The organism is Paenibacillus glucanolyticus NBRC 15330 (assembly GCF_004000885.1).
Lineage (GTDB): Bacteria > Bacillota > Bacilli > Paenibacillales > Paenibacillaceae > Paenibacillus_AQ > Paenibacillus_AQ glucanolyticus.
Map to the genome: position 1 here is coordinate 115,079 of NZ_BIMC01000006.1, position 57,671 is coordinate 172,749.

Here is a 57,671-nt window from a genome sequence, read left to right on the forward strand (position 1 = left end):
TATTGCCGGAGACCCCTTGCGCTGGTCGGGACCGGAGAAGCTGGAGGGCTTCAGGCAGGCAATGGAGGCCCATGGCTTGCAGGTCCGGTCCGACTGGATCATTCCATCCAACTTCTCGGAGCGAAGCGGCTATCAATCCGTGCAGCATTGGCTCAAAGTGACAAAGGATTTACCGACAGCGATCTTTGCTTGCAACGACAGCGTTGCCTTCGGAGCGCTGCGTGCATTGAACGAGGCAGACATCAACGTGCCCGGCGATATTTCATTAATGGGCTTTGACGATCATTTGTTAAGTGCGAGGATTCATCCTGCGCTGACGTCCATTCATGTGGATTTTTCCGATATGATGGATGCTTTGACCGGCAAATTGATTGAAACGATTGAAGTCAGTTCGACGGATTCGAAGCGTTATGTGGGAACAACCGAGCTGGTGATCCGGGATTCCTGCCAGCCATTGCGGTGATGCATACGACAGCGTATTAGATTGGTTAACTATCAAGTTCAGTTTGATCCAGGAGGTTGGCTTACTCAGGTAAGCTGCTTCTTGATTCAAAATAAACACGTGTTCACAAAAAAAGGAGGGCAGTCATTCGCGTAATTTGCATCCAAATCAATAGAGAAATAAGGAGACGAGAAACTTATCCTAAACGAAAAGAGGGATTGGCCAATGAAGAACAGGGGATGGGTCTTGCTGTTGACTGTCTTATGCTTCAGTCTCGTTTTTACTGCTTGCACAGGTGCCTCAGAAGGGCAGAATGCAGGCGGAAACTCATCGAATGGAGGGAAATTAACGTATTGGTATCCATGGGGCGGTGATTCAGAGAAATGGGATCAATGGCGAATGGACGAATTTACGAAGGAGTATCCGGATATTGAGTTTAATGCTACTTATGTTCCGCCGGATGGCGGCATTTCGAATGGCAAGCTGCTTGCAGCGATTTCCGGGGGCAACCCGCCGGATGTTGTCATTACGAATGAATATGCAAGCGCATACGCACTGGCTGCCCAGGGGGCATTGATGCCGATCGACGACCTGCTTGCAGCTACGGATTTTAAAGAGGATGAAATTCTGGATGCTTACCGGGATCTAATGAAGGTGGAGGGCACAACGTACCTGTTCCCTGAGGATTCCAACGTCAACTTGCTGTACTACAATGTGGACCTGTTCAAGGAAGCCGGTCTCGATCCCGATCAGCCACCGCAAACGATTGAGGAGCTGGATGCTGCGGCTGAGCAATTAACGAAGCTGAATGGCGATAAAATCGATCGACTGGGCTTCATCCCTTGGCTGGACGCCGGGGACGAGTCGTACATGTGGGGTTATATCTTTGGCGCAGATTATTATGACACCGCTTCCAAACAAGTGAAGCTCGATGATCCGCACCTGATAGAGATGTACAACTGGATGAACACGTACGCACAGAAATACAATCCCGAGAAAATCAAATCGTTCTCTTCCGGTTTTGGCGGGGCGTTCTCCCCGGATCATCCATTCTTCTCGGGCAAGGTTGCGATGACCATCAACGGCAATTGGTTCAGCAACGCATTGAAGCAGTATGCTCCGAATGTGAATTATAAGGTAGCTGCGATTCCGGCACCGGATGGAGGGCGGAAGAACTCGTCCAACTTCGGCACGAATATCTTCATGATTCCCAAAGGCGCGAAGAATTCCGAAGCCGCCATGAAATTCATTCTGTTCGGGGTGAAACCGGAAATTATGGCCGACAACATCAACCAGTGGCGTTCGCTGTCCATATACAAGGAGCAAAACGACGCAATCAAGTGGGATAAAGAGGGCGATGAGATCTATAAAATCGTGCGTGAAGTCGCAAGCTCCCCGGATTCCGGCCATCCGGCGCTGACGGCGGTTGCCAAGGAGATGTCCAACGAGCTTATGCTGCTGCGCGACAGCGTGATCTATAACAACCATGATCCGCAGCCATTGCTTCAGGCTGCCCAGAAGAAGCTCCAGGAGGAAGTAGACAAGAAGAAGTAAGGGCGGCTTGATCAAGCTGTTATCAGTTGTAGGCACTAGTCAGCCGGACCTTCCGGTTAGAAGAAGTGTGAGGTGGTTTCTATCCGCACCAAATTCAAGGGACAGTCTATTGAAACCTATGTCATCTATATCATTCTGATTTTGGCCGCACTTGCTTATATCATCCCGTTTCTGTGGCTGATATCCGGATCGCTCAAGAGCAATACGGAGCTCTTCGCGGACCCGCCGGTTTGGATTCCGTCCGAGCCGGTATGGTCCAACTATGTAACCGCATTTCAGCAGTTTCCGTTCTGGCTGTACTTCAAGAATACGCTCTACATCTGCGCAATGGCGATCCTTGGCGGAGTATTAGCTAATACGCTGGTTGCTTACGGCTTCTCCCGCATTGAATGGAAGGGCCGCGATGCCTTGTTTATCGTAGTGCTCATGACGATGATGCTGCCGTTTCAGGTGACGATGATACCGCTGTTTGTCCTGTTCCAGAAGTTCGGCTGGATCGGAACGTTCAAGCCGCTGGTGGTTCCGGCCTTCCTTGGCAATGCGTACTTTATCTTTTTGCTGCGGCAGTTTTTCATAGGCATCCCCAAAGAGCTGTCCCAACCGGCCAAGGTGGACGGTGCATCGGAGTTTCGTATTTACTGGCAGTTAACTCTGCCGCTATCCCTGCCCGTCATTATAACGGTGGCGATCTTCGCCTTCACAGGAGCCTGGGGAGACTTTATCGGTCCGCTCGTCTTCCTGAGCGATAACAAGCTGTATACGCTGTCGCTTGGCATCCAGCAGATTATGTCCGTCAACGATCCGCGCTGGACGCTGCTGATGGCTGTCGGCGTGAGTATGACCCTGCCGGTGCTCGTCATCTTTTTCCTGCTTCAAAAATATTTCATCCAGGGGATTACCTTCTCGGGAATTAAAGGATAGAGGGGAGATGGGGGCATCATGTCTTCCAAGACAGACCGTAAAAATCTGAGGAATGGGCTGCTGTTCATTTCACCCTGGATCATCGGGTTCCTGCTATTTACGGCATATCCATTGTTCAGTTCATTGTATTACTCGTTGACTGATTACAACATCATCAATGAGCCGGTGTGGGTGGGTCTGGACAATTACGTCAAGCTGTTTACGGGGGATTCCTTATTCTACAAGGTGCTGTACAACACGCTGTTCATGATTGTGGTTGGCATCTCGGTGACAACGGTCGGGTCGGTATTCATCGCGATTCTGCTGAATAACCGGCGCATTCGGGGCTTGGCTTTCTTCCGGGTGGTGTTCTTCCTGCCAACGCTGGTTCCGCTTGTTGTGCTGTCGATTCTCTGGATTTGGGTGCTGCAGCCGGACAACGGCGTGCTTAATACGATTCTCGGGTTCATCGGGATCGAGGGACCCGGTTGGTTTTCCAGTCCTTTTTGGGCAAAACCGGCTTTTGTGCTGATGGCACTCTGGGGCTCGGGACAGATGATCATTATTTATCTGGCAGGGCTCCAGGGCATTTCGGATTCCCTCTACGAAGCGGCTTCAATCGATGGGGCCAGCTCATGGAGACAGGTGCTTCATATTACAATTCCAATGCTGAAACCGGCGATTGTATTCAATGTCATTACGGGCATGATCGGGACGCTGCAGTCTTTTGCGGAATCCTTCATCATCACAAACGGCGGTCCGGACGGCTCCACGATGTTCTATTCCCTGTACCTGTATCAAAATGCCTTCCAGTATGCCAAGATGGGCTACGCTTCGGCCATGGCCTGGATCCTGCTCGTCATTGCGCTGCTGATCACTTTAGTTTTATTCAAGCTATCCAACGGGTTTAAAGCGGAGGAGTAATCTGCTCCGCGTTAATATACCAAGCCATCAAACTTGATCTTAGAAGGAGATATGGAAATTATGGAGCAAAGTATGCTGGGAACCAAAGTCATTACACAGATCGGAATTATCGTGAAGGATATCGAGAAGGTGGGAGCGAGTTATGCTAAATTTTTCGGCATCCAGCCTCCGACATGGTTCTGGACCGATACTCGGGAAGTCGCACAGACCGAATACAACGGCGGTCCTTCGGAAGCCCGTTCGAAGCTGGCTTTCATTGACTGCGGCCAGCTGCAGGTGGAACTGATTGAGCCGGATGAGCAGCCATCGACCTGGCGCGAATTTCTGGATACGCATGGCGAAGGGGTCCACCACATTGCATTTGTCATTGAGGGGATGAAGGAGAAGCTTGAGATTCTGAATGGCAGCGGCATGCCTCTAATCCAGAAGGGGGAATATACGGGCGGCCGTTACGCCTACGTGGATACGTTTAGTGAGCTGAAGGTACTGATCGAGCTGCTGGAGAACGACAAATAAGAATTATCTTCATGATGAAGGAGAGAGCCGAATGAATCATATGGAGAACAATCACTTGCTCAAAATGGGAATCGTCGTCCATGATATAGAAGCGGCGGCCCGGCACTATTGTGAATTATTCGGCATGGAGATGCCGCCTATATCGATACCCGATCCGCATGCCGCACCGGAACCGACGGAGGATTCGTATACGTGGCAGCGGGGGGAGCTTCGCCCGACCCGGACGAAGATGTGTGTCCTGAAGATGGGACCGATGGTGCTGGAATTGCTGGAGCCCTATGATGAGCCGAGTCCGTGGAATGAATACAAGCAATCCCGCGGGCAGGGCGTGCATTTTGTAATGTTCACCGTGAACGGTTTTAATCAGCATATTGATTTCCTGGAAGGGAAAGGGTATCCGCTGAACCATAAAGGCGAGTATGGGGCAGGCCGTTACGGCTATTTTGACTCCGAAGATAAACTTGGCGTTACGCTTGGATTGCAGGAGCTCGGTCCGAAGCAGGATTAGAGAGGTATGCACAACGGGAACGAGAAGAATGATCCCATTCGCAGAGAAGGAATAGAATGAAGTCAACCATCAAAGGGGTGAACCATATTGAACATCGTGATCACCGGAGCCAATAAGGGGCTGGGCCTCGAACTGACGAGGGAGGCGCTTGGCCGCGGGCATCAGATCGTGGCGGGCGTACGGAACACAGAGCGCAGTCATCCAGAGCTTCGAGCACTGCGATCCGACTACCCGGCGCAATTACAGATCATGAATCTCGATGTGGATCAGGAAGACGTCATTGCATCCGCGGCAGAAGAGATCCATGAGATGTGGGATCAAGTGGATGCGGTCATTAACAATGCCGGCATTCTGAATGGCCGGGATCAAGTCATCGAGAACTTAAACTTTGACGATGTCGAGAAGAGCATGCAGACCAATCTCTATGGGCCCATGAAAATGGTAAAACATCTGCTGCCACAGCTCCGCAGGAGTTCGGCACCCGCCATTATCAACGTATCGTCCGAGGCTGGCTGCTTCACGGGCGCCTATGGCGGCGATTATCCGTATGCGATATCGAAGAGCGGACTGATCTTCTTCACGGCCCAGCTCCGCAAGGCGCTTGCTGCCGATAATTTCATGGTGTACGCCGTGCATCCCGGTTGGATTCGTACCCCGATGGGCGGAGATCAGGCACCGGGTGATCCCGTGGATACCGCCAAGGGCCTGCTGGATCTGGTGGAACGCCGCATGGTGCCGGAGCAGGACGGCTGGATGATCAATCATAAGGGCGAGACGATGCCTTTTTAGATCAGGGCCTGCGTTTCGATCCTATGAGTGCTGCACCAAGGAAAGGAGGAGTTTATAATGGCACAACCCAAACACATACTGGCCATCGTTGGCGATTTTTATCATGACAGACAGCTCGCCACGGATTCCCTGAACCGAATCGTGAAGCCCTTTGTGGAACAAGGCCTGGTTCAGCTTCGCTATGGGGCCGTAACCGAATTAGCCGATAGGCTGAAGGAACAGCCGGATGCGGTGGTGCTCTTTGCCGAGGATCGGATTGATCCTCAAGGGAGCCCTGACAAGCGCTGGATGACCAGCGAGGCGGAGCATCAGATTCAGGCTTATGTTGCCGCCGGTGGCGTATGGATAGCCTGGCATTCGGGGCTCGCGTCATATGCGGAGGATGGAGAGTACGTTAACATGCTGCGCGGCAGCTTTGACTATCATCCGGATGTGCACCGCGAGGTGATCTATACGCCTGTAGCCGGGACAGCTCTGGGAGGAGGGGGCGATCGCTTCGGCTTTCTGGATGAGCATTACTTTGTGCATTGCCGGGAAGAAGAGACGGAAGTGTTCCTTCGTTCGGAGTCTGTGGACGGGGAGTCCGTCGCGGGCTGGGCTCATCCTTACGGAAGCGGGAAAGTGGTCTGCATCACGCCTGCCCACCGGGAGGAAGGACTGATGAACGAGGCGTTTGCAAGCGTAATGAGACAAGGGGTTGCTTGGGGATTGGAACTGGAACAGCCATAATGGAATTGCATGACCTGAAACCAAGAGAACATGAGGCGTCTTATATGCGATATAGTATACGGTAAGAACTAGATGAGGCGGGTGCAGAAGCACTCGTCTTATTTTTAGGTTTTTTCGGTTTGACTCTCCTCTAAGAGGAGGCCTTAGACTGAAGGTCGAAGGAGGGAACACCTATGTTATATACGGTAAAAGAAGTGTCGATTCTGTCCAAGGTGACCATCAAGACACTGCATCATTATCATAAACTCGGCTTGCTCTTGCCTGCCGAAATAAGTGATGCCGGTTACCGGTTGTACGGGACGAAGGAGCTGGAACGGCTGCAGCAAATCCGGTTTTACCGGGAGTTGGATTTCTCTTTGGAGCAAGTTAAAGAGCTGCTGACGGAGACGCCGGAGCGGCTCTCCATCTTGTCAGAGCAGGAGCAGCTGCTCCAGGAGAGGCAGGATCGACTGGAGAGCATCCTTCAGACTTTACGGCGTTCCATTCATTACACGAAGGAGGGTCTGGCGATGGAACCTCAAGATCTGTTTAATGGCTTCGGCAGTGCAGAAGAATGGGAGGATGCGTTAGCGGAGCAGAATCAGCATCTGAAAGAGCAGTATGACGTGGATTTGTTGGAGGGGGAGCCTGTCGATGTTTCCAGTATGAACGAGCAGGCGAGGGAAGCAGCCGCTTTTATGTCCGCCATAGCGAATGCTCTCATAACCGGGATCAAGCACGATGATGAGCGTGTTCAGCTTTCGATTCGGAATCATCTGCAGTTTATGAACGAGCAGGGTCACACCTTCTCGGCTGCCGATTTTGCGGGGCATGCGAAGTTCTTCCTGCGTGATGAATTTCATCTTCGAATGCTGGAGGAGCAGCAGACGGGACTGGCTTATTATCTGCATGCAGCTGCGGAGGCTTACGCGGAAGTGTGATGAAGCCGGGTGAAACGGTCAGCCGAATGCCAAACAAGACACCTTTTCTATTACGAAAGGTGTCTTGTTTTATATGGCTTATATGAGAGAGTCAGGTCCACCGCGCCGCCCACAGCTTCATTTCCTTGCAGATGACGTGCAGATCCATGCCCTTGGGGGTCAAGGTGTACTCGACCGTAACCGGAACGGTAGGGAATACCTCGCGTTCAAGCACGCCCTGCTCTTCCAGATGGCGAAGCGTTGTGGTCAGTGCCCGCGGACTGACGTTCGGAATCTTCCGCTGGAGCTCGCCAAACCGTTTCGTGCCGCCGAAGAGCTCGCGGATGACAAGAAATGCCCATTTTCCGCCTAAGACCAGTAGCGTTTTTTCGATATTGCATTCGATATGTTCGGGTGTTTTGGGTATGTAGCTGCTCGATTTATTCCCCATCATGAAAGGCTCCCTCCGATATTCTACTAACTATACTCAAGTATATCAGCTATCCTCTCTATAATATAGTGAAGAACATTTCACTTCTTCCCTAAGAATAGGAACTAATTTAGAATAACAGATGTACCACCATCGTTATCTTATTGAAGGAGGAATTGCAATGAAATATAGAAAATTGGGCCGCACAGGACTCAAGGTCAGTGAGATCAGCTTGGGAAGCTGGCTTACATACGGCGGTTATGTTGAGCGCGAGAACGCGGTGAACGCCATCAAGACGGCTTATGACCTGGGTATTAACTTTTTTGATACAGCGAACGTCTATGAAAAGGGTGCGGCTGAAGTGTTGGTTGGCGAAACGCTGAAAGCGTATCCGCGTGAATCGTATGTGCTGGCGACCAAGGCTTTCTGGCCGATGGGTGATGGTCCGAACGATCGCGGCTTGTCCCGCAAGCACATTATGGAGCAGGCTCATGCCAGCTTGAAGCGTCTGGGCCATGATTATGTCGATATTTTCTACTGCCACCGTCATGATCCGGAAACACCGCTTGACGAAACCCTTCGCGCGATTGATGATCTCGTTCGCCAAGGGAAAGTGCTGTATGTTGGCGTCAGTGAATGGCAGGCTTCGCAAATCGCGGAAGCATTGACCGTAGCGGATCGTTATTTGCTGGACCGTATCGTGGTAAACCAACCGATCTACAACATGTTTGAACGTTATATCGAGAAGGAAATCATTCCGCTCAGCGAGCGCTCGGGCATCGGTCAGGTGGTATTCTCCCCGCTGGCCCAAGGACTGCTCACAGGGAAATACACCTCCGCTTCGGATATTCCAGCCGACAGCCGCGCTGCGAAGCTGGATTGGATGCGCAAAGGCATTACCGAGGAAAAAATCGCGAAGGTTCATGAGCTTGAGAAGATTGCGGCAGAGCTTGAGGTGTCCGTAGGCAATCTGGCGCTTGCCTGGATTCTGCGTCAACCAAACGTTGCCAGTGCGCTTGTCGGCGCAAGCCGTCCGGAACAGGTAACCGAGAATGCGAAGGCATCCGGCATTGAACTCAGCGAAGAGGTTCAAACTCGCATTGAAGAGATCCTGAAATAGAAAAACAGCAGGCCAGCTTGAAATGGAAAGCCGCTCAACCATTCGTTGAGCGGCTTTTTTTTGGCGTGGTTTATTTAACCCAGTCGATACGTCGCAAATGGCTTGGCATACACAAAGCCGTTGCTGACTTCGTCCAGGCTCGAACCTAGTGTCTCATCGATCTCGATTTCCAGACTCTTCAGATTATCATCCAGCTGCTCGGTTTTCGTAGCGCCGACAATGACCGTGGACACCGCAGGGCGATTCATCAGCCAGGCAAGGGAAAGAGCGCTTGGGGATTGACCGTGCTCTGCGGCGAGCTGACTGACTTGCTGACCGAGCTTTAGATTGTGATCTTCCAGGAAGCGATTGAAGTTCGGATCGGTCTCGGCACGGGAGCCGGAAGGCGTGCTGCTGCCTTGGCTGTATTTGCCGGTAAGAATACCGCCAGCCAGAGGGAAATACGGAATGATGCCAACGCCCTGATCCAGACAGAGGGGGACCAGCTCCAGTTCCGGTGTTCGGTCCGCGAGAGAGTAACTCGTCTGGGTGGACACATACCGGGCATATCCTTTAAGCTCGCTGATGCCAAGCGCCTTCATAATTTCCCAAGCTGCATAGTTGGAGGCGCCGATATATCTCACTTTTCCCGACGACATCAGGTCATCCAGCGTGCGCAAGGTTTCCTCAAGAGGAGTATGGGGGTCAAAGGTATGAATCTGATACAGGTCCACATAATCCGTCTTCAGCCGCTTAAGGCTGTTCTCAAGCTCTTGCAGCAGATGATAACGGGAGGAGCCCCGCTCATTGGGTCCCTGGCCATTCACAAGTCCTGCCTTCGTAGCCAATACGACGTTATGACGCTTGCCGGACAGTGCTTGTCCGATGATTCGTTCCGATTCAGAGCCCGCATAAATGTTGGCGGTATCGATGAAATTGATGCCATGGTCCAGTGCATGGTCGATAATGCGTGTCGAAGTCTCTTGATCGGCCCTTTTGCCAAAAGCATTCGTGCCCAGGCCGAGCTTCGAAACCTTGAGTCCGCTGCTTCCGAGACGGCAGTAGTTCATCTTGATCGACTCCTTTATGTACAGATTTACTATAGTATAAACATTTTCACGGGAGCGGTCCAAATGGATCAGGGTCAGAACAGCACGGCACTGTTTTGTGTCTACCTTCAAAAGGCTGCGGGAAATCTCCTGAGGCTCCTTGCGATAGGGAGAATACTACGTTAGTATAGTTACGTACCAATAGGAAGGGGTTATTATAATATGAATGAAGCTATTTTCAATCAATTGGATTTTGCTAGAGGCGGAACGATCAAAACGGTAGAAAATGTAACGGAGCAAGAGGCCAATATCATTCCGGAGGGATTCACGAACAATATTCGCTGGAACCTCGGACATATCTACACCGTGCATGAACAGTTCGCTTTTGCAACGGCTGGTGAGCCTGTACAAATGCCGGAAGGCTTCGAGGCATGGTTCGCAACCGGTACCAAGCCTGCGGATTGGACCACTGAGCCGCCTGCGTTATCCGAACTGGTAGCGCTTTTGCAAGAACAAACCGCGCGTATTCGCGAAACCTTCTCGAATCGTCTGGACCAGTCTCCAGCACATCCGCTGACCATCGGTCCACTGACGTTCCAAACCGTGGGCGAGCTCCTTGCGTTCAGCATGTATCATGAAGGCATGCATACGCAGACCATCAAGTCTTATAAGAAAATGATACGTTAATCATGAGAAGCGATAGAATGGTATCCTTGCGGATGCCTTCTATCGTTTTTGGTTTGCCCCCTGGGATGATCGATCCTTATAATGAAATTAGCAGATTGGAATAACGATTGGAGGATATTACGATTATGGCTATAGAAATAGAACGCAAATACCTTTTGCCGGCATATCCCGATGCCTTGATTCAGGAAGGAATACTCGTGGTTGAGAAAGAGCAGTTCATCGAGCAGACGTATTTGGCACTGGACGGCGATCAGGAGCTCAGGGTACGCAAAATACAAGATTTGAAGTCCGGCCGGCTAGAGTTCACCCATACGTTCAAGAAGGGCTGGGGCATTGCCCGCGAAGAGATAGAATACGCCATTTCGGAGGGGCTGTATGAGCAGGTGGTGCAGGCGTTTGGAGCGGTTCCACTGACCAAGCGAAGAGTAACCGCCAGATGGGACAATACCTTAATTGAAATCGATGATTACGCACAGATCCAGATGCTTGTGCTTGAAGTGGAGTTTCCTTCTATGGAAGCGGCAGACGGCTTTGTGCCTCCGGCGTGGTTCGGACAAGATATCAGTATGGAGAAACAATACAGCAACAAGAAAGTATGGCGTGATCTGCAAGTGAGCAAGGAAGCGTAGCTTTACGATCCGCTGCCCGTTCCCGTTGTAAAAGACCAAGTGCGGCTGTGCCACGCTTGTGTGCCTTCTAACCGATATTTTACCGAAACTGTATAGGTGTGGAGTCCTCGCAATATTTCCTTGGGGAACAGGAACAGGGTGTCTCTGGATATCTCTTCGTAAAAATGAAGGAGGGCACCCTCCTCATCCGTAATGGCGGCCTCAAACTTATCGATCGGACCTGCAGCCGTCGCTGAAATGATATAGCCTGAATGTTCCACGTCAAATTGGACCAAGGGATTAGGCGTCTCAAACCCGTAAAATCCAATTCCGGTATTCTGCATACCGTCGTAAGGATAGATGGCGAGGCCGCCAGCGATGGGCGATGTTGTGCTGCCTGCCAGGTTCACGACAGCCGTGCCGCCAACGAGAGCGATCCCGATCTCCTGAAAGTTTGGACTCAGAACCATTTGACGGTGGTATGCGGTATCCAGCCAGCCCTTCATGGCGTTCAGACTGCCCTTCTGGCGAAAATGCATGACTTCGCCTGATGCATACCCCTGCTTGGAGGGGGACACATAACCTGCGGCCGCTAGTCGATCTCGGATACGGGTTCCGCGATAGCCGGGAAGCCCAGCCTTTTCGTTATGGGCGCTCAGATTGGGCGTCACCTTATTTATATTGAAGTAACGGGCATGAAGCTCAGCAGCTTCGGTGATCCGGTCATTTAAGGTGACAGCAGGCAGTCCGGCTTTAGCTCGAACCTCATTCAAGTAGGCGAGCGCTTCGTATTGATCCCGGGAATATGAAGTGAGGCTGGAAGTTTCGATTGTGCTGGCGGATAGTTCAACGTTTCCTGGCCAAGCGCCGGTTAGTGCAAGGCTTGTGATCAGCATCACAGCAGCTGCGATACGTGCAATCACAGATCCACATCGATGGGGGGGATGCAGCATGGATGGAAATTCTCCTCTCAAGCATAGTTTCAAGAGAAGGGATTCGATGGACTTCTTCATTTCTCCTGCTCGCCGTTTCCTGTATACCATTTATGTGCAAAAAAAACGCAAGCCCATCCTGCGGCTCGCGTTTTTTTAATGTGTAGATCAAATGCTACTTAAACCGCCCATACTGCTTACCGTAAGACAAGACGCGTTTGTACAAGCTTCGGTCCTTTAAATTCTTGAGCGGATACACTTGGGGGCGGGTATTAACCTCCAGAATCCAAGGTCTGCCGCTGGAATCGATGGCCACATCGAGACCCAGTTCTTTGAAACCGCGGTAATGCCGGTCAAAGTTATAACCAGTGGCAACGCCTACCTCCTTCAGCTCAGATTCTGCCTTCTGGATAAAGGCAGAATTAAATCCTGCACCACTCATCGTTTTATGGAAGGTGCCAATGCTGCCTCCCTGGTTATAATTGGTGGCTACCTTGCCCGGGCTGCCGATTTTCGTGAACAGGACGGTGCTGACCCATTTTCCCTGACTTGTCTTCTGTACCATGACCCGGATATCGAATGGCTTGCCTTTGCTTTTGGCTAACCGAATTCCTTTTTGGAGCAGATAGGGACGTTTACCGGCAAAGCGGTTCAACTCCCGATACAATTCGGAAGAACTCGAATACGTGGTTTTTTTGGTGTTAAGCTGAGTTTGGTAGCCTCCGTCGGTTTTGCGGATCCGAATAATGTTATTGCCGCCAGATCCGCCGGTTGGCTTGAAGTAGACGTTGGAATAGTCGCCCAGCATGGTGGACAGGTTTTTTTTGTTAAACGTCAGGGTGACCGGTACATATTTTCGGAAATAGGAATCTTCAAGCAACCATTGCGTTTTCTTCCATTTGCTCTTGATGGTGCTGCTTTTATATTTCATAGTTAAGAGGCTCACCTCTCTTTTTTTGTTCAGCATATGCCGAAAAAGTAGAGCGAGCCTCCACGATGGCCTTGAATCAAGCTATCTGCCTGAGAACAATTTTTTATCGAAAAACAACAAGATGATAAATAAAGCTGCTGCGACAAGCAGTATGGAAGCTGGAATGATAAAAGCCAGCAGTGTAGCCGTATTCTGCATCTGATAATACATCAACATGCCCAGGGGCATGATCCCGCCTCCCAGGAGGCTGGTCCAGAAGTGCAGTGCAGCCGTTTTTTTCATACTGAGTTTCTCCCGAAACACGTAGTAAAACATGCCGTAGGCAAACAAGGTCAACCAGCCTACCACCAGGATGTGGGCATGGCCTGCAACCATGCTGTAGCTGCCTCTTCCTGCCATATCCGCTCCGATTAAAGCGCCGATGAGTGTATAGATGGCCGCAATTCGCATCAGCCATTTGCCGTAGTTCAATATGAGATATTCCCCCTTGCATAAAGAATCAGTCTCAAGTATACAAGAGTTATATGAACGGAGCATGAACAAAATAGGATTTGGAATTGAATAGGGGAAAATCATCTACTATAATCAGGTAGATCTGTCATGAAGGAGTGAATGTTCCGTGCGAGACCCGCTTATAACCTATTGTCTTTCGAAGAAAGCTGCAGCCGAGGACTATCCGTTTGGACCGCTTCCGCTTGTGATGAAGGTCGGCGGCAAAATGTTTGCCCTGATTACGATAACGGAAGAGAAGGTCAGTCATATCTCCCTGAAATGTGATCCCGTGATCGCTGAGAATTTGCGTGAACAGCATGAAGCAGTACAACCTGGATATCACCTGAACAAGAAACATTGGAACACGGTAGCCATCGATGGCTCCCTCACGGAAGCGGATGTACACGATATGATTGATCATTCGTATGATTTGGTGTTGAAGAGCCTGCCCAAAACACAGCGTTTAGCCATCTCCCAGCGGCTGGTATGATATCATCTGAAACAGCCATAATCGCCCTCTTGGCAGAATGGATACAGATAGGGTCTGTCATCCGCTAGCCAGAGGGCGATTATTTAACATGAGTTAGCTTAGCCCGGCCCCATCCATTGCACCCGTTTCTTCATTAGAATGGTTTCATGCCTAACGTGTCTACTTTCTCTCCTGTAATATCTACGCCCATGCGGTTTGTAATGTCGCGGTAATGGCCGGCCCGCCGCTGTACCGGACTTCCTTCGGTTTCTCCAAGGTTCGCTTCCAGACCGTTCAAGACCATAACCGTTGTGCCGAAGCCCGGATCTCCCAAGCCCCTGAACTTCTCCAGCGGGGAAGGCTTCCATCTGCCGACCATGACATCATGAGCAGATGGCTTCGGGTTCTGCGGTGTCATCCAGAACAGGATAGCAGTCATGTAGCCGATTTTGCCATCGGCGGCAACGATCTCCGGATTGTCCAGAAGCACGCTTTTGTCTCCGTAAATAATAGAGCTGAACAGGCCATAGTTGAAGTTCCAGCTCAGCATGATCGGTCCGCGGCCGTAATAACGCTTGTCCGGTGTTCCGGGGTACAGCTCAGCGCTTGCCGGATCAACGAAGGCATCCTGGTTGACACCTGTCCGGCCGGCGATGTTTTCATTCCAGAACAGCCCCCAACGAAGAGGACCTCCCGGAGCGGTGGACCAGCCTCCGCCTGTCTCGTGGGACAGGTTAGCGAGGAAGGCGGCAAGTTCACGCTTGCGGTCCTTCTTGAATCCTTCCTTCAGGAACGTTCCGCCGTCAATGATAACGGTTTCAATTGTTTTGTTCCGGTTGCTGGCTGAGTTAAAATCTGCTGAACGCACCACAAGTGTTTCTACCCGGCCGTCCTTGTCCAATCTATAAATCTCTTGGGCAGAAGGCGTTCCTTGCCGCGTGCGGATCTTGATCTTCAGATTGGACACTTCCGCTACCGCATGTATGAGATTGTCGTATGAGAAATAATCCTTTTGATCGGCTTTGTAATATTCTTTGCCCTTGGCGACCTTATACCATTCCTCTGAGCCGAGCCGGTATGGGAACAGCGCTTCGAAATCTTCTTTCGAGAGGAGCGCTTTAACCGCTTCGATAGCTTTCTCCGGGGTATAATCCGGGTCGAGATCATCCCAGTTCTGAACGATTTCCTTGCGGCTGATCAGTCGGTGCTCGCCGACTGCAAGAGAGCTGCTCTGAGACTGACTGACTTGTGCAGGGGCTGAGGTGCCAGATGTGCTGGATTCGAGGCTGACGTTCAGAGTCGCGGGTGATGCTGCGGCCTGAGGTGTTTCATCGGCTGCAAAGGCATGAAGCGGCGTCATGAGGAGTGTTGCACTCAGGGCTGCAATCATACTTCGCTGGATGGTTTTGCCGGATAACGGATACTTCCACAGGGTCATACACATTCTCCTCTTTATCATTGGGATGGATTACATTGCCATCATATATACGGTATGTCGTTTTGTACATAGTCAGGAAATCCCACGAGTTTACGATCAATGAACACTTAAGATGCTGACGTGCTCAATCGGGCGGAGGGAGATGTATCGATTGGCAGGGGATTTGCTGTGGAATGAATGGGGATACCGTCGAACCACCGATACGCGGATTCATAGTGTACTCCGACTTGAAGACTAGTTTTCCATGCCAAAAACATTATAATGTTATTATGTTTTTGATCCTATTAATCTGTTATTCTATGGAAATGGTGGTGTGTTTCAATTTGTTCTGTTCATTTCCGTAGATTCATATATATTAGAGGATAATCATCTTATAGACGAAGAAGGGTTAGCTGACATGAGTTTATTTGTTCGCGAGAAGGGATTTTACAAAAGCTTTTTCTGGCTGACGCTTGTGATCGGGATGCAGAACCTGATATCAGTCGGTGTGAACTTGTCAGACAACGTCATGCTGGGAGGGTATAGTGAATCGGCTTTATCGGGTGTTGCCCTCGCAAATCAGATCCAATTCCTGCTGCACATGCTGGTTATGGGGGTATGTGAGGGGCTGGTCATCATGTCGTCCAGATTCTGGGGAGCCAAGGATTTAGGCTTGATCAAAAAAGCGGCAAGCATCGGAATGCGCATGGCCATACTCCTCAGCGTTGTGTTATGGGTGATTGTTTTCTTTTTCCCGCATGAGGTGCTGTCCTTGTTTACGAAGGAAGAGAATGTGATTGCTGCCGGCGTGGAATATTTAAAAATCATCTGTTTCTCGTATATCTTCTTTGCCATTACCAGCTCCCTGCTGGCCTCCTTGCGGAGCGTGGAGACGGTAAAAATCGGTTTCGTGGTATCCTTATCCACGCTGATCATCAACATTTGCCTGAACTATATCCTCATATACGGATATTTGGGATTTCCGGAGCTTGGTGTGGCCGGATCAGCCATTGCAACGCTGACAGCGCGAATCATTGAATGCATCATCGTCATCATTTATATTAAGCGATTTGACCGTAAAATTTGGTTGAAGCTGCAGGATTTCCTGCAGTTCGATATGGGACTCTTCAAACAGTATATCCGGGTCGGATCCCCAATCCTGATGTCCAACACGATCTGGGGCCTTGCGATGGCGGCACAGACGGCCATTCTCGGGCATATGGGGGAATCGGCCATCGCAGCAAACAGTATCGCCACAACGATCTTTCAGATGGTGACCGTCATCATATACGCTTCCGCCAGTGCAACGGCTGTAATCATTGGAAAAACGATCGGCGAAGGCAGGATGGACAAAATCATATCCTATGCCAAAACGCTGCAGATCCTGTATATCCTCCTGGGTTTAGTGACGGGAGCTGTGCTGTTTATCATCAAGGATCTCGTGCTGGGTCTATACTCCATTTCCGATGAAGCCCAAACACTCGCACTGCATTTCATGACGGTATTGTCCATCACCGTAGTCGGAACGGCCTATCAGATGCCGGCTTTGACAGGCATTGTGCGAAGCGGCGGAGACACCCGCTTTGTGCTGTACAACGATTTAATCTTTATGTGGCTCATTGTACTGCCATCTTCGGCACTGTGCGCGTTTGTGTTCAATCTGTCGCCACTCGCCATATTCATCTGTCTGAAGTCTGATCAGATCCTGAAATGCTTTGTGGCTATCGTGAAGGTCAATCGTTTCAAATGGATACGATCCTTCAGTTCGTGAGGAGATCATTTGCTGATTGATTTGCATAGACCAAAAAAGGAATCCCCGGTTCGACTGAGGGGGATTCCTTTTTTGTTACAGTCCGATTTAATCGTCCAGCAGGTTTAATGACTGGGCTCTTACCAGTGCCTGTGTACGGGAGGTAACACCGAGCTTATCGTATAATCTGGATAAATATACCCGGATCGTCCCTTCGGACAGGCCGAGTGCAGCGGCCATCTGCTTGTTGGCAGCACCTTGCAGAATAAGCCGCAGTAAATTCTTCTCATTTCGATTCAGCTGTTCTGGTAGAGCCGATTGAGACGAGGTAATATGGGGGGTATCTGCCTTGACATGATTGGGAAAATATTCCATAAGCATTCTCGCATAATGATGTGTCTGAATGAGCCCCATATCCACGTCCTCTTCTTGCGCTGGGTGGGAAGTATAACGCATCAACAGTTGATACATGTCCTCTCCTTCGTCAAGGAAGGTGCGGACATAACCGTTCTGTGCACCTAAACGCAGTGCTTCACGAAGAAGTTGAAGAGACTGCTTGCGTTGACCACGCTGGTACTCCAGCAAGGCTTGCAGGCATGTGATTTCCATGATGCTGGATATTTGCAACTCACGCTCTGCCTGGGGCTTTAACAGCTCCAGAAGGTGCAGCGCCTCAGTTTCTTTGCGCTGTTTGCCTAACAGGCGGACAAGCGCCAAATATTCAGGTTCCCGGCTGTAGGTCGGTCGATCTTTGATTGAAATGGGGAGAACGGCGAGTTCTTTTCGGGCATCGGTTATACGTCCTTCCCGAACATAAATCAAGCTGCGCACGGTTCTCAGTGAAGATAGCCACGAGCTCTCTTTTCTGCAGCTGGCTGCGTCCCATGCTTCATCCAAAACATGATGGGCAAGATGAAGTTTACCCTCGGCAGCATACAGTCTTGCTTCGGTAATATGCAGAGGTATGAACAAACCCATTGTTTTTTGGGAAGGAGGGGCTTTTCGGAGCTGCATCAGCAGCTGGCGACATTCCGCTAGGCGATTCCACTCATAGTAACCTTCACATAATGACATCTTTACATATAAATTCATGAGCGAATGATCCCAGCCATGGGCTTCCAGTACCCCGGTAAACAAATGCGCAATCCTTTCTGTATCCGCGGAAAGAGCGCCCTTCATACCAAGCGAGGTGCGCCTTACGTAAGGCTCCTGCCGATTATAATCAAACTGATAGTAGATCGGATTGTCGGGCGTAAGATTGTCAAGGATGCCCTCACTGAAAGCAAACCATTCGGCAAAATCCCCGTTCAAAAAAACAAGATTGGACCGCACAAACAGCATGCTGCTTCGGAGCTGCTCTCGTCGGCTAGATGATGGGAGGTTGCTGCACGCTTCCTCGATGTTCGCGAGCATACGCTCAGAACGTTCAAGATCCCCCATCAGAACGACAACAAAGGTATGCAATAATGACGTTTCCAGCGTGACTGGGAAGCTTGTCGGGACGCGATCAAACCATTGCTGCAAGGTGGTAAGCTCCCCTCGCTCAAGCACGGTTTGCGCATGCTGCTCCAGCAAGCCCACCGCAGACTCGATATCCTGCGCTGCAAACATATGGTCGATGGCTTCATCTGTGGAGCCGATGGAGGCGTAATATTGGCCTGCGAGTCGATGACGTTTAACATATTCCCCGTCACACTCACGCTGCAGCAGGTTCTGCAAAAATTGCGAGAACAGATGATGATAGCGAAACCAGGTATGTTGTTCATCCAGTGGCACAAGGAACAGATTCTGCTTCCGCAATTCTTCCAGCATAGATCGGCTGTTATCCGAATCGGTTACGGCATCGCATACTTGGACGTTCAATCGGGAAAGGACGGCGGTCTGGAGCAGAAAGCGAAACACCTCGGAAGGCAATTTCCCCACCACTTCCTGAAATAAATAACTCGAGACATGAAATTGATCGCCTTTGATCTCCTCCATGAAAGGTTCTAACCTGCAACCTGAGCGAAGGGAAAGAGCAACGAGCTGTAGCCCGGTAATCCAGCCCTCGGTTCGGTCCAGCAATGTTTTCAATTGCATCGAATTTGGCTTGGGATAGCTGCTGTCCGAGGCATGGCGGAAAAAGCGCTTTGTCTCATCGGAGGTGAATTGCAGCTGATCCGTTCCGATGTGGTTGATCTTGTGATCAGCCCACCGCTTAACGGTGGAGAACGGCAGATCCGTACGGGATGAAATCAATAAATGAATATGCCCAGGGAGGTAATCAATCAAGTACGAAAGCCCTTCATGGATTGGCGTATAGTAAATGCTGTGCAAATCTTCCAGAATGAGATGAAGAGTTTCATTCCACTCATACAAGTCGCTGATCAGCGTATCCAGATAAGCTGTAATCGAGACGCCGGGCAGCATTTGCGTATGGTTCATAAGCCGTTCCCCTTGCTGCTCTGGAAGAACCGAAGCAATGGAGGCCGTAACGTACCTCCAAAAGCGGACGGGATCGTTATCTCGTTCATCCAGTGACACCCAGGCGCACCGTTCGCTTACTGCATGAGCCCACTGCGCCAGAAGCGTGGATTTGCCATATCCGGCCGGCGCGATAACGGTGGTCAGATGTCCTTGCTGGCCGGCCGTCATATTATTCAGCAGCCGATCTCGGGGAACCAGGTGCTCCCTGAGTCCGGGAATGGTGATTTTCATTTTTAGAATAGGTGAATTGATCGGTGGATTCATAGGATACCCTCGCAATATACGAACTCTTTTATTAGGGAATTGAGTCGAGATAACTAGATTATATGAAAAAAATGATGAAAAGTTAACGTTTGTCAATCGTTTCGCTTCCATTTATTTGATAGCATACTTGGTGCCGAGGTCCCACTTGAGAGTATGGCTGATAGGTGCCGATTAAATGAAGGAGGAGATTATGAGAAGACGTTCAGGAAAAATCCTGCTATGTATAGCACTGCTGCTGATGCAGTTGAACCTGATGCATGGGTCCCCACCAGCTTTTGCAGCTGCATCTGCTGCAGCTCCAAAGCTGGTTGCCGGGTACTATCATACGGCTTCGCTCGTTAGCAGCGGTGATGTGTATGTATGGGGGCAGGGTGACAGAGGGCAGATAGGGGATGCTGCATGGAATGCCCGGAATACACCGGTGCAGGCAAGAGGTTTGAATGATGTAATGGATATTCACACCGGAGTTCGCAGTACCATGGCGCTCCGGAGCGATGGGACGGTATGGACTTGGGGATCGAATGAGAATGGGCAGCTCGGGATCGGAACGACAGCGGATAAGAATGTTCCGACGCCAGTAAGCGGGTTAAGCGGAATAAAGGCAATCTCGGGAGGCCTGGGCTATCACAGCATGGCTCTCACGGAGAACGGGACAGTGTGGACTTGGGGAAAAAATGACAACGGTGAGCTCGGAAACGGAACGACAGTCCAACAAAACTCGCCGGTCCTTGTTATCGGATTAAGCGATGTTACAGCGATTGCAGCGGGAGGGTACTACAGTCTTGCGTTAAAATCGGATGGCACCGTATGGGCATGGGGAGCGAATGGAAACGGCGAGTTGGGTGATGGCACGATTGTTGATAAGCATACTCCGGTTCAGGTTTCCGGCTTGACCGATGTCATTGCCATCACGGCAGGAGGTTCCCATAGCTTAGCCATTAAACAGGATGGAACGGTATGGGCATGGGGAATCAATATGTATGGCACGCTTGGGGATGGTACCCGGACGAATCGAACCATTCCGGTGAAAGTCAGAAACCTCCAACATATTAAGGCAATAGCCGGGGGCGGGCACCACAGCCTGGCGCTAGACCAAGAGGGCAACGTATGGGGCTGGGGGGACAACAGTCGGGGACAGCTTGGCCTAGGTCATAACTCTTCCAGGACAACTCCGGAACAACTAACGGGCATCGAACATGTTCTTGATATTGCGGGGGGTGGCTTTCATAGCGCAGCCTTAAAAAAGGACGGCAGAGTTTGGGGATGGGGTCTGAACAGCTCGGGTCAAATCGGAGATGGGACAAGGAACGACAGAAATGCACCTGCATTAACAAAGGCCGTGCTGGATACAACGGCGCCGGATACAGGCAGGGGAATGTTAAGTCCTTATCTTATAACGGTGGATTCCATCGGGATCGAGTGGCTAGGAGCCTCGGATAATTTAACCGAGCAGGATGAATTGCAGTATTTATTATATGCATCCCACAGTCCGAATATCGGAACTGTCAGCCAAATCGAGCGGAATGGAATACCGATAGGGAGTTATGCCGCTGGTCAGCTCAAAGTAGTGGCAGACCGTCTTAACGAAGGTTCGGACTATTATTTTAACGTAATTGTGAAGGACGCTGTAGGGAATAAAAGCGCCTACAATATGCTGAAGGTTGCCACGAAATGGCCGCAAATATATACACTAACCTACGATGGCAACGAAAACATGGCAGGGAATGTTCCGATAAGCGGAGAGCTGTTTGCCAGAGGAGACGAAGCTGACATACAGGATAATACTGGTCAGCTGACGAAGGACGGTTATTCGTTTGATGGTTGGAATACGCAGGCTGACGGAAACGGAATCGATTATCCTGTCGGCAGCAAGCTCGTATTTGGTACAGAGAACATCAGGCTCTATGCCAAATGGAATAAGAATCCCGATCCTGTGAAACTTGAGGCCGTGTCGTATGCACCGGCTCATCAATCTGCAGGGGTTGAGATGAATGAAACCTTGACGGTTACATTCAATGAAGAAGTAACGGCGGTATCCGGTAGATCGATTCTGCTTAGAGACACCTCTGATCAGCATATTACAGAACGTATCGATGTTGGCGATACGGACAGGGTTTCGGTTATTGGAAACACGGTGGTCATCAATCCGTTGACTGAATTCGATTATGGCAGAAGTTATTACGTCGAGATTGAGCCAGGGGCTTTTACAGGCAGCCACTCGGGAAGGAGTTATGGGGGGATTCAAGGAGAGGATACATGGAGCTTCACGGCCAAGGAGCTGACAACTCCGGTGTACGATACCACGCTGCAAGAATTAACGCTGAATTCTTCCGTGGAAGCAGTGAATTTGAGCCCTGCGTTTAGCAGATTTCACAATGACTACACGGCTCAGGTAGGCAACAAGACAGATCGCCTCACGGTGACTGCACTGGTCTATGATGCCAGCGTCATGGTAACGGCGAGTGTTTATGGAGAAACTGGAGGATTGGAAGCAGGGCCGATCGATATCATCTCCGGTCAAGAGAGCCCGGATATCCCTCTTGCCGTAGGGAACAGCCGGATCGAACTTGCCGTGACGGCACCTTCGGGTCAACATCATAAATACGTTATACATGTAACGCGCGCACCTTCCTCGGGAGGAGGGACTACACCCGAGGAGCCTGGTGGCGGGGGTACACCTATCGAACCTGGTGAAGGAGGCGGTCCGGGAACTCCGGGGGGAGGTTCATCACCGGGAAGCACAGGATCAGGGGCTGCTTCCACAGGTTCATCCGTTCCTGTTGAATCTAACCGAGTGAATGTCAGGGTTACACTGAACAATAAAATTCAGGAAGGGATGGTTACAGGCTTGTTCCATGAGGCAGAAGGACATACCGTCGTATCGATGAAGCTGGATACGGCCAAGCTGGAAGCCCGTTTAAAGACTGTGGAATACAATCCGGTGATCATCATCGCTCTTGCACAACCAGCGGATCATATCTCCCTGGAATTAAGCGGAACGGCAATGGACCAGCTTAAAGCTAAGCAGGGAGCGATTGAAATCCGTTCATCTCTAGGAACCTTCCATCTTCCTGCTGAGGAGGTATCTTCAACCCGCTGGAGAGCTCCGAGGGGATTTGACAGAACACTTGCAGCTGATCAAATCTTGGTTTATGTAACGATAGCGGCCAGCGATGCTGCGAAATTAAGGTTTATTCAACAGACTGCTGAGCAAGCTGGCACTAGACTTGTCGGTTCCCCTGTTGATTTTGACATAACTGCTACAGCCAATGATTTTCCCTTGCGGTTAGAGCAGCATAAGCAATATATGGAGCATCGGATTTCTTTGCCGTTAGGGATGCAGAATCCTATAACAACGGCTGTTAGGGTGAGTGAACGTGGAGAATTTATCCCTATTCCGACAAGATTGGAAATGAAGAAGGATGGAAGTCTTGAGGTCGTTCTGCACAGTTTCGTAACTGGAACGTTTGCCTTCATATTCAATGAAATCCGTTTCGCTGATGTTCAGCATCATTGGTCCGGTGATGCGGTGAATGACCTTGCCTCGCGCATGATCCTTAACGGACGGGGGAGCGGCAAGGACACCACGAGCATGGATCAGACTGAAGTGGTCGTACAGTCCTTCGCCCCGAATGCCCAAGTAAGCCGTGCGGAGTTTGCAGCCATGATGGTGAGAGCACTCGGTTTGCAGGAGGGGCAGGAGCTTTCCGCCTTTAAGGATGTCAGCTCAGACGCCTGGTATAGCGGTGTGCTTGCATTAGCTTCACGATATGACCTGCTTCAAGGATATGAGGACGGAAGTTTCCGTCCGGATCAAGCCATCACACGTCAGGAGGCTATGGTGGTGATGGCGAGGGTTATGGAGTTGACTGGTTTAAATCGTGTTGTGGATGAAAACGAAGCCGTATTCGTTCTGTCATCATATCAGGATCATGACGAACTATCCGCAAGAGTAAAGCCAGCAGCTGCTGCACTAGTGAAACAAGGGATTGTGCAAGGAGATGCCGCAAGGTTAATGCCATTGCAGAAGTTGTCCCGGGGTGAAGCGGCGGTGATGCTGCAGCGGTTACTGAAGGCGGCAGGGTTGATTGATGGATAGGCTGGAATTTCATGTTTGAAGGGGATGCCGTGAGGCGTCCTTTTTTCTGTCCCTATGGATTTTTGTGTGCAGCATCGTATAACATGACATAATTAGAAAATATTGCGTTTTCATCTGGAATTTCCGCCAGAAAGTGTTGATCAAATGTTGGCAATTTCCGAACATTATCGACATTTGGATAAGGTAATGTTCTGTGATATACGCAGTTTTCCACCAAATTTTTGCTAAAAAACACATTAAACTACATAAAACGCTAAAATTTTTGTTTTGACATCTGCTTGTCTATACCATAGGATAATAGTATAAAAAGTGCTCAACTTAGGAGGATAAGGTCAGGAAATGAAAAAGACATGGTCAATTCTATTAACACTCGTATTATCCGTTGGATTGCTTGCAGCTTGCGGCAACGATGATAAGTCTACTGACACTGGTGCAGCGAATGGCGGTTCAGAAGGATCTCAAGATAAGAAACGCATTGCACTTGTACTTCCTGAGAAGATCGGCGTTAATCCTTTCTTTGCATTAATGGATGAAGGATTGAAAAAAGCAGCTGCCGATTTCAACGTTGAAGTGAAGACGATTGAATCGACTGACCCGGCCTCGATCGAGCAAAACCTGCGTACGGCCGTTGCCGAGAAATATGATCTGATCATTACTTCTACCTTCCAGATGGAAGATGCACTGAAGAAGGTTGCACCGGAGAATCCGGACGTGCCTTTCGCCATTATCGATACAGTGGTAGATTTGCCGAATGTCCGCAGCGTTGTATTCCGTGAACATGAAGCAGCTTATCTGCTGGGTGCAGCAGCTGGACTGGCTACGAAGACAAACAAGGTTGGCAACGTGGTTGCAGACGACATTCCTATTATGCATAAATATATGACCGGCTTTGCCGAAGGCGCAAAATCGGTAAACCCTAACGTTGAAATATTTGTTAACTATGTCGGCGGATTTACAGACCCGGCTAAAGCGAAGGAACTTGCACTCCTCCAGAATTCCAAGGGTGCCGATTTCGTTGCTGGCCTCTCTGCTGTCGGTGACCTCGGCGTGTTTGAAGCCGCAAAGGAAAAAGGCTTCTACGCTTCTGGTCAAGATACGGATAACACGGGCACGGATCCTGAGCACGTTGTGCTTGCTCAATTGAAAGGCACAGACGCTGTTGTGTACGAAACAGTTAAGGACTTCTCGGAAGGCAACTACTCATTCGACATTCGTGACTATGGCCTGAAAGAAGGCGGCGTAGGTCTCACTTACGTTACCCATGAGAGCAAAACACCGCTCAATCCATTCATTGGACAAGACATCGTGGACCAGCTCAAGGTGATTTCCGACGATATTATCGCCGGAAAGATTAAAGTAACCAACGCATTGGAACAAAATTAATTCTCACCTGGACCGGCTGCCACATGAGCAGTCGGTCTTTCATTCAGAAGCGAAAGGAAGGCATAACTTCGATGCTACTCCAGATGGACAATATTACGAAAAAGTATGGCGAGTTTAGCGCAAACCGCGGCATTGATTTTTCGCTGCGTGCGGGTGAGGTTCATGCGATTGTCGGGGAGAATGGTGCAGGCAAAACAACGCTGATGCGGATATTGTACGGGATGGAGCAGCCAACCTCGGGTACGATTCGGCTGAATGGCAAGGAAGTTTCGTTTGCAAGCCCGGAGGGTGCGATTCGTGGCGGCATCGGCATGGTTCACCAGCACTTTATGCTGTTTCCTACGTTTACAATTGCCGAGAATATCGTGATTGGCAATGAGCCGGGCTCCGGTGCCAGGTTTGACCGCAAGCAAGCGGTGAAAACGGTGGATGGGCTCTGTGAGCAATACGGAATGAAGGTTGATCCGCACGCAATCGTGAGCAGCAGTGCACCGGGTGTACAGCAGCGGGTTGAAATATTGAAGGTGCTGTATCAAGGTGCCGAAATCATTATTCTGGATGAGCCGACAGGCGTGCTGACGCCGCTTGAGGTGCAGGAACTCCTAGAGGCCATTAAACAGCTCTCTAAACAGGGCAAAAGCTTTATTCTGATTAGCCACAAGCTGAATGAAGTTCTGGATGTGGCTGACCGGATTACGGTGCTCCGCGACGGTGCGGTTACCGGCGTTGTGGAGAAGGGAAACACGGATGCCCGTCAGCTCTCCCGCCTTATGGTAGGCCGCGAGTTAGCGGAGCTGGATAAGAAAACGATAACGCCGGGTGAGAAGGTGCTTGAGGTATCGGAGGTCTCGATTCGCGGAACGAAAGGGAAGCCGGTGCTGGATGGCGTGAATATACAAGTCCGGGCAGGCGAGGTTGTCGGGGTTGCCGGCATTTCCGGCAACGGTCAGTCTGAGCTGCTACAGGTGATTTCCGGCCTGGCTCAGCCCGACAGCGGCCGGATAGCCGTATCGGGCAAGGATGTTACCGGTATGTCTACGCGTGAGATAAGAGAGCATGGGTTAGCCCACATTCCGGAGGATCGTTATGTATGGGGAGCTAACCGTACGGCAACCGTGATGGATACCGGACTTATGGGTCACCATCGCCGTTTGCAGAAGGGCGGCTTCCTTAAACTGAAGGACATCCGCTCGCTTGTTTCCGGTTGGGTTCAGAAGTTCTCCATCAAGACGGGGTCTCTGGAGACAAGCACCCAGTATTTATCCGGCGGCAATCTGCAGAAGCTGATTGTTGCCCGGGAACTTGAGCAGGGAACCCCGTTCCTAATCGCTGCCGAACCGACGCGCGGCGTTGATATCGGCGCCATGGAGACCATTCATGGTGAACTGCTCAAGCGGCGTGAAGAGGGGACAGGTATTCTGCTGGTATCTTCTGAATTAACGGAAATTTTGAAGCTGTCCGATCGGGTTCTGGTTATGTTTGAAGGTCGGATTGCAGGTGAGTTGTCAGCGAAGGAAGCGACAGAAGAGAAATTGGGACTGCTGATGGCGGGAGGAACCTTGTAATGAATAAATGGACAAAATTGACGCTTCCGCTGCTTCAGCCGATTGCGGCGATCATGGTAGGTTTGCTCGCGGGGGCGATTGCCATCATGATTGCCGGAGGCGACATTCTGGAGACCTATGCAGAGATGTGGAAGGGCGCCTTCGGCGGCATGTATTTCTTCACGAATACGCTATCCCGGGCGACACCGATCATCCTGATTGGTCTGGGTGCGGCATTTGCATTCCGCGCCGGATTTTTTAACCTGGGTGCTGAAGGACAGATGGTGTTTGGTGCGCTTTCCGCCGCATTGGTCGGTTTATATATGCCGGGACCCGGCTGGCTGGTGTGCATCGTTGCCATCATTGCAGGTATCGTTGCGGGTGGTCTGTGGTCGGTGATGGCCGGATATTTTGACGCCAGATTCCGGGTTAACCTGCTGATCTCCACGCTGCTGCTGAATTATGTGGCTGTACTGTTTGCGGGTTATCTGGTTGCCTATCCGCTGAAGGACCGTTCAGGTTCTGCTGCGATGGCACAGTCCGAAATGCTGGACAACAGTGTCTGGCTGCCGAAGCTGATCTCCGGCATGCCGCTGCACGTAGGGTTTGTGCTGGCTGTGCTTGCCGCGTTAATTATATTCGTATTATTGAAGCGTTCCGTGATCGGATACGAGGTCCGGATGCTTGGCGGCAATCCATTGTTTGCCCTGTTCGGCGGGGTTAAGCGTGGTCCCATGATGCTTGGCGCGATGTTCTTCAGCGGCGGCTTGGCTGGTCTTGGCGGCGCTGTTGAAATACTGGGCTCTCAGTATCGTTATATTGATGGCGCATTATCCACGGCTGACTATGCCTGGACGGGCATTATGGCTGCATTGTTGGCAGGGTCGCATCCGATCGGCACGCTGATTGCATCGATTTTTTTGGCCGCATTGCAGACAGGCGGCATGGGCGTCGAACGAAATACGGAAGTGCCGCTTGAAGTGGGAGCTATTATACAAGCCGTGCTGATTCTGTTTATTTCCGCCCGATTCACATACAGCTTCCTGAAGCGCAGAAAGGGGAACAAATCCGATGGAACAGCTGTTTGATCTTGCATTAATCAACTCGGCCCTGCGTGTGCTTACTCCGATCCTGCTTGCAGCCCTCGGCGGTGCCCTGTGTTCGCGCGTCGGATTGTTCAATGTCGGTCTGGAAGGCTTTATGCTGTTGGGTGCTTTTTCCGCCGTGGTGGGGAATTACTTTTTCGGTAATGTCTTTTATGCGATTTTGTTCGCGATTGCGATCGTCTCGATATTTTCCTTTATATTTGCCTATCTCAGCATCAATCTGCAGGCCAACGTCATTGTGGTTGGTATCGCGATGAATGCCTTGGCTGCCGGATTGACGACATTTAGCTTACGGGCTATTTTTGACGTAAAAGGCGCATTTTATGATAATACGATGGTGGGACTGCCGAAATGGAACATACCGATTATCGAGGATATTCCGGTGCTGGGTCCGATACTGGCTGGTCTGACACCTCTTGTATATCTGTCCTTTTTGATTGCGGGCTTGATGTGGTATTATTTCTATCGCACAAAGAGCGGCTTCCGTTTCCTGGCTGCAGGTGAGAATCCGCTCGCTGCCAAAAGCGTGGGAATCCGCGTAAGACGTTATCAGTATGGCGCCGTGCTGGCCAGCGGCGTGTTATGTGCGCTTGCAGGCGCGCAGCTGTCTCTTGGACAGGTGACGATGTTTACGGAAGGCATGACGGCCGGGCGCGGCTTTATTGCGCTGGTGGCAACGATGCTGGGCCAATCGGGTCCGCTTGGCGTTACGGCGGCAAGCCTGCTGTTCGGCTTTATGGATGCACTGAGCATCCGGTTCCAGGGCCTCGCACTGCCTACACATTTCACGCAGATGCTGCCTTATGTCGTCACGATTCTGGCCATGTTCTTCTTTAAGAATAAAAGCTTCCAGCAGGATGCACTGAAGCAGGGCTCAAGCTCCAGATAGGCGCATACGCCGCGCCGCGATAACCGGAAATTGAGTCCTCCAGACGTTAAGCGGTTGTGGATACGATCCAGCATAGAGGAGATGAACTTGGTGCACAAAAAAGCAGAACGTTTGAAAAAAATGAAGCCGGTGGCAGCTAATAACCTGACGGATGAACAGCGTGCCAAACTGCCGCCGGGGCAGACGCTGACCGAAAAGTTTCCTATCCTGCATGAAGGGGACGTTCCTCGCTACGACATGTCGGAATGGAGACTCAAGGTATTCGGCGAGGTCGAAGAGGAACTGACGTTTACTTATGAAGATTTAATGGCCATGCCAACGGTAACAGTGAACACCGATATTCACTGTGTTACGCGTTGGTCCAAATTCGATACGGTTTGGGAAGGAATCCTGTTCCGGGATTTCCTCGCGGGCCTCAATGTGAAGCCGGAAGCCAAATACGTCATGTTTCATGCCGATCCCGATTACGATACGAATGTGCCGATCGAGGATCTGCTTATGGACAATGTGATGCTCGCCTACCGCTTCAATGGCGAGCCGCTGACGGACAAGCATGGCTGGCCGCTTCGCACGGTCGTACCGCATCGTTATTTCTGGAAGAGCGCGAAGTGGCTGCGCGGCATCGAGTTTATGAAGGAAGACCGCCCGGGCTTCTGGGAACGCAATGGCTTCCATAACGAAGCGGATCCGTTTAAGGAAGAGCGGTTCAGCGGCGAAGCACTGGATATACCTGAAGATGAATGGACACATAAGGAGTTTGACTAATATGTTGATGCCTATTTTGCAAGTGAACTCAGAGGATATACCTGAATTTGTGATCGTCTGCGGTGATCCGAAACGTGCGGAGACGATTTCCCGTAAGCTCACAGGTGCGCGCGAGCTGGCATTCAGCCGCGAGTACCGCACTTTTGTGGGGAGCTACGAAGGCGTTGAGCTGGCGGTTACCAGCCACGGCGTTGGATGTCCGGGAGCTGCGGTTTGTTTCGAGGAGCTGATCCGCGCTGGCGCGAAGACACTCATTCGCGTGGGCACCGCCGGATCCTACCGGGCGGATACCCCTGCGGGAAGCCTTGTGGTCAGCACCGCTGCGATCCGTACGGACGGGCTGACGAAGCAGCTGGTGCCGGACGGCTTCCCTGCAGTCGCGGACAGCCAGGTTGCGGAGGCGCTGTACGAAACAGCGCTTGCGATCGGCGAAGGCGTGGTGCGCAAGGGAATTACGGTCACGCTGGACGTGTTCTTTAACGGCGTTGAAGAAGTGCCGCACCAGAAATATAAAGCGGCCGGGGCACTGGGTGTAGAGATGGAAATTGCGGCATTGTATGTCGTTGCAGCCATCCGCGGCGTTCGTGCTGGCGCAATCGTGGCGATGGACGGCTTTGCCGATGCCGATCTGGCGGCCGAGTACGATCCGAACACCAACGTAGTTGCCGACGCAGTGGAATGCGAGATTAACACGGCCTTGCAAGCTGTGGTGAAGCTGGCGAAGCAAGGGTAGTGGGTAAGATAAAAGCCGATTTCCCGAGAGAGCTTAGGGAAATCGGCTTTTTATTTGTGCGTGAGGGCAGGCGGCCCGGGCGCCTGCGGCCCGTGCAAGTCCCAAATAGGGACTTGCAGCCCCAAGCCCGGCGCCTGCAGCCCCAAGCCCGGCGCCTGCAGCCCCAAGCCCGGCGCCTGCAGCCCCAAGCCCGGCGCCTCCAGCCCAAACCCCGCGGCCGTTACTGTTTTGCCGGCTGCACAGTGAAGAAAGGGACCTTCGCAACGCCTGCGGCCCGTGCATAAGTAAACAGCTGCCCCTTATGGTGGATTTCATGGTCCACCATGCTGCCCAGCCATACTGATCCAGGGGCTGCAAATCCGTTAAAGTCGAGCGGTTTCTCCAGCTCCGCATCCGACAACTCCGCATAAGCGGCTGTTGTAGCATCGGTTGAAGCTTGGACGATATTTCTAATGTCCTCAATCGTTTCGAACTGGGTAGAGATAGAAGGTGGAGAGAAGGTGCCATTTTTGATAGACAGCAGGAACATCTCGGAGGAGGCGGCAATGTGAACAGCCAATGCACCCAAAGTGTAGGCATCCTGCCAAGGTTTATAATCTAAATGCTCAGTGTGTACATCCTCCAGCAGTTGATTGAGTACCGTGCGATGCTTGCGCCACCGTTCGAATTGTTGCTGACCTTCATGACTCATGATTTAACCTCCTTGATCGATGATAATGGGAACTGCGATTTATGGTGCCAGTACTTGTAAACAGTTCGTCAAGAGATACGGGAATCCTTCCCGATCGGGCGCAGCTTACGCAAAATTGGAGGATGAACAAGATAAGCAAAACTCCTCTATCCATGATCAATATGATGCAAGATAGCAGTATATAAATATTCGGCCAAGTCACCATCGCTGAATTGATTTATATAATTTTTGTAGCGATTATCGCGTGTATACGTATTTGCAATACATGTTAACATTTCAGAGTCACATACAATGGATTGTTCGAGACAGCTTTTCCATTCGATGATCAATTGCTGTACTTCATCAGAAGAAGGGGATTGATTCATACAGGATGCCATTTTTCTGAATATCTTCTCCATCTGCTGTTCAAATTCAGATAACAGGCTCGCTTTTTGAGGTCCTCCGCTTTAAAAAGGAATATTCAGTATGTTCCATTTTCCGATAAATGGAGCCACACTGGCTTGTCTGAATAACGCGACTTTTTTCTTCTTGTGGAGCATGTCAAAACTCTCGATATACTTGATCTGAGCGTAAGATTGCATTTCATTTTTTCACCTCTGTTTTAATTTAGTTTGAATGATGAACTACGACGTAGCGTGATGGTCAAGAAAAAGCTGTTGCGAAAATTAATTCGGCGATATATACTAAACTCAATAGTAATTGGTCAATCAATAATGAATGAATACAAGTGATGTTCAGAAGTTAAAGTTAAAGTGAAAGGGAGGTCGATATGATGGCCAGAGCTTCAACCTCTGTCAATCGGCGGAATGATATCGTGGCAGCAGCTATTGAGGTGTTTGCCGAGATCGGGTACTATCGCGCGACCACGGCTCAGGTAGCCGAGCGTGCGGCTATATCCCAGCCTTATGTCTATCGCTTCTTCACCAAGGAGTCACTGCTTGTAGAGTCGTTGTCTGTCTCCTGGAAGCGCATCGTGCAAGCATTTCAAGTGGTGATTGATTCATCTGCACCTGAGGAACTGGAATCGGGATTGATCCGGGCTTACGAAGGGATCATGCAATCCTATCGCAGTGAAATACTGCTGCAGATGCAGGCACAGACGATTCCGGATGCACCCATCCGCGAAGCGATGCAGCAGGGGATTAATGAGATACGGGATCTTGTTGGAAATGCCTTTGTGTCAGCAGGTTTTGAAGACGCAGATAAGAAAATCTCCGATTTTCTGGCGCGGGGCATGTTGTGTAATGCAGCCATGGCCATGGATATGCCGGATTTAATGCCCAAAAAATAAAGCATGCTCAGGCGCTTTTTTAGTGCCACACCGCGTATAATGGAAGTTGTGTGCGCGGTGCAGGAAGAGCATGATATTTTTCAGTAATTGTAATTGATCAATCAATAATATAACTGAATAAAAGGAGAGATTTATATGCAAAAAGCGATTGTATTGGGTGCAACAGGTGGCGTAGGAGCTCCATTGACAGCAGAGCTGATTGAGCGTGGAATCGAGACGGTAGCCTTCGGACGCTCCATGAAGAAACTGAATGAGCTGGCTGATCAACTGAACCATTCCCCTCTGCTCACATTGGAGACGGGGGATGCATTCAAACCGGAGGATATCATAAGGGCTGCTGGAGAAGCGGACATTATTTTTCACAGTGCCAATATTCCCTATCATGAGATGGAGTCCAGGCTGCTGCCACTAGGCGAGTCGGTGATGAAGGCAGCGGAGGAGACGGGAGCCAAGGTTGTGGTGGTGGATGGTATCTATCCTTACGGTCGCCGCTTAATGGAAAGGGCAACAGAAGAACACCCCAAGAAACCTCATACTCGCAAGGGCAAGGTGAGGCTGGCTTACGAGGAATTGATCTTCTCATCGCGGTGGCATAAGGCACGACCACTGATCGTACGGCTTCCCGACTATTACGGTCCCTCTGCCCAGGCATCCTATCTATCCGTGACCATGGAAGCCATTGCCGCAGGCAAGCCAACTGCGTTCGTAGGCAATATGAGGGTTCCCCGTGAATACGTTTATTTGCCGGATGCCGCACGGATGATCGTCGAGGTGGCGGCGAGGGAAGAATCCTACGGACAGAACTGGCATATTCCCGGACCAGACGTGATCTCGGGACATGAGCTGGTGCGGATTGCGCAGAGGGCTGTCGGGAAGCGGAAGGCGGTTATGCCGCTGGGGCGGATCGGGCTGTCCCTGATCGGGTTGTTCAATCCGGTGATGAAAGAGGTGGTAGAGATGCTGTATCTGACGGAGGAGCCCTTGGTGCTGAGCGGTGATAAATATGAGCGACAGATCGGCCCGATTTCCTGGACACCCCATGAGCTGGCTATCACGGAAACGATGCGTGGTTTAATGGAAAAGCGAGCATGAGGAATGACAAGTGAGAAGGAAGAAGGAAAATTGCATGAATTTTCAGAGGGGATAGGGGGGGGAGATACGGAGCTGCAGTGTTGCGATAACAGGCGGAGCAGATTTTTTAAAAAGTAATTGGTCAATCAATAAATTTATGTAAAATCATATAATACCTATTTCAGTTTAAGTTCATGTGCCTTTATAAGGAGGTGATTCGGGTGGCCAAACTTCAGCTCAAATTTATGGATGGTTTTTTTGTAGCGGTTATGCTGCTGTGTGCGCTCAGCTGGTGGGGCTAGAGGTAGTCAAGCTGGAAAGTTAGGGTGATCCGTAAACAAGAGGAGGGATACAGGGTGAAGGAAGAGATGAGTTCTATTTGGTTTTCTAAATACTCATTCATGCTGGGTATGGCAACTGTTCTGCTGGTGCTGTTCTCCATGTGGGATTAATTTTGTTGAAAAAGCGCTGACCGTCAACACGGTCAGCGCTTTTTTTATACGAAGACTCACAGCCGGCTCAATGCCGAATTAAATTTTTTTAAAGAAAATCCATCAGTTTCTTTTGCCCAAACGTTATATTAACAAGAAAGACAATTCGAAAAGTGAGAGGTTGGCTAATGGAAGTATGTGATCTCTATGAAAGCCTGAAGGACGACGTAACACGTTATGCCAGATCCATCGCCAAGCACGCTTATGAAGCAGACGATCTGGTTCAGGATGCCTTTATGAAGGCCCTCAAGGAACCAAATCTGGCGGACCTGCCCCTTCATAAGCAAAAGGCCTGGTTCTTCAGAGTCATCAAAAATCGCATGATCGATATTAGCCGACGGGAGAAGCGGCTTGTATCGTGGGAGGATGATCTGGATGCAGCGGTGCTTCCCGTTTCAAGCCGCAATATAGAGACGACCGAGTGGCTTGCCCGCTTGCCGCAATCACAAAGCGACATCGTATTTAAACGTTTTTGGCTCGGAATGTCCAGCCAGGAAATTGGAGAACAACTCGGAATGCCCGCAGCAACGGTTCGTTACAAATTGCAAACCGCCATCAAGAAATTAAGAAAAATATGGGAGGAAGATATGAAATGAGCAAAATGATTGGAAATGTAGGCATGCTGGATTTGACACAGGCAACGGAGGAAAGTGTAAAAAGCATTGAACGGATCGGCAACGTGGGCATCGTCATATACCGGGCAGAAACGGCGCACCTCCTGACGATGCTGAAGAATGCAGGCAATATCGGCAAAACGCTTGAAATTCCGGCAGGTCACCGTTATTACAACGGGACGCTGCGACTGAATGAGGAATATTTTAAGCAGCTGGATCACCCGGATCGTGTATTTGTTAATGGCACGGTTATCATCGACAAAGAAGTCTCCTTCGAGGCGTTCCAGAGCGGTAAGCTTCATCTGGTGGTCAACGGCGAGGTGTATACTCCCCAGCATCTGGCGGGTGTCGTTACCTCAGCGCTTCTTAAAGTTGGAGGAGCCAGCGCGGAGATTTACGCCTATCAGTATGAGCCCAGATTCGAGTCGGGAAAACTGAAACTGAACAATGCCTATCTGGCCTCCATCACCGACCCCATCAGTCTGGTAATGAGCGGAGTGCTGGAGCTGGATAAGGACCTGGATATGGAGCGTTTTGCAGCCGGGATTGACAGTCTTCGTATGAACGGCAAAGCGGTTATTCATGAGAGCCAATCCCCATATTTCTATGATAAAGCGAAGGCGATCAATGGTTCCTTGGAGGTTATCCCGACAGGCTTCGAATATGTAACCAAGCCATTGAGACTAAACGCAAGAACCATTCGCCGATTCAACGGCCACAAGTTCTACACCAAACAGCCGATCATTATGGAGGCTGATGTGACTCGTGATGCCTTCAGCCGTGCTATATCAGAGATACAGTCCACGTCATTCATCATATGCAGCGAGGATATCGAGGATTTGATATGGGAACGCTGCCCGAATCTGAATACCGAAATTTTAAGTTATGAGCAGTCTTTTATTTTCGTTAGCGGTGAGGAGACTTGGTCGAAGGATCAGCTGTTGGCTTTGGAACAGTCAGCAACCTTTATTGTAGATGGAACATTCATTCTTGATGACGATGTAACGGAGGACGATATTAAACATTCGATCTCATCGCTGGATCTCTTCGGAGATGTGGTTGTCGGGGAAAAAAGAATTAAAGGCATTTTGTACCCTTACCTTAGAGTGAACAATGGCAGTATTATAGTGAAGGGGACGGAAGAGGAGCTTGCGGGTATTGGTAATGTCGGAATGTTATCGTTATAAAGAGAAGAGGAATGAACCATGAATATTAATAATGAAGATATTGCCAAGCAGCATATTCTCGACCTCCGTCAGGAAGTGGAACGATGCCAGCTGGCAACAAAATGGAGTCTTACACGCAAGACGACAGACCACGCAACAGTGGCTGCGCGTAAAGCCGATGGAAAATGGAAGTCACTACTGGAAACCATCATCATGATGGGAAGAAGAATGCTCTAATCCGGTGTAACCGGTTGAGCAGGAAACCTATGTATACGGATAATCGTCGATGCGATGCGTGTCGGCGATTTTTGATTGCGAGGCAAACGGATCCTTTTGCAAAAAAAGTGAGTTCGAGCAGCTGTCCAGAGGCAGCTGTTTATTATGGTTACCTATTTACGTGTTCTTTCGGTATTCATCGTTAATATTTTGCTGTTTGCCGCTTTATCCATGATCCTGCCCGTGTGGCTGTTTGTAGCACTGTTCCTGCTTCGGGGCGGAGGTGTGACCATGCTGTCCAATCTGCTGGACAGTCTGCTGATGTCTGCGTTTCATGAACAGGAGCGGAATCTGTATGCCGGCATGAGATCGGTATTCCGGAGTTTAGGATCGTCCGGGGCAACGCTGGTTTCCGGCCTGATCCTGGCCCGGCAGGATTACCGGCTCCCCTTCCTGGCCACAGCCGGGGTGCTGCTGCTCTGCGGTCTGTATTACGTGTGGTGGATTCGTCCGGTCCTATCCAAGAGATTAAGCAGCAGTATGGAGCCGTGAATAAGAAGAGGCTGTCTAAAGGGTCGAATTGACCTTTTCAGGCGGCCTTTTTACGCTTACAGGGTTATTCCCGATATTCACATAGAAGTCCGGTGTTATGCTGATCGGCTGCCGTGTTCCTATTTTGTTCCGCAGAAAGTCTCCAAATATATTGACATCAAAAATTGGTACATGTTTAAATAGAAGAAGTGTTAGCACTCTTCTGACTAGAGTGCTAAATGAAACCTCGTTCAGATTGGAAGGGAGATTTTTTCATGGCGAAAAAACAGTTTAAAGCTGAGTCCAAACGGCTGCTCGAGATGATGATCAATTCCATCTATACGCAGCGTGAAATTTTTCTGCGTGAGCTGATTTCAAATGCCAGCGACGCGATTGACAAGATTTATTATAAAGCTCTGACCGACGACAACTTGACCTTTAACAAAGAAGATTACTACGTTAAGATTACCGCAGATAAAGCAAGCCGCACACTGACCATTACCGATACAGGGATCGGAATGACGAAGGAAGACCTGGAGAACAACCTCGGCGTCATCGCGAAGAGCGGATCCCTTGCGTTCAAGAGCGAGAATGAAGCGAAGGACGGCCACAACATCATTGGCCAATTCGGTGTCGGCTTCTATTCCGCGTTCATGGTTGCTGATGTGGTTACCGTGACAAGCCGAGCCCTCGGCAGCGACGAAGCGTTCAAGTGGGAATCCGAAGGTGCGGAAGGGTATACCCTAACACCGGCTGAGAAGGAATCCATCGGAACCGAGATCGTGCTGAAGATCAAAGAGAATACGGAAGACGATCAGTATGATGAATATTTGGAAGAATACCGCCTGAGAGCCATCGTTAAGAAGTACTCCGACTTCATCCGCTATCCGATCAAGATGGACGTGAAAACGCAGCGTCCTAAGGAGGATGCCGAGAACGAGTTCGAGGAAGTTCAGGAAGAGCAGACCATCAACAGCATGGTGCCGATCTGGCGCAAGAACAAGGGCGAGCTGACGGACGCCGATTATGAGAATTTCTACAACGAGAAGCGTTACGGCTTCGATAAACCGCTGAAGCACATCCATGTCAAAGCGGACGGTGCCGTTGTATACAATGCGATTTTGTTTATTCCCGAGAATACGCCTTTCGATTATTACACCAAGGAATACGAGAAGGGGCTTGAGCTCTATTCCAATGGTGTCCTGATCATGGACAAGTGCGGCGACCTGCTGCCGGATTATTTCAGCTTCGTGAAGGGGATGGTCGATTCGGAGGATCTATCTCTGAACATCTCCCGCGAGATGCTCCAGCATGATCGTCAGCTGACACTGATTGCGAAGAACATCAAGAACAAGGTGAAGGGCGCGCTGCAAAGCATGCTGAAAGACGAGAGAGAGAATTATGAGAAATTCTTTGAATCTTTTGGCAGAGGCTTGAAATTCGGCGTCTACAATGACTACGGCATGAACAAGGAAGATCTTCAGGATCTGCTGCTGTTCACGTCTTCCCAAGAGAAGAAGCTGGTCTCGCTGGATGAGTATGTATCGAGAATGCCGGAGGATCAAAAATATATCTATTATGCGTCCGGCGATTCCATTGACCGGATCGAGAAGCTTCCGCAGACGGAAATGGTGCTGGATAAAGGCTATGAAATTCTGTACTTCACCGACGATGTGGATGAGTTTGCCATCAAGATGCTCATGAAATACAAGGAGAAGGAATTCAAATCGGTATCGAGCGGGGATCTTGGCATTGATTCAGAGGCCGACAAGCAAGAGAACGAAGCTGAAGAAAGCGACAACAAGGAGCTCTTTGAAGCCATGGGCGGCCTCTTGGCTGGCAAGGTGAAATCCGTTAAAGCCTCCAAACGCCTGAAATCCCATCCGGTATGCCTGTCCACAGAGGGCGATGTATCCATTGAGATGGAGAAAATATTGAAGGCAATGCCGAACGGACAGGATATCCAGGCAGACAAGGTGCTGGAGATCAACACAAACCACGAGGTGTTTACATCCCTGAAAGCACTGCAGGGGGATCAGGACAAGCTGAAGCTGTACACGAATCTGCTCTATAATCAGGCGCTGCTGATCGAAGGCTTGCCGATTGCCGATCCGGTGGAATTCACGAATGACATTTGCAAAATCATGGTGTAAGCAGCGAAAGCGAACGACCATGAGATGATAACAGACAAACCCGAGACTCTGGTGTAAGGTGCCAGGGATTCGGGTTTGTTTTTTTGACTTGCTCCCGATTGTGCTGTGCAGATCGCTATTGTTACACCACATCCGCCGCAAGATCCGATAACAATCCGTTCTCAGGTGCCATGCCCAACAGGTCGTAGACCGAGATCGGGAACATCGGAAAACCGACGTAGTAAGGCGTGATGGCATAAAGCGGATAGAAGAGGACCAGTGATTTATCGGCCAGATAGAAGTCCTGATTCGGGGACACGGTAATCGGGGTGCCCTCCAGTACAGGAAGGTTGCGTGCCTTGATTTGACGGTTCACCTCGGCCGCCAATACGGCTTGATAATTGGAGTCCGGACGGAACAGGTCGGATAAGGCATAGGATTTTCCAGTGAATGTGGAGAAGGTAAGTGCTCTTGTCACCGTATAACCGTGGGCCATAGGCTCGGAGTAGGTGTAGTTGGTCAGAACAAGGCTAAGAATGCCGCGCTCATTCGTTTTAATCTCAAAAGTTCCGGTAGTCTGCGGATGGGTTCCCGTCTGGACCTGCTGCTGGGCATGCTGCATATCCTGGATTTGCTGCAGTATAGTCCGGTTGATAACGTCCTCCACCTGCCGATTCGCGAGGCCGTATACTTGCGGATAATGAATAACAAGGCCGGGCGCCGTATGCGTGAGGGTATGGATATTCACCGGTGGTACATATTGAGCCATGCGTACAATCGCTCCAATCTAACATGAGTTATGTTAGCCTATTCGGAAGCGGGTGCGGAGGTTACGGGTACAAGAGAGAATGAACGGGCGCGGCACCCTTAGGTTTTTTCCACGTCTGTAGGCTTGAGCAGTCGTCTCACAAAGATTGTGAAAATCGCCAAGGAAACGACGACAGAGGCTGCGGTTACGGAGAACAGATACGTATAGCCTATATGCTCGGATACCAGGCCCAGGAGGATGGCGCCTAGTCCGATACCAAGATCGAAAGCCGTCATGAAAGAGGCGTTGGCTGCACCTCTTCGATGCGCTGGAGCAATGCGGAGCGTGGCTGCTTGAAGTGCAGGCTGGGCCGAGCCGAAGCCGATACCGTACAGGATTGCGGCTGTAACCAGTCCAGGTAATCCGCTTGACAAACTTAAGACAACCAGGGCTGCCGCCGTGATAATAAGGGATGGAATGATGATGAATGCTTCTCCGAAACGGTCTGACAGCTTCCCGGCAAAGGGCCGAATCAGGGTAAGTGCGATTGCATATACGAGGAAAAAAGTTCCCGGATTGACCCGGATGGAATCTGCAAACAGCGGGAGAAAGGTTGTGATTCCGCCATATGCGACAGCCAGGAAAAAGATTGCAGCCGTGACAGGAAGAACGGATTTCTCGACCAGTTGAATCCGCCCAGCACTGGGTTTAGCTTCATAAGGAACCCTGGTCATATAGGCCAATATGAGCGCGATGAGGGATAGCCCGGCCGCAATCAGGAACAAGGTCCGAAAGGAATATCCACCCACGATATACGTGCCCAGTAAGGGGCCGATCGCCATCGCAACCGTCATTGCCATTCCATACCACCCCATGCCTTCCCCGCGTCGGGAGGCCGGGATTAAATCCGTAATGACCGTTCCGATGGCGGTTGTCGAGAAAGCCCAACTCGCACCGTGCAGGATTCGCAGCGCAAGCAGCAGCAGGATGCTGCCAACCCAATCGTAGAGATACATCGAGAGGACAAACAATAGAAGGCCCCAAATATAAAATATCCTTCTGCCGTACCGGTCCACTAGTCCCCCGACAATCGGGCGAAAGACAACCGCCGTCAGCGTGAACGCACCGGCCGCCAATCCAACCTGGGATTCCGAGCCGCCCAAGTGCTTGATATAGAGGGGGAGCGTGGGCAGCAGCAGATAGAAGCCCGTAAACAGAAATAACATCCCGATTGTCATCTGAATGAACGACTTCGTCCATAAACGTTCCATTCCTTATTCCTCCTCATATTGAATTTCTGCTAAGGCTGACCCCTATTCTTCGGTGGATTTAACAGCCTCGATTTCTTGTCTGATCCACTCAATATTCGTTAGCCCCATTTGCCTCCGATGATCCAGTACTCTCATCAATTGAAGCCGCTGCTTCTCAGGCTCAGGCTTGTAAAACGTGATCTCGGCTTCAAATTCCGTCACATGTTTCAGATTGGTTTCGAGATAAGTCAAATACTGCTCCAGGCAGGCCAATCGGATTTCCTTCGGAACATACCGGAAATACACCATTTTGAAATGGAAATGGTGCTCCGTATCCATGTTGAATTCCAGCGGCTTCTCCATGAGCTCCAGGAATTTTTGCTGCCCGGCATCGGTGATCTGATAGATTTTTCGGGGGCGCTTCCCTCCGCCGGTTTCGTCGAGCTTAAGATGGATCCATCCGTTATCCACCATGCGGGAGAGCAGAGGGTACAGCGTGCCGGAACTGATCTGGCGGTAGGGTCCGCCCGCATTTTTAAGAATTTCCTGAAGCATGTATCCGTGCTTATCACCTGTCACCAATTCACCTAATACAAAAAGCTCATACATCTGAGTTCCTCCAATTATATATCGTTACGACATAAATATATATCGTAACGATATATAAAGCAATACTTGGAAGAAAAAAATTTTTTGAATATCTGCTCTTGAAACAGCAGATAAAGCCGCTCCCTTCGGGACCGGCTTTATCCATTCTCCATTCCCTCCCTATGCCAAGATGGAGTCCATCTCGCATGTAAGGGGGCTGCGTTTACAGTCCGCCCGCATTTTTCTCATGGCTGTCATCCCTTTGCCGGTTTACACGGCCGATATAATCCAAATGCTGAAATCCCCAGGTGCACATGTCTGCCAGAACGCTGTCCAAGGTTTTCCCATGGTCGGAGATGGAGTACTCCACCTTGGGCGGAATCTCCTGATATACCTTGCGTACAATGAGCCCATCCTGTTCCAGTTCACGAAGCTGATTCGTAAGCATGCCTTGGGTAACGCCTGGAAGCATACGCCTGAGCTCTCCGAACCGCTTGGTTCCGTCCTGCAGCAGTATAAACAGAATCAGCGGCTTCCACTTGCCGCCTATTAATTGCAGCGTGGTCAGTATGCCTTTGGTTTTAAACTCCTCATGACTCGTTGTTCTCATATTCTCATCTCCCAGCGGAAGTCCGTATTTGATCATTGGATAGGCTTGATGGTTGATACTTTAGCATAGTATCCGGTTTAAACCCAGTACTATTCTTTATCATACTTAGTACGTTTTTTCGTACTATGCATGGCATGAATATGTACGATGAACCGGACTAAGTACATAAAAAGAGCGTACTTTTCAAAGCTGCCAATCCGAAACATAATGGGGGTGTCAAACAAACCAAACCGGACAGGAGAACTGATTATGAAAATTATGGTGATTGTGGCTCATCCGAATCTAGAGAACTCGCGTGCCAATCGCGCCTTGATGCAGCAAGCCAAGCAGAATACAAATGGAAATGTAGATATTCGGGATCTTTATAAGGAGTATCCGGACTGGAATATTGATATCGAGCGGGAGCAGCAGCTTATTCTCCAGTATGATCGGGTGGTGTTCCAATTTCCGTTTTACTGGTACAGCTGCCCGCCCCTGCTGAAGAAATGGTTCGATGACGTGCTCACCTTCGGGTGGGCGTTCGGACCGGAAGGCAACAGTCTGAGGGGGAAGGAATTTATGCTGGCGACCACGGCGGCAGGCTTGGAACAAGGGTATCGTGCAGGTGGCGACAATTGGTATACCGCCAGTGAACTGCTGCGTCCGATTCAAGCCACGTTGAACCGGTGCAAAGTGAATTATCTGCCTGCATTCGTGGCGTATAACGTCGATCGGATAAGTGACGAAGTACTTCAGGCAGAGGCTCACAGGTATGCGGACCAGTTACTTGCACCGGCCATTGTGGAGAGTCGATATTAAGACACGCGTGAACAATAACGGATAGAACATGGGCTCTTGCCAACTCAAACGATGAAGGGCATGATAGAGTCACAGGATATGATCTGAAGCAATGCCTATGCGTTTTTGGAGCAGTCCATACGGTTTGGGATCGAAATTCCTGGCACACACTTACAGCGCTTTCAGGAGGGTCCATCATGACGATTGATGAGGCCATTCATTTGGAGTCCTATGATGAGCAGTGGGCGGAATGGTTTATCGATGAACAGCAGGCGTTAGTCAGCGAGATCAAACGAAGGATCGTTTCACAAGGGGCCCGGAGCCTGCTCCAATATTCCGACGAGAAGAATGCGTTTGTTGAGCAGCTTCTTGTCAGGGCTGAAAGATGGATGAACGGGAGAACAAGCTGAAGAAGCACCCGCCGTCTCATTTTCCTCCATTCATGGCCTTACATTGTTTTCGGTATTCGGATGGTGTAAGGCCATGATATTTTTTAAATGTTTTGCTGAAATGGACATAGTCCGAGAAGCCGACACGATAGGCCGTTTCCTGAGCGGATAGCTCAGGCTCCGCAAGCAGTTCCCTCGCTTTTTCCATACGGATCTGGACCAGGTATTTCACAAAGTTCATATTTGTTTCATTCTTGAAGGTACGGCTTAAATACGTCACCGACATCCCCAGTGAGTCTGCCACCTCCTGCAAGGACAAATCCTCCATCGCGTAGTTCTCCTCAATGTATCGCTTGGCTTTCACAATATTGTGGTGAGCGCCAAGATTTCTGGAGCCCTTAATTAACTCAAGCATTTCCTGAATCTTCTCTGTCATTTGACGGCGGCAGGCAGCACGGTCATCCTGCGACCACGGGTGCTCGCCGATTGTCATACCCAGCACCAGGCCGCGTTCTTCAAGCGCAGACAGCAACTCCTGCATCAGCATAGGGGCATACTGTGATAAGCTGACTCCAACAGGTCCCATCGTTTCAAAATGGGTGACCATTTCATCGGTTAGTTCCAAGGCATCCTGTTCCTCAACAGACCACAGCAGCTCAGCAAGCCTGGTTTTGTATCGCTGCTGTGCAAGCGTCCATTCCGTTTGCCGGGAGAAACTCGCCTTTCGGTTATCGAGTTCCTTGCAGGCACGTTTAAGTGTCGTATGGAACTGTTCCGGATCGATGGGCTTCAGCAGGAAATCCGACACGCCGTAGCGTATGGCCTGACGTGCAAATTCGAAATTATCGTGACCGGACAAAATAATGAACTGCATGTGTGCATGAGTTTCTCTGACCCGGCGGATAAATTCCAGTCCGTCCATTTCAGGCATGCAAATGTCGGTTACGATCAGATCCGGCCGGCTGTCCTCGAGCATCTGAAGCGCCTCAGCCCCGTCTTCCGCCTCTCCCGTGATCTCAACCTGGAGACCGGACCTTTCGACAAGCTTTCGCATACTCAAATGAATGGCATATTCGTCGTCAATCATCATTAACCGGTACATGATGTGCCTCCTCGCTAGTCATATATGGCAGCCTGACTTCAAACCGGGTGCCTTCATCAGGCACGGACTGCACAAGGTGCAAGCCATATTCCGCACCGAAGGTAAGCTGCAGTCGTTGATGGACGTTCAGGAGACCGATTCCGCTGGTGGGTTCCTCCCCCTCGTTGCTCCGTAATTCGTCTTCCGGATTCTCGGGAGTTTGCAGGATGCCTCTTATATGCCGTCTCTTCTCCGCATTCATCCCAATCCCCTTATCTTGAATCACGACGGCAAAATAGTGTCCCTCCGCACGGGTGCTAATCCCGAGGTAGCGGGGTTTCTTACCGCGGTATCCGTGGATGAACACATTCTCTATGATCGGCTGCAGCGTGAGCCTGACGGCCTTCACGCGATCCAAGTCTTGTTCATCCACATCTATATCGATCTGCAGTTTGCGGAACCGGGCACTTTGAAGATCCAGATAAAACTGGACATGCCTCATCTCCTCCCGGAGCGGCACAACCGATCCGGCATGGCCGATATTGTAACGGAACATGTGGGCAAGCGCCCGCGTCATGCGGCTGATATCCATATGATCATCCGCGATGGCATATGAATTAATAATCTCCAGTGAATTGTACAAGAAATGCGGATTGATGTGGGATTGCATGGAGCGGAGCTCGGATTCCTTCTGCCTGATCATAAGCTCCCGTTCCTTCAGCCGGGAATCGTGAACCTCCCGGATGAGCCGCTTCAATTCTCCCGTCATGCTGTAGAAACTCTGGAATACGGCAGTCATTTCATGGTTGCGGAACCGGTTCATTTTGGTAGGAAGAACAAAATCGCCCCGCTCAACACGCGCCATTAATTTTTGCAGCATGGAGAGCGGCCTTGTCAAGGATAAGGAGAAACCGCCTACAAGCGCCAATGCAATAATCATAAGCATAGCTGCGGCGGCAAGCGAGTAATTGCGCTGGGTGATCAATCCGCCGATAAGGTTGTTCAGCGGCAGGTCGGCGACGACCGTCCAGCCGGTGATCTGAGAGCGTTCATGCAGAACCATTTTTTCAGTGCTGGAGGCTGCGTCTTGATGACGGAAGAAGGAAGAGTTCTGGTTCTGAATACGTGCAAACAGCCCCTGTTCGACGATGGACCCAACCAGATTCGAGTCTGGATGGTAGATGACCTGTCCGCCTCTGCCCATAATCCAGACGTCAAAGCCGCCCAGTGAATCGTTGGAGCAGATTGCCCCGATTTGCTTCAGGTTAAGATCAACAATCAACAGGCCTTTATAGAGAAATGAGGAGTTGTCGTACAGCTTTCGTGCTACGGTAAGGGCAGGGGTTTTTCCTACCCGGCTGAGGCCGATGATCTGGAAATCGCTGAATTGGTCCAGTTGTGCCTGGAAGGATAGATTGCGTTTGCGGATTTCACTCATATCAAGCAGTCCGGGCGCACTTTCGTAATCGGTGATTTGCCGCTTGTTATCGGCGACAAGCGAGATGCCAATGATGTCGGACCGGCCGTAAATCATCTGGGCGAACAAGTCGTTCTCCACTTTAGTGGCAAGCTGAAAGTAGGCATACGGTGTGAGCTGGCTGGTCGAGAGAAATTGCTGGATCTGCGGGTTATGGATAAAGGGATAGGTGGAATTCTCCAGATTGGATATGTAGGAATCCAGAGACACATTCGTTTGCTCGATAATGCGTTTGTTCGCGCCAGCGGCAAACTGTTCAATCGCCTCAGTAGAAGACTGGTACCAGAAGCTGCCCAGCAGAAAGAAAGGAAGGCCGATGAAGAGGATGATCAGAACGAACAAGCGTTGATTAATGGTCAGATTACCGATGGATATTCCTTGGATGTTCATCGTTCTTCCGCCTTCCTGGCATTGAAGTAGGGAATGTAAGGAACATTGTAGCAAAAAAACACAAGTTGTAAATAAAAATACATGATGCCGCAGCAAGAAATCACAAGTGGGCTAAGAAAGCACATGGGCGCTGCCGATACTTATCAACTACAATCTCATTAATCCATTTCAATTGAATCAGGGGGCGAGGATTTGTGAAAAAGAGAAAAGGGTTCTACAGCTGGTTAACGGCCTTATTGCTGATATCCATGATTGCTAGCGGTTGCAGCAGTGGCAGTGAAGGAAAAAGCGGGACATCGGCTCCCGGTACCGGAGGCGACGATGGGAAGAAAGTCGAAATCCTGCTCGGATATTATTCCAGCGACAGCTCCGATGCCAAGATGAAGGAGCTGATCGAACAGTTCGAGAAGCAGCATCCGAACATTAAGGTGAAGACGCAAAGCGCGCCTTACGGCCAGTTCTATCAGAAGCTGGATACGCAGATTGCCGCCGGTCAAGCACCGGATGTGTGGCTCTCCGACGGTGTATACGTGATGAAATATGCCCAACGCGGCGCGGCCAAGGATCTGACCGATTGGATAGCCAAGGATCTGAAGGCGGATGAATATTACGGTCTCGATTTCAACAAGGACGCAGACGGGCGCTATTGGGGCGTACCGCAGGGCATTCAGGTTGGCGTTCTGTTCTACAACAAGGATCTGTTTGATAAAGCAGGGGTCGCGTATCCTTCGGATGAGTGGACCTGGGAGGACCTGAAATCATCGGCTGCCAAGCTGACGGTGGATGCGGGCGGAAAAACGGCCGAGGACAGCGGTTTTGACGCCGCAAGTGTCAACCAGTTCGGACTTACCTTCTTCAGCATTACCGAAGGCTGGTTCTCCGTGATGAAATCCTACGGCGGCGGTGCTCTTGATGAGAAGGCGGAGAACTCCATCATCCATTCACCCGAGAACAAGCAGGCGTTTGAATGGATGGTTGACGGCATGCAGCGCGGAATCATTACGGATCCGGTAGATCTGAAGAGCTTCCAGAGCAATACCGCCGTATTTCCAAGTGGATCGGCTGCCATGCGGATCGGCATTTACGCCCGGGTGCAGGCAGCGAATGAAGCGGGCCTGAATTATGATGTAGCGCTCCTGCCTAAGGGTCCGGACGGGAAGCGGGTATCTCCGGTGATTGCGAATTCATGGGTCATTAATCAGAAGTCCGGTGAGGAAAAAGCGGCGGCTGCCTGGGAATGGATTAAATACTGGGCTACGGAGGACGAGGTGCAGAAGCAATGGACCGAGCTTGGCGAAGCCGTGCCGGTGAAGAAATCCGTAGCGGAATCCGAAGTGTTCCTGAAGGCCGGAGAACAGCCGGCTAACCGCCAGGCATTCCTGGATAGTCTGGAGTTCGCGCAGACGCTCGACAACAATGCGGTGTGGGAAGAATGGGTCGGCAAATTCAATGAGAATGCGGAGCGTGCTTTCCTGGGCGATACTGGAATCGATCAAGCTTTAAGTGATGCGGACGCAGCTGTTCAAGCGGTCCTCGATGATTTCTATAAAAAATAGAACAAGGCTGGAAGAAAGGCGGGAGTGAAATGGGCAATATGCTAAACGACAATGCAGCACTCAAAGCCGATCCGATGCCGAAAGGAAAGCCCGCCCGAAAACGGAAATGGGATCATGAGGGGAGATGGGGGCTGCTTATGGCTTCCCCCTATCTTCTCCACTTTATTATTTTTGTGGCGGGTCCTCTCGCTGCATCCCTGTACTTCAGCTTTTCCGATTACGATATGCTGAATCCGCCCGAGTGGAGCGGACTGGACAATTTCCGGCGCATGGCTGGCGACTCGATGTTCTGGCGTTCGTTATGGAACACACTGTATTTTGCGGTCCTGTTCGTGCCGCTTCAGACCTTCCTGGCGCTTGTGCTGGCCGTAGCGCTGAACCAGCGCTTGAAAGGGCTTAAATGGTTTCGAATGGCCCACTTTATTCCGGTCATATCCTCATGGACCGTCATCCTGTACGTTGCTGATGCCGTATTTAACCCTCGCTTCGGTCTGGCGAACACACTGCTTGCCAAGCTGGGGCTGGCGGGGCAAGGCTGGCTGCAGGACCCGAAACTCGCCATTCCGCTGCTCGTTTTCATCGCGGTCTGGAAAGGGATCGGTTATATCATGGTCATTTATCTGGCAGGTCTGCAGAGCGTTCCCGGGGATTTGTACGAAGCCGCAGAGATAGATGGTGCAGGGGCTTTGCGCAAATTCCGCTATATTACGGTGCCGTTGATCTCGCCAACGACCTTCCTGGTTGTTATCATGAGTACGATCTCCACGTTCCAAGCGTTTGAGCAGATTTACGTGTTGACTGGCAGAGGGGACATCAGCTCGGCGGGAGGTCCGAACAACTCCAGTCTGGTGATGATGCTGTATTTATACCGGGAAGGCTTCACATTTATGCGTATGGGTTATGCTTCCGCCATCGCCTGGGTGCTGTTCATGATTTTGTTCCTGTTGACGCTGGTACAGCTTAGAGCCCAGAAGAAGTGGGTGCATTATGATTGATCGAGTTGACAAGAGAACGCATCAGGGGAACAGCGCCAGAGCGAAGGAGGGACATGAATGAGAAAAAAGCTGCTGGGAAAGAGTTTCGGATATGTACTGATCGGGATCAGCTCCCTGATCATGATCGTGCCGTTTCTGTCGGCGCTCATGAATTCACTTAAAACCTATAAGGAATATACAACGGTTCCGCCTCGCTGGATCCCCGAGGTGTTCCAGTGGTCCAATTACGCGGACGTGTTCAAGCTGGGGAACATTGGCGGATATACGCTAAACAGCATCTTTGTCGCGTTATTGTCTGTTATCGGCGCCCTGATCTCCTGCTCTATGGTCGGTTTTGCATTTGCGAGACTGCGCTTTCCGCTGAAAAGCGCGCTGTTCGTGCTGGTGCTCGGCACGATGATGATTCCGGCGGTCGTAATCATCATCCCGCACTTTATTATTTTTAATAAGCTGAACATGCTGGATACCCTCACGCCGCTGTGGATCATCGAATGGCTGGCTCAGCCGTTTGGTATTTTCCTCATGAGGCAGGCTTTCATGAATATACCTAAAGAGTATGAGGAAGCGGCCAAGATGGAGGGCTGCAATCCGTTCCAGATTTATATGCGGATTTTTATTCCGATGGCCAGGCCCACGCTTGCGACGCTAGCGATCTTTACGTTCATGGGCAAGTGGAACGAGATTCTGACACCTGTCATTTATTTGACCTCCAATGAGAAGTATACGCTTCCCATCGGAATTCTCTCCTTATCCGGACAGTGGACCGGGAATGAGCAGCTTATGATTGCGGCAGCACTGGTCAGCCTGGTTCCGATCCTGCTGGTCTTCCTGTTTGCCGAGAAATATTTTGTACAGAACCACAACATGGCCGGGATTAAATAATAGTGTTCGTTCAACGATTCGAGAAGGTCTGGCACAGAGGAAAGGGTGAAAGAGAAGATGAAAATAGCGGCATTCAGCGGATCACTCATTGATTACAGCATTCATGAAGCGATGAAGGTTGCGGCTGGGCTTGGTTTTGACGGTATCGAAATCGCGAGCCGCGAGCCGCATTTAAGCCCGGAGAGCTCCCTTCCGCGAGTCCGCGAGATGAGAAGCATTGCCGAGGGACACGGTCTGGAGATTCCGGCATTGGCAGGTTATATGGGGCATTTCTCGACAAGCGGAGATGCGGAATGTGCCGTGGCCTATGATCAGTTTCTGGGACTGCTTGAACGCGCGGTGGAACTGGAAGCGGACATGATCCGCATCTTTCAGGGAGGGCCGAATGCATTCCTGGCGGAGGACTATCATTATGCCAAGGCTGCTTACTGGATTCGGCGATGTGCAGCGGAAGCCCGTGCGGCAGGAAAGCGCATCGTATTGGAGATTCACAATCAGAGCCTGGTGGAAACCGCGGATAGCGGCCTGCGATTGTTGGATATGATCGGCGAGGAGCATGTCGGCCTCATTCATGACGCGGGGAATATGTACATCACAGACACGGAATTTGGGGAAGAGTCGATTCGGCAGCTTGGAAGCCGCCTGTTCCATGTGCATATCAAGGATGAGAAGCGGATCGGGCAAGGAGGGGCCCCGGGGACATTCAAGAATGTAACCCGTCACGGGGAAGAATTCTTCCTGCAGTGCCGGCTGGGTGAAGGGGAAGTGGACCACAGCGGGCTGCTCCGAGGGCTTCGGGAACAGGGCTACAAGGGCTGGCTGACGCTGGAATGCGCAGCGCCTTATCCGCCGAAGGAACGGCTCGCTTATGATCTGAGGATCATCAGGGAGTGGCTGCAAGCTGTGGAGGTGTCGGCGGGATGATGGGGAACGGACGGAAATTTGGTATTATCGGCTGCCAGCATGCCCATATCGGCATATTTATTGAGGAGATGCAGGCGCTTGGATGGGAATGCGCTGGGTTATATGAACCGGACCATACGGTATTAGCCTCTTCACTTGCCGAGCGGTATGGTTTGGAGCTGATCGGGGATCGGGAGTCGCTGCTCGCCGATGATCAAGTGATGGTCATCGGCTGCGCGGCGATCAACCGTGAGAAGATTGACGTCATCGAGCTGTGCGAGCAGCGCGGTAAACATATTATGATCGACAAGCCTGCAGTGACGGATCGGGCAGGGCTGAGCCGGCTGCACGGCGTCCTGGAACGCGGCAGGATCGAGGTGGGCATGATGCTGACCGAGCGCTTTCGTTCCTCCATGCATACTGTCCATCGGCTGATCCAGTCCGGCGAATTGGGGGATATCGTTCATATTTCGATGCGCAAGCCGCATCGGCTGAATCCGGTTACCCGCCCGGCATGGCATTTTGACAGAACGCAATCCGGCGGCATTCTGAATGATCTCCTCGTTCATGATTTTGATCTGCTGCGATGGCTGACAGGCCGGGAAGTGAAGACGGTATCCGGTTATCTGGCGAAGCATATCCTGCCGGAATACCCGACCTTCTATGATGCGGCAGGCGTTCAGGTGTTTATGGATGGCGGCATAACGGCACAGCTCTACGCAGACTGGCACACGCCGGCAGGCAGCTGGACCTGGGGAGATGGCCGAATATTCATTACGGGTACGTCAGGCATCGCGGAAATTCGGCTTGAAGGAGATCCGTTATTGTCGCGAGACGAGGTTGTGCTGGTTATCACCAATCAGGAGCTGCGTTCTGTGCCGCTGGAGGCGCCGCCGTTCTCGCTTGCGCAGGATTTCCTGAATCGGGTGGAGGGAGAACGCGGCTTGATCTCTCATCATGATATTTACACTGCTTCGGAGGCTACTGTAGCGGCAGACGAGGGAGCGCAGATCATCTGCCGGGAATAGGGAAGGCGCAGTCTTGCAGACCAGAACGTAATGGAGGAGGAACGGACAACATGACAGAGAAAAAGTCACCGGTAGGATTCGGTTTGATTGGCTGCGGCATTATTGCGGATATTCATGCCCAGGGCATCCTAAATACGGAGGAAGCGGTGCTTGCCGCCGTATATGATACGAAACGGGAGTCAGCCGTCAAGCTGACTGAGAAGTATGGTGGAGATATATGCGGCAGTATGGAAGAGCTGCTTGCGCGCGGTGATGTGGAGGTGGTCTGCATCTGCACGCCAAGCGGCATGCATGCAGAGCAGACAGCGATGGCTGCGCAGGCGGGCAAACATGTGCTGGTGGAGAAGCCGATGGCGATCCGGCTAGACGATGTGGAGCGCATGATTGAGGTATGCGCAGCGAACGACGTGCTGCTCGCCACCGTCTTTCCACGCCGGATGTCTCCGCAGGCAGCATATGCCCGTCAGGTCATCTCGGAAGGACGGCTGGGAAAGCTCAGTTTATGCTCGGCGTATGTCATGCTTTACCGTGATCAGGCCTATTATGACAGTGCAGGCTGGAGAGGGACCTGGGCGATGGACGGCGGAGGAGCGATGATGAATCAGGGGATTCACACCGTGGATATGCTGCAATGGCTCGTTGGACCGGTTGCCTCCTTATCGGCAAAGGCGAAGGCGGTCCTGCGCCATATCGAAGTCGAGGATACGGTCATCGCGACACTTGAATTTGCGAATGGCGCGCTCGGCGTTCTGGAGATAACAACAACGGCCCGCGACGGTAAAGGGCAGCGGCTAGTAATCCATGGGGATAAGGGAGTGCTCGTCATTGAAGAAGATACGATTGTGTCCCTGGAGATCGAAGGGGAGCAGGTACAGCTGCCCGAATTCGAGCCGTTCAAAGTAATACCTGACGGTCACCGTCTGCAAATTCAGGATATGGCGCATGCCGTACGCGAAGGGCGCGAGCCTGTAGTTACCGGGGAGGAAGGCAGACACTCACTGGAGATTATTCTGGGCACCTATGAAGCGTCCCGGCAGCGCAAGGAAATCGAACTGCAGACCGGAACGCCGGCATTGTAAGAATGGAGGTAATCTACATGTCCCAGCACGGCATGAAGCCTGTTCAGGAAGAGATTAGAGATCGGCTGAGGGTCTGTGTTCATGATCACCGCGAAGCGATGGGCAAGGCGGCAGCCGCGGATATCCATGCGGCTATGAAGCGCCTTCTGGCTGAGAAGGAGCGTATCCGAATCGTATTTGCGGCTGCCCCCTCCCAGAATGAATGCCTGGCAGCGCTGGTTCAATCGCAGGGATTGGACTGGAGCCGGGTAACGGCTTTTCATATGGATGAATACATCGGTCTGCCCCGGTCTGCGCCTCAGCGATTCGGAAGCTTCCTCTCCCGGAGCTTGTTTGATCGGGTATCTCCAGGGGAAGTGCATCTACTAGACGGCATGAATGATCCTGAAGCAGAATGCGAGAGATATGGCCGGTTGATTCGCGAGTCACCGATCGATATGGTGGTTCTGGGTATTGGCGAGAATGGGCATATCGCCTTCAACGACCCGCCGGTGGCTGATTTTGCCGATCCGTTATGGGTGAAGCAGGTCAAGCTGGATCTGGATTGCCGACAGCAGCAGGTGAACGATGGCTGCTTTGCCAATCTGGAGGAGGTCCCGAAATATGCACTGACACTTACCATCCCGGCTTTAATGTCGGGTGCCCAGTTGTTCTGCGTTGTTCCCGGTGCGAGCAAGCGAGCGGCGGTACAACGGGCGCTGTACGGCGAAATAAGCGAAGCCTGCCCGGCGAGTATACTTCGGCAGCATCCGGATTGCACGCTGTACGTGGATCGGGATTCGTACGGGGATATCCGGAATGGATAGCGAGCGTTGTGTTCGCACAGGCCTTCATTATGCATCGGAAGAGCGGATTCAGGTCACATGGAGCCCTGATGGCCGAATAGACAGCCTGCTGCCTGGGGAAGGCGAAGAGAAGATATGGATCGCGCCCGGATTAATCGATCTTCAGATTAACGGCGGTTATGGATATGATTTGAATTCGCTGCCGCTCACAACGGATACGGTCATTCAGGTAACCCGGCGTTTATGGGAGAAGGGCGTAACGCTGTATTACCCAACCGTCATTACCAACGGCGATGATGAAATCGAACAAATCCTTCGTGTTATCGACGCGGCTTGCCTGGAGGATGAAAGGGTCGGTTCAACCATTGGCGGGGTTCATGTGGAAGGACCGTTCATTTCATCGGAGGAAGGGCCCCGGGGAGCGCATGATTCCCGGTTTATCAAGGCTCCCGATTGGGGACTGTTTACAAGATGGCAGGCAGCTTCGGGGAACCGGATTCGTATCCTCACGTTATCGCCGGAGTGGCCGAATGCTGCGGATTTTATCCGAAAGTGCGTTTCATCGGGAATCGTTGTATCCATCGGTCATACCGCCGCTACGCCTGCGCAAATCCGGGAAGCGGTGGCTGCTGGAGCGACCATGTCTACTCATCTCGGCAATGGTGCGCATCTGACGCTGCCGCGCCATCCGAATTACATATGGGAGCAGCTTGCGCAAGATCAGTTATGGGCAGGTATGATCGCGGACGGTTATCATCTGCCGGATTCGGTCATCAAGGTGATTCTCCGCGCCAAGTTGACCAAAACTCTGCTCGTAAGTGATGCCGTCTATTTAAGCGGGATGCCGCCAGGAGAATACGAGACCCATATCGGTGGCGACGTCATCTTAACGCCGGAAGGCCGATTGCATCTTGCCCGCAAGCCTGAACTGCTGGCCGGTTCAGCCATGATGCTTCTCGAAGCGGTGCAGAGGCTGGCGGAGTCGGGACTGTGTTCATTCCCCGAAGCTTGGGATATGGCTTCAATGCTGCCGGCGCAGGCGATGGGGCTGGCGGATTATGATGGGTTGAAGAGAGGAGCAAGGGCCGATTTCGTGCTGCTCGAGAAGCGCGAGGGGAGCCTTCGCGTACTGGAGACCGTCAAAGGCGGTCATTCGGTATATCGTGCGGAGGGCTGACGGATTTAATTAAGTAGAGACAAAGAACTGAACCATTCCCTGCCAAGCAGACATGAACACTTGGGTGTTTGCTTTGGCGGGGATTGTTGTTGTTCTGCACGAATATACGCTTGAAAGTTTATGCATGACCTCCGTGCGGGGATAGTTTAGAATAGGGAATAACATAGGAGTTATATGATGTTCTCATGGTTCGATCCTTATCACAGCGAAGCAAAAGGAGGTTATCACACTGAATCGGAAAGTTTCCGCTGCACGTAAAGTTTCCACCTGTACATTCATTTTGCCTGTTATCTTATTCATCATAGAGGTTCTGTTTGTCCGTGACGGGCACGGGTTTCACTATTACGGCCTTGTTTCTACTGTCGTTATCCCGCCATTCGGTATCGTATTATCCATACGTTCCTACGGGAGAACCGATTCGAACAGGGACCTCCTATTAATCGCTTGCAACGTGCTTGCGCTATTATCTTATTTTATCTATACCTTCTTAGGATATCTAATGATGGGCCCGTAAGAAATGAACACTTTTCTCAAGGACCGTGAGTCCGCGCTTGCTGCGCTTCACCGTGTTGAATGGACGAACAGTCAACAGTCTAAGCATAGGCAGACTCTGCCGGTAGCGGCTTCTGCAGAACCTTGGGATGGATGGTGAACAAGCTGCTGCCGTTTTTTTTATTTATGAGGCTGGTTTACCAACATTCATCCATTCCTCTAGTCATACTTCGCCATAATCTCGTTCAATATCCCCTTCATGCACTCCACCAGTTCACTCGGCTCCTTCACGGTAGCTTCATTCCCTAAGCCGATAAAAAATTTGGCAAAATACATAAGCTCGCTGCTGGGGACGTTCTGGTTAAGCTGTCCGCTTCCATCCGGCGTTATATCCATATGAGGAACATGCCATAATTCGGACTCGCAGCGCCGAACGCCTTCCCTGCTCAGATCGACAATCATCCGGATATACACAGGCTTCTCTGACCCATGTTCCTCCCAGTTTCCAAGGTGGATATGACGGTGGTCGAGCGGCTCGATTCCGGTTGAATCATTAGCGACGGATTGCATTCGGTCACAACGGAACAGACGAAAGTCCCTGCGTAGAAAACAATATGCGGGGCAATACCAGAAGCCGTTGCTGGCATAGATGCCTACGGGCTGGATGGTTCGCTCCGAATAGCCGTTTTTCGTTTCATATTGCATCGTAACCACCCGCTGATCCACGGATGCTTCCAGCAGAACTCCAAGATATTCGGCTTTCTGCTGTCTTGTGTGCGTTAGAAAATCCACCCGGTTCTTCATCTGGTCAATGCGGTCCCGGACGTCACCCGGCATATAATAATAAAATTTCTGAAGTGCGGTAGAAGACTCGGCCTCGAAGGGAAGAAATAGATAGTGGCGCAAGGCGTGACTGGCAAAAAACATCGCAACGGCTTCTTCCTCGCTGAAGGCAATCGGAGGAAGGATCCGCTCCTTCAACACCTGGTACCCGCCGTGCGGACCTACCTCCGAATACAGCGGTACTCCAAGCTCGCTCAGTTCCTGAAGATCTCGCAGTATCGTACGGGGAGACACATCGAATTGATCAGCCAGCTGTCGCACGGTAAATTTCCGCATCCGGTTTACGGTCATCATCAGTTCCATGAGACGTTTGGATTTGGACATAATATCAGCTCCGTATTCTTTGATAACTATGACAATAGTTGTCACTATTATACTCTATACTCATGTTAGAACCTAGATGTTCCCCTAACCCCAAATAAGAAAGAGGAGTGAAGACAAATGAGTGATTTAAAGGAAATGAAGCAGCTGCTGTTCGAGGAACTGGAGCACATCGTGAAGACAACCTCCAATCTGATTGCCAAAATTTCGGCAGAGGATTGGGATTACAAGCCGGCTCATAATATGAGGTCGCTTCAAGAACTGGTGCACCATCTCGTATCCGTGCCTGCTGCCGATTTATTGATTTTGCAGGAGAATAGTGAAGAGCAGATTCGAGAGCTTGAAGCGAGTATTGCCGCTGACGGCGGGGACAAGGACAAGCTTATGGTTTGGATGAACAGGGGACTTGCGGATGTAAAGTCGTATATGAGCGGGTTGACAGATGAAGAGTTTATGCAGAAAAAAACCAAGCCCTTCTACTTGGAGCATGGCTCCACGCAAGCCAAGTGGCTGATTGAAATCGTTACGCACGCCCAGCACCACCGGGCTCAGATGTTCAATTACCTGAAGGCCCAGGGTTATGAAGTGAATATGTTCGATTTATATTAGACAAGCGCTAACCCGAATAAGCTCCATTCTTGCACGGGAGGAGACACCGCTATGAGGCGGTGTTTTTTTTGTGTTTTTTGAAGGGAAGAAAAAAATGCTTGAAGATGACGTAACGTCACCTAATATAATGGCATCAACGTTGATAAGGGGTGGAGATAGAGATGAAACGATATACAGTTGCGATATTAGGGGTCCTGAGTTTGTTTCTGCTCAGTGCATGCAGTTCAAACGGTGCAAGTGAAGATACCCAGATTGTATCTCTACAGCAAATTGAAGTAGTCGAGATTGAGCATGGCAGCACAAGCTTGCATGTGGAGACAGCGGACGTGGAAGCATTGGAAGTTTCGCTGCTCAGCCATAACAAACCCGCGAAGGCCGTTGTGGATCAGGCCGACAACCAAGTAAAGATCCATTTAGACAATGACATCACCCGTATGTTGAATATCGGCAGGATGCCGCAGCTAAAGGTTCGAATTCCGCAGGATTATGCAGGTAAAGTTCAGATAGAGGGCTCTTCCGGCAATGTAACGGGTACCGGATTGCAAAGCCAGATCCTGCAATTAAAAGGAAAGAGCGGTAACATCTCGCTGGCCTTTACGAGTATCGATCATGATGTGGATGTGACGGTCAAAAGCGGAAACGTCAACCTGAAGCTGGGAGAAGAAACCCCGAATGCCGAATGGCTCTTGCAATCGGGGAGCGGACGCCGGTCTGTCTCTCTCCCTTTGGAGGACAGAAGTGAAAGCAATCGCAAGACCGAGGGCCGGTCAGGAGATGGCACCTATAAAGTGAAGATCAAAACCGGCTCGGGAAACATTACGATACAATAAAATAACGCAAAAACATCCCCTTGTCTGTCCTGTTTCCAGAGTCATGGATCTCTTTGAACCCTGTGGAAAAAGGACAGTTGGGGGATATTGCACGCAATGGTTTAACACCAGAGATAACTAGAATAATAAGGGTGACTGCATATTAATCCTCAGCAGGTGCGGAAGACTTCGACGAAGCGGATGATCTTATATACTCCGGCGGCTTCACGTTATCAATAAGCAGAATGCCGTCGTATTGATCACGGGGCACGAAGCTCTCTGGAATCATGCCCCAGCTGTAGGCA

57 protein-coding genes and 1 pseudogene (2 of these 58 running past the window's edge) are annotated in these 57,671 nt (G+C 50.8%); 40 read left to right on the top strand and 18 right to left on the bottom strand.

All coding sequences use genetic code 11. The annotated features are described in order from the left end of the window. The 9 genes from PGL02S_RS11930 to PGL02S_RS11970 all read left to right on the top strand — a co-directional run. Positions 1-463, top strand: the end of a protein-coding gene (locus tag PGL02S_RS11930; protein ID WP_006208442.1) for a LacI family DNA-binding transcriptional regulator. 581 nt of this gene lie to the left of the window's left edge; only the last 463 of its 1,044 coding nucleotides appear in the window; its start codon lies beyond the left edge, outside the window; it ends in the stop codon at positions 461-463. A 204-nt stretch (positions 464-667) separates the two neighbouring features. Further along, a complete protein-coding gene (locus tag PGL02S_RS11935) occupies positions 668-1,996 on the top strand; it encodes an ABC transporter substrate-binding protein (protein WP_036642849.1) in 1,329 nt (442 codons plus the stop codon). A gap of 72 nt (positions 1,997-2,068) precedes the next feature. Continuing rightward, positions 2,069-2,917: a carbohydrate ABC transporter permease gene (locus tag PGL02S_RS11940; RefSeq protein WP_036642848.1), complete on the top strand. Its 849-nt coding sequence runs from the start codon at positions 2,069-2,071 to the stop codon at positions 2,915-2,917. An 18-nt stretch (positions 2,918-2,935) separates the two neighbouring features. Then, positions 2,936-3,820 (top strand): carbohydrate ABC transporter permease, encoded by an 885-nt coding sequence (locus PGL02S_RS11945; protein WP_036642847.1) that lies wholly within the window; start codon positions 2,936-2,938, stop codon positions 3,818-3,820. A 60-nt stretch (positions 3,821-3,880) separates the two neighbouring features. Continuing rightward, the gene (locus tag PGL02S_RS11950; RefSeq protein WP_006208446.1) at positions 3,881-4,336 is read left to right on the top strand and encodes a VOC family protein; all 456 of its coding nucleotides are present in this window, start codon (positions 3,881-3,883) and stop codon (positions 4,334-4,336) included. 31 nt (positions 4,337-4,367) lie between these two features. Beyond that, a complete protein-coding gene (locus tag PGL02S_RS11955; RefSeq protein ID WP_036642846.1) occupies positions 4,368-4,844 on the top strand; it encodes a VOC family protein in 477 nt (158 codons plus the stop codon). Between the two features lie 96 nt (positions 4,845-4,940). Beyond that, on the top strand, positions 4,941-5,633 hold the full coding sequence (locus tag PGL02S_RS11960) for an SDR family NAD(P)-dependent oxidoreductase (RefSeq protein ID WP_306766011.1): 693 nt from the start codon (positions 4,941-4,943) through the stop codon (positions 5,631-5,633). 57 nt (positions 5,634-5,690) lie between these two features. Then, positions 5,691-6,362 (top strand): ThuA domain-containing protein, encoded by a 672-nt coding sequence (locus PGL02S_RS11965; RefSeq protein WP_036642843.1) that lies wholly within the window; start codon positions 5,691-5,693, stop codon positions 6,360-6,362. Positions 6,363-6,535: 173 nt separating this feature from the next. After that, on the top strand, positions 6,536-7,282 hold the full coding sequence (locus PGL02S_RS11970; RefSeq protein ID WP_036642841.1) for a MerR family transcriptional regulator: 747 nt from the start codon (positions 6,536-6,538) through the stop codon (positions 7,280-7,282). A 91-nt stretch (positions 7,283-7,373) separates the two neighbouring features. Here the strand turns inward: PGL02S_RS11970 and PGL02S_RS11975 are convergent, their stop codons facing one another. Then, complete coding sequence (locus PGL02S_RS11975) at positions 7,374-7,712, bottom strand: winged helix-turn-helix transcriptional regulator (protein ID WP_036642884.1); 339 nt, start codon at positions 7,710-7,712, stop codon at positions 7,374-7,376. 160 nt (positions 7,713-7,872) lie between these two features. On the opposite strand from PGL02S_RS11975, the gene PGL02S_RS11980 reads away from it, so the two are divergent. Then, complete coding sequence (locus tag PGL02S_RS11980) at positions 7,873-8,811, top strand: aldo/keto reductase family protein (RefSeq protein ID WP_036642838.1); 939 nt, start codon at positions 7,873-7,875, stop codon at positions 8,809-8,811. Between the two features lie 74 nt (positions 8,812-8,885). Here the strand turns inward: PGL02S_RS11980 and PGL02S_RS11985 are convergent, their stop codons facing one another. Further along, entirely contained in the window at positions 8,886-9,860 is a 975-nt protein-coding gene (locus PGL02S_RS11985) for an aldo/keto reductase (protein ID WP_006208453.1), read from the bottom strand. Positions 9,861-10,061: 201 nt separating this feature from the next. On the opposite strand from PGL02S_RS11985, the gene PGL02S_RS11990 reads away from it, so the two are divergent. After that, positions 10,062-10,526 carry a DinB family protein gene (locus PGL02S_RS11990; RefSeq protein ID WP_006208455.1) on the top strand — a complete coding sequence of 155 codons (465 nt, stop codon included), beginning with the start codon at positions 10,062-10,064 and terminating at the stop codon, positions 10,524-10,526. A gap of 125 nt (positions 10,527-10,651) precedes the next feature. Then, entirely contained in the window at positions 10,652-11,155 is a 504-nt protein-coding gene (locus PGL02S_RS11995) for a CYTH domain-containing protein (protein WP_006208456.1), read from the top strand. A 2-nt stretch (positions 11,156-11,157) separates the two neighbouring features. Here the strand turns inward: PGL02S_RS11995 and PGL02S_RS12000 are convergent, their stop codons facing one another. The 3 genes from PGL02S_RS12000 to PGL02S_RS12010 all read right to left on the bottom strand — a co-directional run bounded on the left by PGL02S_RS12000 (position 11,158) and on the right by PGL02S_RS12010 (position 13,468). Further along, positions 11,158-12,087 (bottom strand): CAP domain-containing protein, encoded by a 930-nt coding sequence (locus tag PGL02S_RS12000; RefSeq protein WP_051449298.1) that lies wholly within the window; start codon positions 12,085-12,087, stop codon positions 11,158-11,160. 154 nt (positions 12,088-12,241) lie between these two features. Beyond that, positions 12,242-12,997 (bottom strand): YheC/YheD family protein, encoded by a 756-nt coding sequence (locus PGL02S_RS12005; RefSeq protein WP_036642879.1) that lies wholly within the window; start codon positions 12,995-12,997, stop codon positions 12,242-12,244. Between the two features lie 81 nt (positions 12,998-13,078). Then, on the bottom strand, positions 13,079-13,468 hold the full coding sequence (locus PGL02S_RS12010; RefSeq protein WP_228030063.1) for a hypothetical protein: 390 nt from the start codon (positions 13,466-13,468) through the stop codon (positions 13,079-13,081). A 148-nt stretch (positions 13,469-13,616) separates the two neighbouring features. Between PGL02S_RS12010 and PGL02S_RS12015 the strand changes: the two genes are divergently transcribed. Next, complete coding sequence (locus tag PGL02S_RS12015) at positions 13,617-13,979, top strand: MmcQ/YjbR family DNA-binding protein (protein WP_006208461.1); 363 nt, start codon at positions 13,617-13,619, stop codon at positions 13,977-13,979. Between the two features lie 133 nt (positions 13,980-14,112). On the opposite strand, the gene PGL02S_RS12020 is transcribed toward PGL02S_RS12015, so the two are convergent. Continuing rightward, a complete protein-coding gene (locus PGL02S_RS12020; protein WP_036641000.1) occupies positions 14,113-15,396 on the bottom strand; it encodes a chitinase in 1,284 nt (427 codons plus the stop codon). Positions 15,397-15,793: 397 nt separating this feature from the next. Here PGL02S_RS12020 and PGL02S_RS12025 point away from each other — a divergent pair, with 397 nt between their 5' ends. Next, a complete protein-coding gene (locus PGL02S_RS12025) occupies positions 15,794-17,146 on the top strand; it encodes an MATE family efflux transporter (protein ID WP_006208464.1) in 1,353 nt (450 codons plus the stop codon). A gap of 87 nt (positions 17,147-17,233) precedes the next feature. Here the strand turns inward: PGL02S_RS12025 and PGL02S_RS12030 are convergent, their stop codons facing one another. Beyond that, complete coding sequence (locus PGL02S_RS12030) at positions 17,234-19,855, bottom strand: LuxR C-terminal-related transcriptional regulator (RefSeq protein WP_036641005.1); 2,622 nt, start codon at positions 19,853-19,855, stop codon at positions 17,234-17,236. 190 nt (positions 19,856-20,045) lie between these two features. Between PGL02S_RS12030 and PGL02S_RS12035 the strand changes: the two genes are divergently transcribed. The 7 genes from PGL02S_RS12035 (at position 20,046) to PGL02S_RS12065 (ending at position 30,374) form a co-directional block, all read left to right on the top strand. Next, positions 20,046-23,954, top strand: a complete 3,909-nt coding sequence (locus PGL02S_RS12035) for an RCC1 domain-containing protein (RefSeq protein ID WP_036641006.1) — start codon at positions 20,046-20,048, stop codon at positions 23,952-23,954. Between the two features lie 339 nt (positions 23,955-24,293). Then, on the top strand, positions 24,294-25,337 hold the full coding sequence (locus PGL02S_RS12040; protein WP_036641008.1) for a BMP family lipoprotein: 1,044 nt from the start codon (positions 24,294-24,296) through the stop codon (positions 25,335-25,337). A gap of 71 nt (positions 25,338-25,408) precedes the next feature. Continuing rightward, entirely contained in the window at positions 25,409-26,902 is a 1,494-nt protein-coding gene (locus tag PGL02S_RS12045; protein ID WP_036641010.1) for an ABC transporter ATP-binding protein, read from the top strand. Next, positions 26,902-27,969 carry an ABC transporter permease gene (locus tag PGL02S_RS12050; RefSeq protein ID WP_036641012.1) on the top strand — a complete coding sequence of 356 codons (1,068 nt, stop codon included), beginning with the start codon at positions 26,902-26,904 and terminating at the stop codon, positions 27,967-27,969. Before PGL02S_RS12045 ends, PGL02S_RS12050 begins: the two co-directional genes overlap by 1 nt. Continuing rightward, a complete protein-coding gene (locus tag PGL02S_RS12055) occupies positions 27,953-28,876 on the top strand; it encodes an ABC transporter permease (protein WP_036641013.1) in 924 nt (307 codons plus the stop codon). The genes PGL02S_RS12050 and PGL02S_RS12055 overlap by 17 nt, the downstream gene beginning before the upstream one ends. A gap of 90 nt (positions 28,877-28,966) precedes the next feature. Beyond that, entirely contained in the window at positions 28,967-29,641 is a 675-nt protein-coding gene (locus tag PGL02S_RS12060; protein ID WP_036641015.1) for a sulfite oxidase-like oxidoreductase, read from the top strand. 1 nt (position 29,642) lies between these two features. After that, positions 29,643-30,374, top strand: a complete 732-nt coding sequence (locus PGL02S_RS12065; RefSeq protein WP_036641017.1) for a nucleoside phosphorylase — start codon at positions 29,643-29,645, stop codon at positions 30,372-30,374. 33 nt (positions 30,375-30,407) lie between these two features. On the opposite strand, the gene PGL02S_RS12070 is transcribed toward PGL02S_RS12065, so the two are convergent. From PGL02S_RS12070 to PGL02S_RS12080, 3 genes and pseudogenes are all read right to left on the bottom strand, one after another. Continuing rightward, complete coding sequence (locus PGL02S_RS12070; RefSeq protein ID WP_127502866.1) at positions 30,408-30,638, bottom strand: hypothetical protein; 231 nt, start codon at positions 30,636-30,638, stop codon at positions 30,408-30,410. Continuing rightward, positions 30,595-31,065: a DinB family protein gene (locus PGL02S_RS12075; RefSeq protein ID WP_006208472.1), complete on the bottom strand. Its 471-nt coding sequence runs from the start codon at positions 31,063-31,065 to the stop codon at positions 30,595-30,597. Before PGL02S_RS12075 ends, PGL02S_RS12070 begins: the two co-directional genes overlap by 44 nt. Before the next feature lie 146 nt (positions 31,066-31,211). Further along, positions 31,212-31,499 (bottom strand): annotated as a pseudogene (locus PGL02S_RS12080) (TipAS antibiotic-recognition domain-containing protein); the annotation flags it as partial. Positions 31,500-31,837: 338 nt separating this feature from the next. Here PGL02S_RS12080 and PGL02S_RS12085 point away from each other — a divergent pair. From PGL02S_RS12085 to htpG, 7 genes are all read left to right on the top strand, one after another. After that, on the top strand, positions 31,838-32,356 hold the full coding sequence (locus PGL02S_RS12085) for a TetR/AcrR family transcriptional regulator (RefSeq protein WP_006208474.1): 519 nt from the start codon (positions 31,838-31,840) through the stop codon (positions 32,354-32,356). Positions 32,357-32,491: 135 nt separating this feature from the next. Continuing rightward, positions 32,492-33,448 carry an NAD-dependent epimerase/dehydratase family protein gene (locus tag PGL02S_RS12090; RefSeq protein WP_036641021.1) on the top strand — a complete coding sequence of 319 codons (957 nt, stop codon included), beginning with the start codon at positions 32,492-32,494 and terminating at the stop codon, positions 33,446-33,448. 598 nt (positions 33,449-34,046) lie between these two features. Further along, positions 34,047-34,514 (top strand): RNA polymerase sigma factor, encoded by a 468-nt coding sequence (locus tag PGL02S_RS12095; RefSeq protein WP_006208477.1) that lies wholly within the window; start codon positions 34,047-34,049, stop codon positions 34,512-34,514. After that, positions 34,511-35,719: a hypothetical protein gene (locus tag PGL02S_RS12100; RefSeq protein WP_036641023.1), complete on the top strand. Its 1,209-nt coding sequence runs from the start codon at positions 34,511-34,513 to the stop codon at positions 35,717-35,719. The genes PGL02S_RS12095 and PGL02S_RS12100 overlap by 4 nt, the downstream gene beginning before the upstream one ends. Before the next feature lie 18 nt (positions 35,720-35,737). Beyond that, entirely contained in the window at positions 35,738-35,935 is a 198-nt protein-coding gene (locus PGL02S_RS12105) for a hypothetical protein (RefSeq protein WP_006208479.1), read from the top strand. 144 nt (positions 35,936-36,079) lie between these two features. Beyond that, positions 36,080-36,466 (top strand): MFS transporter, encoded by a 387-nt coding sequence (locus tag PGL02S_RS12110; RefSeq protein WP_036641026.1) that lies wholly within the window; start codon positions 36,080-36,082, stop codon positions 36,464-36,466. A 254-nt stretch (positions 36,467-36,720) separates the two neighbouring features. Further along, the gene (gene htpG / locus PGL02S_RS12115) at positions 36,721-38,598 is read left to right on the top strand and encodes a molecular chaperone HtpG (protein WP_036641029.1); all 1,878 of its coding nucleotides are present in this window, start codon (positions 36,721-36,723) and stop codon (positions 38,596-38,598) included. Positions 38,599-38,719: 121 nt separating this feature from the next. Here htpG and PGL02S_RS12120 read toward each other — a convergent pair whose 3' ends face one another. The 4 genes from PGL02S_RS12120 to PGL02S_RS12135 form a co-directional block, all read right to left on the bottom strand. Next, entirely contained in the window at positions 38,720-39,346 is a 627-nt protein-coding gene (locus PGL02S_RS12120) for a DUF3298 and DUF4163 domain-containing protein (RefSeq protein ID WP_036641031.1), read from the bottom strand. A gap of 98 nt (positions 39,347-39,444) precedes the next feature. Beyond that, the gene (locus tag PGL02S_RS12125) at positions 39,445-40,596 is read right to left on the bottom strand and encodes an MFS transporter (protein ID WP_036641033.1); all 1,152 of its coding nucleotides are present in this window, start codon (positions 40,594-40,596) and stop codon (positions 39,445-39,447) included. Between the two features lie 42 nt (positions 40,597-40,638). Beyond that, the gene (locus PGL02S_RS12130; RefSeq protein ID WP_036641037.1) at positions 40,639-41,184 is read right to left on the bottom strand and encodes a PadR family transcriptional regulator; all 546 of its coding nucleotides are present in this window, start codon (positions 41,182-41,184) and stop codon (positions 40,639-40,641) included. A gap of 202 nt (positions 41,185-41,386) precedes the next feature. Then, positions 41,387-41,773 carry a winged helix-turn-helix transcriptional regulator gene (locus PGL02S_RS12135; protein WP_036641039.1) on the bottom strand — a complete coding sequence of 129 codons (387 nt, stop codon included), beginning with the start codon at positions 41,771-41,773 and terminating at the stop codon, positions 41,387-41,389. 249 nt (positions 41,774-42,022) lie between these two features. Here PGL02S_RS12135 and PGL02S_RS12140 point away from each other — a divergent pair, with 249 nt between their 5' ends. Beyond that, positions 42,023-42,571, top strand: coding sequence for an NAD(P)H-dependent oxidoreductase (locus tag PGL02S_RS12140; RefSeq protein WP_036641041.1), 549 nt, complete (start codon positions 42,023-42,025; stop codon positions 42,569-42,571). A gap of 176 nt (positions 42,572-42,747) precedes the next feature. Beyond that, complete coding sequence (locus PGL02S_RS12145) at positions 42,748-42,960, top strand: hypothetical protein (protein WP_036641043.1); 213 nt, start codon at positions 42,748-42,750, stop codon at positions 42,958-42,960. Between the two features lie 16 nt (positions 42,961-42,976). Here the strand turns inward: PGL02S_RS12145 and PGL02S_RS12150 are convergent, their stop codons facing one another. Both PGL02S_RS12150 and PGL02S_RS12155 read right to left on the bottom strand, forming a co-directional pair. Then, positions 42,977-44,041: a response regulator transcription factor gene (locus tag PGL02S_RS12150; protein WP_036641046.1), complete on the bottom strand. Its 1,065-nt coding sequence runs from the start codon at positions 44,039-44,041 to the stop codon at positions 42,977-42,979. Next, positions 44,019-45,887, bottom strand: a complete 1,869-nt coding sequence (locus PGL02S_RS12155; protein ID WP_036641048.1) for a sensor histidine kinase — start codon at positions 45,885-45,887, stop codon at positions 44,019-44,021. Before PGL02S_RS12155 ends, PGL02S_RS12150 begins: the two co-directional genes overlap by 23 nt. A 194-nt stretch (positions 45,888-46,081) precedes the next feature. On the opposite strand from PGL02S_RS12155, the gene PGL02S_RS12160 reads away from it, so the two are divergent. Genes PGL02S_RS12160 through PGL02S_RS12195 form a run of 8 tightly spaced genes read left to right on the top strand, consistent with a single transcriptional unit; the run spans position 46,082 to position 54,292 of the window. After that, complete coding sequence (locus PGL02S_RS12160; protein WP_036641049.1) at positions 46,082-47,443, top strand: ABC transporter substrate-binding protein; 1,362 nt, start codon at positions 46,082-46,084, stop codon at positions 47,441-47,443. Between the two features lie 29 nt (positions 47,444-47,472). Beyond that, positions 47,473-48,438 (top strand): carbohydrate ABC transporter permease, encoded by a 966-nt coding sequence (locus PGL02S_RS12165; protein WP_006208493.1) that lies wholly within the window; start codon positions 47,473-47,475, stop codon positions 48,436-48,438. 57 nt (positions 48,439-48,495) lie between these two features. Further along, the gene (locus PGL02S_RS12170; RefSeq protein WP_006208494.1) at positions 48,496-49,320 is read left to right on the top strand and encodes a carbohydrate ABC transporter permease; all 825 of its coding nucleotides are present in this window, start codon (positions 48,496-48,498) and stop codon (positions 49,318-49,320) included. Between the two features lie 57 nt (positions 49,321-49,377). After that, positions 49,378-50,244 (top strand): sugar phosphate isomerase/epimerase family protein, encoded by an 867-nt coding sequence (locus PGL02S_RS12175; protein ID WP_036641053.1) that lies wholly within the window; start codon positions 49,378-49,380, stop codon positions 50,242-50,244. Next, positions 50,241-51,251: a Gfo/Idh/MocA family protein gene (locus PGL02S_RS12180; RefSeq protein ID WP_006208496.1), complete on the top strand. Its 1,011-nt coding sequence runs from the start codon at positions 50,241-50,243 to the stop codon at positions 51,249-51,251. The genes PGL02S_RS12175 and PGL02S_RS12180 overlap by 4 nt, the downstream gene beginning before the upstream one ends. Before the next feature lie 50 nt (positions 51,252-51,301). Next, complete coding sequence (locus PGL02S_RS12185; protein WP_036641055.1) at positions 51,302-52,330, top strand: Gfo/Idh/MocA family protein; 1,029 nt, start codon at positions 51,302-51,304, stop codon at positions 52,328-52,330. Positions 52,331-52,347: 17 nt separating this feature from the next. Further along, positions 52,348-53,136, top strand: a complete 789-nt coding sequence (locus tag PGL02S_RS12190) for a glucosamine-6-phosphate deaminase (protein ID WP_006208498.1) — start codon at positions 52,348-52,350, stop codon at positions 53,134-53,136. Then, the gene (locus PGL02S_RS12195; RefSeq protein ID WP_036641058.1) at positions 53,129-54,292 is read left to right on the top strand and encodes an N-acetylglucosamine-6-phosphate deacetylase; all 1,164 of its coding nucleotides are present in this window, start codon (positions 53,129-53,131) and stop codon (positions 54,290-54,292) included. The genes PGL02S_RS12190 and PGL02S_RS12195 overlap by 8 nt, the downstream gene beginning before the upstream one ends. A gap of 711 nt (positions 54,293-55,003) precedes the next feature. Here the strand turns inward: PGL02S_RS12195 and PGL02S_RS12200 are convergent. Further along, on the bottom strand, positions 55,004-55,951 hold the full coding sequence (locus PGL02S_RS12200) for a helix-turn-helix transcriptional regulator (RefSeq protein ID WP_036641061.1): 948 nt from the start codon (positions 55,949-55,951) through the stop codon (positions 55,004-55,006). A 117-nt stretch (positions 55,952-56,068) separates the two neighbouring features. Here PGL02S_RS12200 and PGL02S_RS12205 point away from each other — a divergent pair, with 117 nt between their 5' ends. Next, the gene (locus PGL02S_RS12205; protein WP_036641064.1) at positions 56,069-56,557 is read left to right on the top strand and encodes a DinB family protein; all 489 of its coding nucleotides are present in this window, start codon (positions 56,069-56,071) and stop codon (positions 56,555-56,557) included. 161 nt (positions 56,558-56,718) lie between these two features. Continuing rightward, the gene (locus tag PGL02S_RS12210; protein WP_036641067.1) at positions 56,719-57,387 is read left to right on the top strand and encodes a DUF4097 family beta strand repeat-containing protein; all 669 of its coding nucleotides are present in this window, start codon (positions 56,719-56,721) and stop codon (positions 57,385-57,387) included. A 142-nt stretch (positions 57,388-57,529) separates the two neighbouring features. Here PGL02S_RS12210 and PGL02S_RS12215 read toward each other — a convergent pair whose 3' ends face one another. Continuing rightward, positions 57,530-57,671: the 3' end of an erythromycin esterase family protein gene (locus tag PGL02S_RS12215; protein WP_063455987.1), read on the bottom strand. 1,310 nt of this gene lie beyond the right edge of the window; only the last 142 of its 1,452 coding nucleotides appear in the window; the start codon falls outside the window, past its right edge — the gene reads right to left on this strand; its stop codon occupies positions 57,530-57,532.

Bases quoted from the DNA above. Each gene is read 5' to 3' on its own strand.
- PGL02S_RS11935 (WP_036642849.1), top strand. From the start codon at position 668: ATGAAGAACAGGGGATGGGTCTTGCTGTTGACTGTCTTATGCTTCAGT.
- PGL02S_RS11945 (WP_036642847.1), top strand. From the start codon at position 2,936: ATGTCTTCCAAGACAGACCGTAAAAATCTGAGGAATGGGCTGCTGTTC.
- PGL02S_RS11950 (WP_006208446.1), top strand. From the start codon at position 3,881: ATGGAGCAAAGTATGCTGGGAACCAAAGTCATTACACAGATCGGAATT.
- PGL02S_RS11955 (WP_036642846.1), top strand. From the start codon at position 4,368: ATGAATCATATGGAGAACAATCACTTGCTCAAAATGGGAATCGTCGTC.
- PGL02S_RS11965 (WP_036642843.1), top strand. From the start codon at position 5,691: ATGGCACAACCCAAACACATACTGGCCATCGTTGGCGATTTTTATCAT.
- PGL02S_RS11970 (WP_036642841.1), top strand. From the start codon at position 6,536: ATGTTATATACGGTAAAAGAAGTGTCGATTCTGTCCAAGGTGACCATC.
- PGL02S_RS11975 (WP_036642884.1), bottom strand. From the start codon at position 7,712: ATGGGGAATAAATCGAGCAGCTACATACCCAAAACACCCGAACATATC.
- PGL02S_RS11980 (WP_036642838.1), top strand. From the start codon at position 7,873: ATGAAATATAGAAAATTGGGCCGCACAGGACTCAAGGTCAGTGAGATC.
- PGL02S_RS11985 (WP_006208453.1), bottom strand. From the start codon at position 9,860: ATGAACTACTGCCGTCTCGGAAGCAGCGGACTCAAGGTTTCGAAGCTC.
- PGL02S_RS11990 (WP_006208455.1), top strand. From the start codon at position 10,062: ATGAATGAAGCTATTTTCAATCAATTGGATTTTGCTAGAGGCGGAACG.
- PGL02S_RS11995 (WP_006208456.1), top strand. From the start codon at position 10,652: ATGGCTATAGAAATAGAACGCAAATACCTTTTGCCGGCATATCCCGAT.
- PGL02S_RS12000 (WP_051449298.1), bottom strand. From the start codon at position 12,087: ATGCTGCATCCCCCCCATCGATGTGGATCTGTGATTGCACGTATCGCA.
- PGL02S_RS12005 (WP_036642879.1), bottom strand. From the start codon at position 12,997: ATGAAATATAAAAGCAGCACCATCAAGAGCAAATGGAAGAAAACGCAA.
- PGL02S_RS12020 (WP_036641000.1), bottom strand. From the start codon at position 15,396: ATGACCCTGTGGAAGTATCCGTTATCCGGCAAAACCATCCAGCGAAGT.
- PGL02S_RS12025 (WP_006208464.1), top strand. From the start codon at position 15,794: ATGAGTTTATTTGTTCGCGAGAAGGGATTTTACAAAAGCTTTTTCTGG.
- PGL02S_RS12030 (WP_036641005.1), bottom strand. From the start codon at position 19,855: ATGAATCCACCGATCAATTCACCTATTCTAAAAATGAAAATCACCATT.
- PGL02S_RS12035 (WP_036641006.1), top strand. From the start codon at position 20,046: ATGAGAAGACGTTCAGGAAAAATCCTGCTATGTATAGCACTGCTGCTG.
- PGL02S_RS12040 (WP_036641008.1), top strand. From the start codon at position 24,294: ATGAAAAAGACATGGTCAATTCTATTAACACTCGTATTATCCGTTGGA.
- PGL02S_RS12045 (WP_036641010.1), top strand. From the start codon at position 25,409: ATGCTACTCCAGATGGACAATATTACGAAAAAGTATGGCGAGTTTAGC.
- PGL02S_RS12050 (WP_036641012.1), top strand. From the start codon at position 26,902: ATGAATAAATGGACAAAATTGACGCTTCCGCTGCTTCAGCCGATTGCG.
- PGL02S_RS12055 (WP_036641013.1), top strand. From the start codon at position 27,953: ATGGAACAGCTGTTTGATCTTGCATTAATCAACTCGGCCCTGCGTGTG.
- PGL02S_RS12065 (WP_036641017.1), top strand. From the start codon at position 29,643: ATGTTGATGCCTATTTTGCAAGTGAACTCAGAGGATATACCTGAATTT.
- PGL02S_RS12075 (WP_006208472.1), bottom strand. From the start codon at position 31,065: ATGAGTCATGAAGGTCAGCAACAATTCGAACGGTGGCGCAAGCATCGC.
- PGL02S_RS12085 (WP_006208474.1), top strand. From the start codon at position 31,838: ATGGCCAGAGCTTCAACCTCTGTCAATCGGCGGAATGATATCGTGGCA.
- PGL02S_RS12090 (WP_036641021.1), top strand. From the start codon at position 32,492: ATGCAAAAAGCGATTGTATTGGGTGCAACAGGTGGCGTAGGAGCTCCA.
- PGL02S_RS12095 (WP_006208477.1), top strand. From the start codon at position 34,047: ATGGAAGTATGTGATCTCTATGAAAGCCTGAAGGACGACGTAACACGT.
- PGL02S_RS12100 (WP_036641023.1), top strand. From the start codon at position 34,511: ATGAGCAAAATGATTGGAAATGTAGGCATGCTGGATTTGACACAGGCA.
- PGL02S_RS12105 (WP_006208479.1), top strand. From the start codon at position 35,738: ATGAATATTAATAATGAAGATATTGCCAAGCAGCATATTCTCGACCTC.
- PGL02S_RS12110 (WP_036641026.1), top strand. From the start codon at position 36,080: ATGGTTACCTATTTACGTGTTCTTTCGGTATTCATCGTTAATATTTTG.
- htpG (WP_036641029.1), top strand. From the start codon at position 36,721: ATGGCGAAAAAACAGTTTAAAGCTGAGTCCAAACGGCTGCTCGAGATG.
- PGL02S_RS12120 (WP_036641031.1), bottom strand. From the start codon at position 39,346: ATGGCTCAATATGTACCACCGGTGAATATCCATACCCTCACGCATACG.
- PGL02S_RS12125 (WP_036641033.1), bottom strand. From the start codon at position 40,596: ATGGAACGTTTATGGACGAAGTCGTTCATTCAGATGACAATCGGGATG.
- PGL02S_RS12130 (WP_036641037.1), bottom strand. From the start codon at position 41,184: ATGTATGAGCTTTTTGTATTAGGTGAATTGGTGACAGGTGATAAGCAC.
- PGL02S_RS12135 (WP_036641039.1), bottom strand. From the start codon at position 41,773: ATGAGAACAACGAGTCATGAGGAGTTTAAAACCAAAGGCATACTGACC.
- PGL02S_RS12140 (WP_036641041.1), top strand. From the start codon at position 42,023: ATGAAAATTATGGTGATTGTGGCTCATCCGAATCTAGAGAACTCGCGT.
- PGL02S_RS12145 (WP_036641043.1), top strand. From the start codon at position 42,748: ATGACGATTGATGAGGCCATTCATTTGGAGTCCTATGATGAGCAGTGG.
- PGL02S_RS12150 (WP_036641046.1), bottom strand. From the start codon at position 44,041: ATGTACCGGTTAATGATGATTGACGACGAATATGCCATTCATTTGAGT.
- PGL02S_RS12155 (WP_036641048.1), bottom strand. From the start codon at position 45,887: ATGAACATCCAAGGAATATCCATCGGTAATCTGACCATTAATCAACGC.
- PGL02S_RS12165 (WP_006208493.1), top strand. From the start codon at position 47,473: ATGGGCAATATGCTAAACGACAATGCAGCACTCAAAGCCGATCCGATG.
- PGL02S_RS12170 (WP_006208494.1), top strand. From the start codon at position 48,496: ATGAGAAAAAAGCTGCTGGGAAAGAGTTTCGGATATGTACTGATCGGG.
- PGL02S_RS12175 (WP_036641053.1), top strand. From the start codon at position 49,378: ATGAAAATAGCGGCATTCAGCGGATCACTCATTGATTACAGCATTCAT.
- PGL02S_RS12180 (WP_006208496.1), top strand. From the start codon at position 50,241: ATGATGGGGAACGGACGGAAATTTGGTATTATCGGCTGCCAGCATGCC.
- PGL02S_RS12185 (WP_036641055.1), top strand. From the start codon at position 51,302: ATGACAGAGAAAAAGTCACCGGTAGGATTCGGTTTGATTGGCTGCGGC.
- PGL02S_RS12190 (WP_006208498.1), top strand. From the start codon at position 52,348: ATGTCCCAGCACGGCATGAAGCCTGTTCAGGAAGAGATTAGAGATCGG.
- PGL02S_RS12195 (WP_036641058.1), top strand. From the start codon at position 53,129: ATGGATAGCGAGCGTTGTGTTCGCACAGGCCTTCATTATGCATCGGAA.
- PGL02S_RS12200 (WP_036641061.1), bottom strand. From the start codon at position 55,951: ATGTCCAAATCCAAACGTCTCATGGAACTGATGATGACCGTAAACCGG.
- PGL02S_RS12205 (WP_036641064.1), top strand. From the start codon at position 56,069: ATGAGTGATTTAAAGGAAATGAAGCAGCTGCTGTTCGAGGAACTGGAG.
- PGL02S_RS12210 (WP_036641067.1), top strand. From the start codon at position 56,719: ATGAAACGATATACAGTTGCGATATTAGGGGTCCTGAGTTTGTTTCTG.